The organism is Actinomycetospora lemnae (assembly GCF_028737315.1).
In the GTDB taxonomy this organism is placed as follows: domain Bacteria; phylum Actinomycetota; class Actinomycetes; order Mycobacteriales; family Pseudonocardiaceae; genus Actinomycetospora; species Actinomycetospora lemnae.
In genome coordinates, this window is sequence record NZ_JAQZAO010000005.1 from 399452 (window position 1) to 455654 (window position 56203).

Genomic DNA, 56203 nt, shown 5'->3' on the forward strand with positions numbered 1-56203 from the left:
CGCGCCGTGGGCGCTCTCCTCGCCGGGCTGGAACATGAACACCGCGGTGCCGGCCAGGCGCTCGCGGCGCCCGCAGAGCAGCCGGGCGGCGGACGCGAGCATCGCGGTGTGCAGGTCGTGACCGCACGCGTGCATGGCGCCCTCGACCTCGGAGGCGAACGGCACCCCGGAGTCCTCCGTCATCGGCAGCGCGTCCATGTCCGCGCGCACGAGCACCGTCGGGCCGGGACGGGCGCCGCGCAGGACGGCGGTGACGGAGCTGCAGTCGCGGCCGGTGTCGATCTGGAGGGGCAGCTCGCGCAGCGCGGAGAGCACGGCCGCCTGGGTGACCGGCAGCGTCAGCCCGACCTCGGGGACGCGGTGCAGGACGCGGCGCAGGGCGAGTGTGCGGGGCTGCAGCGCGCGGGCCTCGGCGAGGAGCGCCCGCTCGGGGGCGCGGTGAGCCGCCCGACGACCGCCCGCTCGTCGCTCCGGAGCCGTCACCCGTCCGATCCTGGCACCCCCGTCGTGTGGCCGCGGCGTGCGCGCACCGTCCGTTCACCCGCCGGCGGTCCTGCGGATGCCCGGAGGCAGTGCGTCGACGACCGTCCGGCGCCCGTGACCTCGTCGGACTTCCACGCAGACACGCCCGCACTTACCGTAGTGGCATGGCAGCCCAGGGCCCCGGAGGCTCCGCCGCGACACGCGGCGGCGCGGGCACCGTCGCGCCCCTCGACGGGTGGGCCGTGGCGGTGACGCGCGAGGAGGGCCGCTGGCGCGCCGTCCCGATGGACCGCGACAGCCTCGCCGACCTCGACGCGGCCATCAGCGCCCTGCGTGGCCTGCGCTCGACGGGCGCGGTGCTCGGCCTGCTCGACGTCGACGACGAGTTCTTCGTCCTCGTGCGCCCGACGCCCGGCGGGGTGGCGCTGCTGCTCTCCGACGCCGTCGCGGCGCTCGACTACGACGTCGCCGCCGACGTGCTCGACCTCCTGCGCCTCGAGGTGCCCGACGAGGACGAGGCCGACGACGACCCGTGGCCCGAGGGCGACCTCGGCATGCTCGCCGACCTCGGCGTGCCGGCCGACGAGCTCGCGGTGCTGGTCGAGGAGATCGACCTGTACCCGGACGAGCAGCTCACGGCCATCGCCCGCCGCTGCGGGTTCGCCGAGGAGCTGGCCAAGGTCGTGGAGACCGCTGGCACCTGAGGCCCGGGAGACGGAGCGGAGCGGAGCTCGACCCGTCGATGTCGCGTGGATGGTCCGGGCCCTCGAGGTCGCCCGGACCTCGGGTGACGACGTGCCCGTCGGCGCCGTCGTGGTGGACGCCGACGGCCGGGAGCTCGCCGCCGCGGCCAACGCCCGTGAGGCCACCGGCGACCCGACGGCGCACGCCGAGATCCTCGCGCTGCGGGAGGCGGCGACGCACCACGGCGACGGCTGGCGTCTGGGTGGCTGCACGCTCGTCGTCACCCTCGAGCCGTGCACGATGTGCGCCGGCGCGGCGGTCCTCGCCCGGGTCGACCGGATCGTCTTCGGTGCTTGGGAGCCGCGGACCGGCGCGGTCGGGTCGCTGTGGGACGTCGTCCGCGACCGCCGGCTCAACCACCGTCCCGAGGTGGTCGGTGGCGTGCGGGAGGCCGAGTGCGCGGCCCTCATGGTCGAGTTCTGGCCCGGTCGTCAGCGCGGAGGAGCGGTCCCGTAGCCTTGTCGGCGGTAGCGTGTCCGAGCGGCCAAAGGAGCGCGCCTCGAAAGCGCGTGTGGGTTCTGCCCACCGTGGGTTCGAATCCCACCGCTACCGCACCCACGGGGGCTCCGCCCCCTGTGAACCCCCCGAACACGGGGCCGGTTCACGACGAAGGGCCCCTCCCGATCACCGGGAGGGGCCCTTCGTCGTGTCCGGGTGCGCTAGTGCACGGCCTGGCGGGTGAAGTTCGGCGGGATGATCAGGTCCTCGGGCACGAGGTCGTGCACCGACGACTTCCCGAGCCCCATGAGGCCCGAGCCGATGCCGCCGCGCAGGATCTCGAAGACGTTCTCGACGCCCGGCTGGCCGGCGGCGGCGAGGCCCCAGAGGTAGGCGCGCCCGATGGCGACGGCGCGGGCCCCGAGCGCGAGGGCCTTGACGACGTCGCTGCCGCGGCGGATGCCGCCGTCGAGGATGACCTCCACGTCGCGCCCGACGGCGTCGACGATCCCGGGCAGCACGCGGATCGGCGCCGGGGTGGAGTCGAGGTTGTTGCCGCCGTGGTTGGACACCTGGATCGCCGTGGCGCCGGCGTCGACCGCCCGCTTGGCGTCGTCGATGCGGGTGATGCCCTTGACGCAGAAGGGCAGGTCCGAGCCCCACTGCTCGCGCAGCCACGCGACGTCGGCCCAGGTGGGCGGCGGGGTGAACATCCACTGGCCGTAGGCGCCGAAGAACGTCGGGGCCTGCTCGCCCTGGGTGGGGATGTTCGGGACCGTGAGGTCGGGGATCTTGCCCGAGCGCAGGAACGCGAGGCCCCACTTCGGGCGGGTGGCGCCCTCGGGGATGTACTTGAGGATGGTCTTCCAGTCCATCTTCTCCGGGATGGCCGGGCTGCCCCAGTCGCGCCCGTGGGAGAACGACCAGTCGAGGGTGACGATGAGGCCCTTGGCGCCGGCCTTCTTCGCGCGCTCGGCGCGGGCGGCGAGGGTGTCGCGGTCGCCCACCCAGTACATCTGGAAGAAGGTCGTCGGGTTGGCCTCGACGACGTCCTCGATCGAGCGGCTGGCGAACGACGACAGCCCCATCGCGGTGCCCGCGTTCTTCGCCGCGCGCGCCACCGCGACCTCGCCCTCCGGGTTGACCGCCTGCACCCCGGTGGGCGAGATGATCACCGGCATCGAGATCGACTGGCCCATGACGGTGGTCGTCAGGTCCTTCTCGAACGGCAGGTCGCACACGTGCGGCAGGAACTGCAGCTCGCGGAAGGCGTTGACGTTGTCCTCGAGCGTCGCGCCGGCCTCGCTGCCGGCGACCAGCGCGCCGTACACCGACTTCGGGAGGCTCTTGCGGGCGCGCCGCTGCGCCTCCGCCACGGACTCGAACCACTGACCAGCCATGAGGACCCTTCTCCGCGCGTGACTCGCTGCACAGCACCGTACCGGCGCGTGGCACGGCGCACGGTGTCTGCGCGGACGGTCCGGGGCTGTCCGTTCGGAGGGGGCGCCCCGACCGTCAGCGGGAGGGCGGCGGTCCGGTGGAGGCGCGCACGATCAGCTCGACGGGCAGCCGGTGCTCGTCGTCGACGCTGCTCGCGCGCAGCAGCAGGGTCGCCGCGCGCCGGCCCTTCTCCCGGTGCGGCTGGCGCACGGTCGTGAGGGCGGGGTGGGCGTCCGCGGCGGCCGGGACGTCGTCGAACCCGACGACCGACAGGTCGCGGGGCACCGCGAGCCCTGCGTCCTCCGCGGCGGCCAGGGCCCCGAGGGCGAGCTCGTCGCTCATCGCGATCAGCGCGGTCGGGCGGGGCCGGCGGGCGAGCAGCGCGGCCGCGGAGCGGCGTCCGGCGTCCCGCCCGTACGGCGAGCGCTCCTCCACGGATACGTCGGCCCAGGTCAGACCGGCCGACTCCACGGCCTCCCGGTAGCCGACGAGGCGCTCGCGGGCCGCGCGGTAGTGGGCGCGGGCCTGGCGGTCGAGGTCGGCGGTGCCCTCCCATTCGTCGTCGACGATCGGCATGGCGATGACGCCGAGGCGGGTGTGACCGAGGTCGAGCAGGTGGCGGGCGGCGGATGCAGCGCCCCGTCGGTCGTCGATGCCGACGTGCCCCGCGCCGGGCAGCCGCGGACCGTCGACGACGACGAAGGGCAGACCGCGGTCGACGATCGCCGCGAGCTTGCCCTCGATCGGCACGTCGCAGTAGCAGATGACGGCGTCGACCAGCGCCACCCGCGCGACCGCGCCGGCGGGCCCGCCGCTGATGAGCACGAGGGCGAGGTCCTCGTTCTCGCAGACCTCGCTGACCCCCTGGAGGAACAGCACCGCGGCGGGGTCGCTGAACGCGAACGACATCGGGTCGTCGTAGACGAGACCGAGGGCGTTGACACGCCCGCGCGAGAGCGTGGCGGCCAGCGGGTGCGGCCCGGCGTAGCCGAGCTCGCGGGCGGTGTCGAGGACCCGGTCGCGCAGGCGGGGGCTGAGGCGCTCGGGGTGGTTGTAGGCGTTGGACACCGTCGCCCGGGAGACGCCCAGCGCGTCGGCGACGGTCGCGAGCGTGACCCGCCCGCCCCGGCGCCCGTCGGTCTCCACGGACCGATTCTCCCGCGCCGTCGCGGTGGCCGGCAGTGGCGCGGAGGTGAACCGGTTCAAACACGGGTCGATCGACTTCGCCGTACCCCTTGCGACGTCCCGCTTTGAACCGGTTCAGTAGCCGGGGACGAGACGAGGAGGGGACATGCGACTCCCACGGAGCTGGCGGGACCTGGTCGACCGCGACACCTGGCGCAGCGCCGCCGCGCGGGAGGTGGCGCGCGAGGCCGAGCGGGTCGTCGCCCGCGCCGCGGCCCGCGACCGGCTCCGCGCCGTCGAGGCCGAGATCGCGGCCCTGCTCGCCGACGAGTACGTGCCCGCGCGGGGGCGGCGGCTGCGCGCCCTCGAGCACGCGCGGGAGGACCTGCAGGCCGAGCTCGTCACTTGAGGGCCCGGCCCGTCCGGCGCGACCCGTTCCTCCCGACGGCCGAACCGTCGGCGACCCGTGGGCGAACGACGCCCGGGAACCCGACGAGGAGGTGGCCGCGTGGCCCTGCCCGTGATGCCGGCGGACACCGCGGCGACGCCGGAGATCCACACCGAGGTCGAGGTCGAGGTCGAGGTCGAGGCCGAGGTCGACGTCGACACCGATGCCCCGGCGAGCGCCGACGCCGCCGTGGTCGCCCGTCTGGCCCGGCGGGAGCAGGCGGCGCTCGACGAGCTCTACCAGCGCTACGGGCGCCCCGCGTACTCGCTCGCGCGCCGGATCTGCGGCGACGAGGGCCTCGCGGAGGACGTGGTCCAGGAAGTGTTCCTCGCGCTCTGGCGCGACCCCGCCCGCTTCGACCCGTCGCGGGGCACCGTCGCCGGCTGGCTCATGACGCTCGTGCACCACAAGGCCGTCGACGCCGTGCGTCGCGAGGCCACCCGGCGCCGTCACCACCCGACGACCGGCGAGCCGGACGAGGGCGTCCCGGCCGGCGGGCCCTCGGCGGCGCGGCAGGCGTTGGGTGCGGTGATCGGCGAGCAGGTGCGCGCCGCGCTGCACCGCCTGCCCACCGAGCAGCGCACGGCCCTCGGCCTCGCCTACTACGGCGGCTACTCGCAGCGCGAGGTCGCCGGCCTCACCGGCGTCCCGATCGGCACCGTCAAGTCCCGCATGTTCGCCGGGGTCGCGCGGCTGCGCGTGCTGCTGGGGCCGGTGCTGGGCGCGTCGGCGGCCGACGCGCTCGGGGACCTGGCGTGAGCACCTGCGCTCTGCGCGCCGACGCCGTCGGCGCCGCGTTCTCGGCGCTCGAGCCCGAGGAGGACCTCGCGCTGCGGGCCCACCTCGCGCACTGCGCGGCCTGCCGCCGGACGCTCGCCGAGGCGACGGACGTCGTCGCCGCCCTGGGGGCCGCGGTGCCCCAGCTCGACCCGCCGCCCGCGTTGCGGGGGCGGCTCCTCGACACCGTCCGGGTCGAGCGCGGGCCGGAGCCGCCGACCCCGACGCGCGTCCCGCACCCACCCGCCGCACCCCGCCGCTCGCCTGCCCTGGCGATGGCGGGCGCCCTCCTGGCCGCCGTCGCGCTCGGGCTGGTCATGGTCCTCGCCGGTGCCGTGCTCGCGACGCGGTCGCCCACCCCGGACACGTCGGCGAGCACGGTGGACGCGCGGGCCGACCGCGTGGTCGCCGACGCCCGGTCCGCCGACCCCGGCGTGCGCGCCACCGTCCTGCGCGGGGAGACCGGCGCCCCGGTCGCCGTCCTGCTCGACCCCGGCGACCCCGCCGCAGCGGTCCGCCTCGTCGCGCTCGACCTCCCCGCGACCGGGACCGGCCGCGACTACGTCGTGTGGGCCACCGGGCTGCCGGGCAACGCGCCCGAGGCGGTGGCCGTCATGGACCCGGACGACGGGGTGACACGCCCGCTCGGCGACGTCCCGGGACCCGCTCCGGGGACGCCCGCCCCGCGCGGGTGGGCGGTGTCCGTCGAGGCCAGCGGGCCCGTGCCGCCGCGGCCGTCGACGGTCGTGGCCGTCGGTCTGGTGGCGGGCTGACGGTCGGCCGACCGCGATGTGACCCGCTCGCCACGGGCTGTTCCACCGTTCGTCGCTGCTCGGTGGTCCCCGGTCGCAGTCCGCGCGCGCCGCGTCCGCGACGACGGTGTCAGCGTCGCGGTCCGCGTCTACCGTGGACCGTGCCGGCGATCACCCCCGCCGGCTCGGCAGCGCGACGGCTCGGGGAGGGGCGCCGATGACGGACGTGGCGACCCTCGCCACCGGGTTGCCGGGGGCCCTGGGCACGGCCGGTGCCGGCGAGGCCTCCCCGGGACGGCCCATGCTCGCGAGCGCCGGCGACGTGCCGCGCGGCGCCGGGTGGGCCTTCGAGTTCGCGTGGGACGGGCTGCGCTGCCTCGCGCGCACGGGCCCCGAGGGCCTGCGCCTCGTCACCGACGCGGGCCGCGACGTCACCTCGCACTTCCCGGAGCTCGGCGTCACGGCGCCGTGGACCAACACCGCGGGCCTCGTGCTCGACGGCGTGGTGGTCGCGCTCGACGGGGTCGGCCGGCCGAGCGCGGGCAAGCTGCGCCGCCGCCACCGCGTCGCGCACCCCTCGGAGGTGCTCCAGGCGCAGGTACCGGTGTCCTTCTACGTCTTCGACGTCCTCGAGGTGGCCGGCGCCTCGACGCGGCGGCTGCCCTACCGCCAGCGCCGCGAGCTGCTCGCCGAGCTCGATCTCTCCGGGAGCAGGGTCGTGATCCCGCCGTTCTTCACGGGTGTCGCCGCCGAGGCCGTCGTCGACACGGCGCGCCGCTACGGGCTCGACGGCGTCGTGGCCAAGCGCCTGGAGTCGACCTACCAGGTCGGCCGCCGTTCCCGGAGCTGGATCGAGACGCCGGTGCGGCGCACCCAGGACGTCGTGGTCGGCGGGTGGGTCCCGGCGCGCGGACGTCCCGACACCGTGGGCGCGCTGCTCGTCGGGGTGCCGGGCGAGGCGGGGCTGAGCTACTCGGGGCGGGTCGTCACGGGCGTCACCGCCGCTGCGCGCCGCGAGCTCGACGGGCTGCTCGGCGGGCTGGAGCGGTCGGTCAGCCCGTTCGCCACCACGCTGCCCGAGGACACGGGCGGGACGGTGCACTGGCTGGCGCCGCGGCTGGTCGGCCAGGTCGAGCACCGGCGCTGGACCGCGACCGGCCTGCTCGAGCGCCCGGTCTGGCAGGGCCTGCGCTCGGCGCACCCGGCCACCGTCGCCGCGCCGGTGCTCTCCGCGCCCGTGGTCGACACCGACCTGGAGCTCGACGACCTCGAGGTCGCCGACGCCCGCACCCCGGCCCGGGTGTCCGACGTCGTCGCGGCCCCGTCCAGCGAGGACGTGGAGTCGGCGCTGCGGTCGCGGTTCTCGGCGCACTTCGTGCACAACACGCTGACGGCGATCGCGGCGTACGTCCGCACCGACCCCGGGCGGGCGCGCGAGCTGCTCACCGAGTTCGCCGACTTCACCCGCTACTCGTTCCGCTCGGGCGGCGAGCTCACCACGGTCGGCGACGAGCTGCTCAACGCCGAGCGCTACCTCACCCTGGAGCAGGCGCGCTTCGGGCAGCGGCTGCGCGCCGAGGTCGCGGTCGCGCCGGAGGTCCGCGGCGTGCTGGTGCCGCCGTTCGTCGTGGCGCCGCTGGTGGAGAACGCCGTGCGCCACGGCATCGAGCCGGTGCCGGGCGGGGGCTCGGTGAGCGTCTTCGCGTCCGGGTCCGGCGCCGACTGCGTGATCACGGTGTCCGACGACGGCGCCGGCATGGGTCCGGAGGCGACGCGCGCCGCGTCGCAGGTCGACCGGCGCCACGGCGGCATCGCCGAGGTCTCGCGCCGGCTGCACGCGACGTTCGGCTCGCAGTGCGACGTCCACGTCGACACCCGGCCCGGGGTGGGCACGGCGGTCCGGCTGCGCCTGCCCGCGGTGACCGCGGCGGAGGCGCCGAGCAGGGTCCTGGTCGGCTGAGGACCGGGCGCCGGACGGCTCGGGGCCGTCCGGAGCCCGGGCTCGTGCTCGTCGCTCCCGGTCAGTCGTCCTCGGCGTCGTCCACGATCGCGCAGGACGCGTCGGGTGCGGCGTCGTCGGGCTCGAGGAGGTCGGAGAGGATCGGGACGCTCGCGTCCACCCCGCAGGCCTGGACGGGCAGGACGGTCAGATCGTTGAGCAGGCTGATCCCCGTGGTGTCGTCGTCGGTGGTGACGGGGTCGGCCGCGGCCAGCGGGGCGGCGGCGAGCAGCCCGGCAGCGGAGAGGGCGACCGCCGCCGAGGCGGTGGCGGCAGTGCGTCGGAACATGAGGTCTCCTCGCGAACGTCTGAACGAAGGAGACCGTTCGTCGCATCTGCAGCTGCGGTGAACGGCCGGGGCTGGACTCAACCCGTTCGTGGGAGGTCCGGCAATCGCTGCGACGAAGGGCCACCGGAAAGCGTGGCGGCGGGTACGACGGGATCAACGGTGGGTAGGGCGCGACGAACGGAAGCTCGTGCGGGGCGAACGGCGTAGCCGCGACGGGGCAGGAGGAGGCCGTGGAGGTCATCGCGGTCGACTGGTCGGGCGACGCGCGGGCGGCCCGTCGGCGCGTCCGCGTCGCGACCGCGGAGCCCGGGCGGCTCCTCGCGGTCCGCGGCGGCCTCGACCGCGACGGCGTCGCCGCCCTGCTGCGTGAGCGCGCCGCCGCGGGGCCGCTGGTGGCGGGCCTCGACTTCTCGTTCGCCCTGCCCGCCTGGTTCGCGCGCGAGCACGGGTGCGACGACGTCGCCGCGCTCTGGGACCTCGTCGCGCGGGAGGGCGAGCGGTGGCTGCGCGAGTGCCGGCCGCCGTTCTGGGGCCGCGGCGCGACGCCCCGCCCGCCGCTCGACCCGGCGCGGCCCGGGTTCCGCGTCACCGAGGAGGCGGCGCGTGCCGACGGGCTCGACCCACGTCCGACCTTCCAGATCGGCGGCGCCGGCGCGGTCGGCACGGGCTCGCTGCGCGGCATGCCGCACCTCGCGCGGCTGCGCGCGGCGGGGTTCGCGGTGTGGCCGTTCGACGACGCCGGCCCCGCGACGCTCGTGGAGATCTACCCGCGGGTGCACACGGGGCCGGTGGTGAAGCGCTCGCCCGGCGCCCGGCAGGAGGTGGCGCAGGCCGACCCCCGCATCCCCGCGGCCCTGGAGGGCGACGTCGCCGCCACCGAGGACGCGTTCGACGCCGCCCTGTCGGCGCTCGCGCTGGCCGAGCACCTCCCGGAGCTCCGCGCGCTGCGGGCCGTCCCGCGCGACCGGCCCGAGGCGCTCGAGGGCGCGCTGTGGCGCCCCCGAGCCTGAGCCTCAGGCCCGGGTGCGCGGCCGTGTCTGCGGGCGGGCGGGCGTGCGGGCGTGCGTCCGGGACGCCGGCGTCGGGACGTCGCGGAACGCCTCCCGCACCGCCCGGCGCGGGTCCGCCGACCGGATCTCGGCCAGCGGCTCCCGCAGCTCGTCGAGCTGGCGACGCACCTCGGCGAGGTCGGCCGCCGTGTCGACCTGCTCGCGGACCGACGCCGCGTACCCCTTGGCCTGTGTCGCGACGCGGGCCAGCGACCGGATCGCCCCGGGGAGGCGCTCCGGGCCGATGACGAAGAACCCGATGAGGGCGAGCAGCACGAGCTCACCCATGCCGAGACCGAGCACGGTCACCTCCCGTTCGAGGGCGGGGTGGGGTCGGGCAGGGGTGAGACCTCGTCGTCGGGGAGGTCGTCCCAGCCGGGGTCCCGCCGCGCGCGGCGGCGGTCGTGCAGGCGGCAGACCTGGACGGCCAGCTCGAGCAGCACGCAGAGCGCGACGCCGAGCACCGCCATGGAGATCGGGTCACCGCCCGGGGTCGCGATCCCGGCGAAGAGGAAGGCGCCGAAGACCATGCCGCGCCGCCAGCTCGCGAGGCGCTGGTAGGAGACGACGCCGACCCGGTTGAGCATGACCACGACCAGCGGGGTCAGGAAGCCGACGCCGAAGACGACCATCAGCGAGAGGACCAGCGAGTAGTACTCGTCGCCGCGCAACGCCGTCGTCTGCACCGAGTTGCCGATCCCGAGCAGGAAGCGGAGCGCCTGGGCCACGACGAGGTAGGCGACGACCGCCCCGCCGGCGAACAGCAGCGAGGCCGTGCTGATGAAGACCACGGCGCCACGCCGCTCGTGGCGCCGCAGGCCCGGCGTCACGAACGCCCACAGCTGCCCGAGCCACCCGGGGGCGGACAGCACCACCCCGGCGGTCGCCGCGACCTTGACCCGCAGCAGGAACTGGTCGAACGGGCCCGTCGCGAGCAGGCGGCAGTCGGTGCCGCCCAGCCCGGCCCGGGCGGACGGGGGCAACGAGCAGTAGGGCTCGATGAGCAGCGAGCCGAGGCTCGGCACGCCCAGCACCCCGTTCTCGTACCAGACGAACCCGGCCACGGTGCCGACCGCGAGCGCGGCCAGCGCCCAGGCCAGGCGGCGGCGCAGCTCGAGGAGGTGGTCGAGGACCGACATCGTGGCCTCGGGGTCCCGGCGGCGGCGTCCGGGCCACCACCGCCGGCACCGCTGCGCCCAGGGGCGCGTCAGCGTCGTCACGCGCTCAGACCGTCGTCCCGTTCGTGGTGCGCACGGTGGCCCCGTTCACGGCACCGTCGACCGGCGCGGGCTCCACGGCGGCCGGCTCGGCCTTCTTGTCGTCCTCCGCCAGCGCGGAGGTCTCGGCCTTGAAGATGCGCAGCGATCGGCCGATCCCGCGCGCGGCGTCGGGCAGGCGCTTCGCCCCGAACAGCAGCAGCAGGACGACGAGGATGATCAGCCAGTGGGACGGGCTCAGTGCTCCGGTCATGACGGTTCCTTCCGGGGGGAGTCGGGTGGGGAGGTGAGCCGGGCTCACATGTTCTCGGCGCCCTGCTTGATGGCCTCGCGGATACGGGCGTAGGTGCCGCAGGCGCACATGTTGCGGATCTCGTCGATGTCGTCGTCGGTGATCGATCCGCCGTCGGCCTGGACCTTCTTCACCAGGTCGACGGCGGCCATGATCTGGCCGGGCTGGCAGTAGCCGCACTGGGGCACGTCCCGGTCGATCCACGCCTCCTGCATCGGGTGCAGGTCGGCGCCGACGGTGTCGGGGAGCCCCTCGATCGTCGTGATCTCGTCGGTGGGCCCGATGCGGCTCACCGGGACCGAGCAGGGGTTGAACGCGCGGCCGTTGATGTGGCTGGTGCAGGCCTTGCAGACGTTGATGCCGCAGCCGTACTTCGGGCCGGTGATCCCGAGGACGTCGCGCAGCACCCAGAGCAGGCGCACGTCGTCCTCGATGTCGACCGTCACCTGGCGGCCGTTGACGGAGAGGGTGCGGGGAGGCATGGGGGAGCTCCTCAGCTCGCGGGGTTGAACGCCGGGCCGGCCGCGGACGGCGCGGGGTACGCCTCCAGACCGTCCGTGGGCGAGGGGGGCAGCGGCGGGACGAAGTCCTTGACCTCGAACGGCACGTCCTTGGTGTGGCCGATGGGGAAGCTGGTCGGCATCTCCCCGACGGCCCGGGCGTAGGCGCAGGCCACGGCGGCCGTCGCCGCGCCGACGGCCAGCTCGCCGGCGCCGCCGGGGCGGTCGCCGCTCGGCGGCATGACGATCACGTCGATCTCCGGCGGAGCGTTCCAGTGCCGGGTGTAGCGGTAGTCGTCCCAGCTGCCCTCGAGGAAGTTGCCGTCGCGCAGGTGCAGGCTGCCGGTGAAGACGTGGGAGATGCCGGTCATCACCCCGCCCTCCATCTGCGCCTTGAGGCCGAGGGGGTTGATGGGCAGGCCGACGTCGACCGCGACGGTGACCTTGCGGACCCGCGGCCCCGTGGTGGCGCCGGGGATCTCCCGCTCGGCGGTCCCGGGGCGCGTGTCGACCTCGGCGAGCACGGCGACCGAGCCCTTGTACTCGTTGTGCACGACGACGCCCTGCGCGACGCCCTCGGGCAGGTCCTCGCCCCAGCCGCCCTCGTCGCGGACCGCCTCGAGCACGGCCTTCGCGCGCTCGTCCTCGACGCGGTCCAGCCGGAACTCGAGGGGGTCCTCGCCGAGCCGCGCGGCGAGCTGGTCGACGACGAGCTCCTGGGCGGGCCGGAAGTCCTGGTTGTTGAGGTTGCGGACGCTGCCGGTGGCGAAGCGGTCGAAGTCGAAGATCTCGTTGTAGCCCAGCGCGATCGCGCCGAGGTCGTACGGGACGCTCGCGGTCAGCAGGAAGACCGTCTGCGAGAGCGTGAGCTCGTTGGCGAACGGGAGCTTCGCGGCCTGGGACGTGATCATGTCGCCGAAGGACTCGGTGTAGTCGGTGGCGACGCTGGTGTGGCGCTGCTCGAAGCTGACGACCTCCCCGGCGGTCGGGCTGTAGGTCGCCCGCACCCGGGAGATGCACATCGGGTGGACGCGTCCGGCCCGGCACTCGTCGGCCCGGTGCCACATGAGGCGCACCGGCTTGCCGATCTCCTTCGACACCCGCGCGGCGTCGAGGGCGGCGTCGCTGAACAGGCGACGGCCGAACGCCCCGCCGCCCCGCGGGACGTGCACGGTCACCTGGCTCTGGGGCAGGTCCAGCACCTGCGCGAGCTGGGTCTGGGTGACGATCGGGATCTGGCTCGGCGTCCAGATCTCCGCCTCGCCGTCGCGGACGTCGGCGATGGCGACGTTGGGCTCCATGGCGGCGTTGCTGCGCCAGTAGAAGACGAACTCCTGGTCGATCGTCTCGACGGCCCCGACGCCGTCGAGGACGTCACCCACCGGCTCGGTGACGAGCGGGAGCTGCCCGCCCACCTCGTCGAGCGGTCCCGGCGAGGGCAGGTTGGCGGGCGCGTCGGCCGCCCGCAGCTGCTCGAGGATCGAGGCGTCGGACTCGCCGTCGACGTTGCCCCGGCCCCAGCTGATGTCCAGGGCGTTGACGGCGTCGATGCACTGCCCGAACGTGCGCGCCCGGACCGCCACCGCGGACGACGTGGTCCCGCGCCCGGGCTCGGCATCGGTGGAGATCTCGACGACGTCGGTGACCCCGGGCATGCCCTTGACCTGCGCCAGGTTGTTGACCGACTCGACGGTGCCCTTGATCGTCGGCGGCCGGGCGATCATCGTCGGCAGCGCGTCGGGGACGTCGAGGTCCATCGTGTACTTCTTGCGCCCGGTCACGGCGGCGACGACGTCGTCGCGGCGCTGCTCGGTGCCGATGATCTCGAACTCGTCGACCGGCTTGAGCTCGGTGATCGCCTCCCGGGTCACCTCGTTCGCGGCGGCCGCGGCCAGCTCGGCGAACGGCACGCTCGAGCCGGCGGTGGAGAGCACGCGGCCGCCGGTGGTGCGGAGGTTCTCGGCCTCGTCGCCGAGGATCGTGGCCGCCGCCTCGACCAGCCGTCCGCGCGCCAGCGCGGCGGCGACCCGGACCGGCGTGTAGATGGAGATGACGGACGCCGAGCCCTGGGTCTGCTGGTTGAACAGCAGCTCCGGGCGCGCGTCGGCGAGGTCGACCGTGACGTCGGAGACGTCGATGCCCATCTCCTCGGCGATGAGCATCGCCGCCGTCGTCGTGATGCCCTGCCCGCTCTCGGCCCGCGGGATGGTGAACGAGACCGTGCCGTCGGAGTTGACCACGATCGTGATGAGGTTCGCGGTCGGCCGGGTGGAGTCCAGCAGGAGGTCGGACAGGTCGTAGACCTCCGACACCTCGGGCGTGGGCGAGGGCAGGGCCTCGGCGGAGAGGACCGAGTCGCCGGTCAGCTTGGCGCCGACCGCGAGCGTCGGGGCGGCGATGAGGTAACCGAGGAACCGGCGGCGCTGCATGCCGCTCGGCGCCCCCGTGACGGCAGATCTCTTGTTCGCGATCGGACGACGTGGTGGGCGGGGGGCGGTGTGGTGCTTGCCAGGCATGGAGAGGTCCCTTCGGGCGAGGGTGGAAGAGACCGTTCGCCGCAGTGGTGGGGAGCGTAAGGACCAACGTCAGGTCACGCGAACGTAACGAACGACGATCACGAGCATCAAACGTGGTCTTGCTCGCTCCGATGAGCGGAGGTCCGGTTGCGGCCACCGGCTGTCTCGCATCGCCCGACCGGGGGCATGATGAGCGGCCGGGGGGACCACAGGGCGGTCCGGCGGGAGGAGCGAAGGTGAGCCTCGGGGCAGGTCCGGTCCGGGTCGGGATCGTCGGCGCCGGGAGCCGGGGCCGCCTGCACGCCCGGGCCGTGCACCGGGCCGGCGGCCGGGTCGTCGCGGTCGCGGAACCGCACCCGGGGCGGCGCGATCGTCTCGCCGACACGCACGACGTCCCCTCCGACGCCCGGTACGCGGACTGGTCCGACCTCGCCGAGCGCGGCGCCGACCGGCTCGACGTCGTCGTCGTCGCCACCCAGGACCACGACCACGCCGACCCCGCCGTCGCCTTCGCCGAGCGCGGGGTGCACCTGATCTGCGAGAAGCCGATCGCGCCCGAGGAGCCCGAGGCCCTGCGCGTCGTCGAGGCGGTGCGGCGGGCGGGTGTGCAGTTCACGATCTGCCACCCGCTGCGCTACGCCCCCGCGACCCGGGCGCTCGTGGCCGCGCTGCGCGCCGGACGGATCGGCGACGTCGTCTCGGTCCAGCACCTCGAACCGGTCGGCGCCTGGCACTTCGCCCACTCCTACGTGCGCGGGCCCTGGCGGCGCGAGGACGCGGCGTCGTCTCTGCTGCTGGCCAAGTGCTCGCACGACATCGACCTGCTCACCCACCTCGTCGACGACCGCCCCGCGCGCCTGTCGTCCTTCGGGCGGCTGAGCCACTTCCGGCCGGACCGGCGGCCGGCGGGCGCCGCCGCGCGGTGCCTGGACTGCGCGGTCGAGCCGACCTGCCCGTTCTCCGCGCCGCGGCTCTACCGCTCGTGCCTGGGCGACCCCGACTGGGAGGAGCAGCTGCTCAGCGCGGTCACCGAGGACCCGACACCGGCGGCCCTCGACGCCGCGCTGCGCGACGGGCCCTACGGCCGCTGCGTCTACGCCGCCGACAACGACGTCGTCGACCACCAGGTCGTGGCGCTCGAGTTCGCGGGCGGGGTCAGTGCGACCCACACCGTCACCGCGTTCACCGAGCCCGCCCCGCGCCAGACCCGCGTCTTCGGCTCCCACGGCGCGGTCGAGGTCGACGGGAGCGTGCTGCGGTTCCACGACTTCCGCGCCCACCCCGAGCGCCGGGTCGAGACGATGACCACCGGCGACGGCCGGGCTCCGCACCAGGAGGGCGACGAGGAACTCGTCCGGGCGTTCCTGCACGCGGTCGCGCACGACGACCCGGATGCCAACATCACCGGCCTCGACGAGGCCCTCGCGAGCCACCGGATCGTCTGGGCCGCCGAGCGCGCGCGGCACTCGGGCGAGACCGTGCGGATGGCGTGGGACGACGACGAGGACGGCGCGGTGCCGGTGGCCCCGATCCGGGCCTGCGGATGAGGATCGGCATCACCGTCCCGAACTTCGGGCCCGCCGCGACCGCGGACTCGCTGCGGGCCTGGGCGGCGGTCGTCGAGGACGCCGGGTTCGACTTCCTCATGGTCGGCGACCACGTCGCCGCCACCCCGGACGTCACCGCCGCCTACCCCGGCCCCTTCTGGGAGCCGCTGACCCTGCTCGGCTACCTCGCGGGCGTCACGCGCCGCGTCGAGCTGGGCACGACGGTGCTCGTCGTCCCCTACCGCGACCCGCTGCTGACCGCGCGGAGCCTCGCGGGGCTCGACCAGCTCAGCGACGGCCGGCTGATCGTCGGCGTCGGGGTCGGCTGGGCGACCGACGAGTTCGCGGCGCTGGGCCTCGACCCGCAGCGCCGCGGCGAGGTCACCGACGAGTACCTGCGCGCGCTGCTCGCGCTGTGGTCGGACGACGTCGTCAGCTTCCACGGCCGCTGGGTCGCCTTCACCGACGTCGACAGCCGGCCGCGGCCCCGCCGCCGCCCGCACCCGCCGGTGTGGGTCGGGGGCAACGGGGCGGCCGCGCGTCGGCGGGCGGTGGCGCTCGGGCAGGCGTGGCACCCGCTGCGGGTGCCGGTCGGCTGGCTGCGGGCCACCGGCCTGCCGGGACTGCGGGCCGCGGCCGAGGAGGCCGGGCGTCCGGCGCCGGCGCTCGCGCCGCGCGTCGTGCTGCACCCCACGGCGGAGTGGCGGCCCGACGACGACCGGCTGCTCGGCGAGGGCCGCCCCGACCAGATCCGCGCCGACCTCGACGAGCTGCGGGCGCTCGGCGCCACGCACGTCCTGCTCGACACCCACCGCGACGCCGTCACGGCCGCGCGCGACGACCACGACGCCCAGCGGGCCCTCGTCGAGGACGCGGCCGGCTGGCTCGCCTGAGCGTCATCCCCGCCCGGACAGCAGGCCCTCCCACGCGCGGTGGCGCGCCTCGGCGAGCGCGCCCCACAGCGGCGCGGTCTCCCCGAGCGCGCCCGCGACCACCGGCACCGGGCGGGGCGCCAGCTCGGCGACCGTGGCCTCGACGTGCGGCCGCAGTCCCGGGATGAGGCCGACCGGGCCGCCGAGCACGAGCAGCGCCGGGTCGACCGTTGCGCACACCGCCACCGCGGCCTCGCCCAGCGTCCGGCCCGCCCTGGCGAGCCGGGCGTCGTCCGTCTCCGCCGGCGCGTCGTCGGCGGTCTCCGCCGCCGGCGGCGTGAGCCCGTGCGCCGCCACCGCCTCGCCGAGCCGGAAGCGCCCGGTGCCCGCGCCGAGCGGGAGGTAGCCGATCTCGCCGGCGAGCCCGTGGGCGCCGCGGACGAGGACGCCGTCGAGCACGAGGCCCAGCCCGACGCTGTGCCGCTCGCCGACGTAGAGGTAGCCGAAGGTCGCGGTGCCGACGGCGGCGCCGTGGTCGCGCTCGGCCAGCGCCGCGAAGTTCACGTCGTTGTCGAGCACCACCATCGACGGGTCGACGCCGCGCACGTCCTCGACGCCGACGACGCCCGCGGGGAACGCCGACTCGCGCAGCTCGACGACGCGGCCGGTGGCGGGGTCGACGGGGTTCGCGATCGACACCGCCACGGCACGCACCGGGCGTCCCTCGCCGGTCCACCGCCCCCCGACCGTCGCCAGGACGTCGTCGAGGCGCGGCGCGACGAGGCCGTCGTCGGGCGGGTCGTGGTCGAGGTGCTCGAGGCGGCGGCCGGCGAGGTCGGCGACCGCGGTGCGCACCACGCGACGGTTGATCTCGACGGCGACGACGACACCGGCGCCGGGCGCGAGGTCGTAGAGCGTGGCGACCGCCCCCGGCACCCCGGAGCGCGGTCCGATCGGGACGAGCACCTCGTCGGCCTCGAGACGCCGCACGGCCTCGCTGATCGCGGGCGGGGAGATACCGGTGCGCCGGGACAGCTCGGCGCGGGTCAGCGGGCCGAACTCGGCGGCGAGCTCGTCGAGGATCGCCCGCTCGGTGGTCGCGCGGCGCAACCCGCTGTGCGGCGACGTGCTCCGCACCCCCGCCGCCGCCCCGCGCTCACGGTCCGTCATGCCACCTCCCACCATCCGGGAGAAGGGTAGGGGGAGCGCATCACACAGCGGTGTCGTCCTCCCGGAAGACGATGCCGATCTGGTCGGCGGCCTCCGCGAGCACACCCTGGACGGCGAGGGTGTCGTCGAGGGGCATGACCGTGCTCTCGGTCGCCCCGGCCCGCAGACACTCCGTGACCTCGACCAGCTCGTGGTAGTAGCCCGCGCCGGTGGCCGGCAGCTCGATCCGCTCGCCCGGGTCGTTCGTGTCGTGGTGGAGCACGATCGTGCTCGGGTGGTGGAAGCGCGGGAGGACGTCGATCCAGCCCGTGGTCCCGAACACCCGCGCCTGGCCCGGCGAGGGGCTGTGGAACGACGTGTGCAGCGTCGCGTACCGGCCGTCCTCGAACGCCAGCAACATCGCCCCGTCGGCGTCCACGCCCGTGGTCTCCCGCGAGGCGACGGCCGTGACCCGGTCCGGCGCCCCGAGCACCATCTGCGCGAACGACACCGGGTAGACGCCCAGGTCGAGCAGGGCGCCGCCGCCGAGCTCGGGGGCGAAGAGGCGGTCGGTGGGGTCGACGTCGCGGACGGTGCCGAGGTCGGCCTGCACCGAGCGGGGCTCCCCGATGGCGCCCTCGACGATCAGCTCGCGCAGGCGCACGACGGCGGGCTGGAAGCGCGTCCACATCGCCTCCATCGCGAACACGCCGCGGGTGCGCGCGGTGTCGACGACCCGCCAGGCCCCGGCGAGCGTCGCGGTGAACGCCTTCTCGACCAGCACCCCCTTGCCGGCCTCGAGGCAGGCGACCGCGAAGGCGGCGTGCTGGGGGTGCGGGGTCGCGACGTAGACGACGTCGACGTCCGGGTCGTCCACCAGCGCCCGGTAGCTGCCGTGGGCGCGCACCCGCGCGCCGCCGTTCGCGTCGGCGAAGGCCCGCGCCCGCTCCTCCGAGCGTGATCCGACGGCCACGAGCTCGGCCCCCTCGACCAGCGCCAGGTCCTGGGCGACCTTCGCGGCGATGCGGCCGGGGCCGGCGATGCCCCATCGGATGGCGGCCCCGTTGTACGGCATGGCGCTCACTGTGTCAGCGCGCCCCGTCACGACCCCGGGCGGGCCAGCAGGTCGACATCGCGCGCCGTCCCCGACACCACGAGCTCGCCGTTCTCGGCACGCAGCTCGGTCGCCGTGATCGAGAACGGCAGCTGGCCGGGGTCCACGCTCGTCGAGAACCCGGAGAGCTGACGACGCAGCGCGGCCGCCGCCACCTGCCCCGCGGCGCCCTCCCCGCCCTCGGCGCGGATGTCGCGGGCCTGCAGCGTGATGCGCCCCCCGGAGAGGCGGAAGGTCGCCACGACCGAGACCTCGACCTGCTGGCCGCCGATCGTCCGGGTCGAGTTCAGCCGCACCGCCTGGGCGGGGTCGACGTCGGCGAGGGCGCTGCTGCTGCCCGACGCGCCGGAGTCGTCGGCCGCGGCGTCGGCGCGCAGCGCCTCGAGGTCGGCCTCGGTGAGCGGCTCGATCGTCAGGTCACCGACGTCGAGCAGGCGGGCGAGGTCGGTCGGGTTGACCCGCGCCGAGGCGACGACCTGCTCGGCCGGGATCTCGGGGACCTGCCCGTTCAGCAGGTTCTCGACCGGCACCGAGACGCCCGTGAGGTCCGCGGTCAGCGTGATGTCGCGCAGCTCGCCGTACGGGATGTGCGGCGCCGAGAGCCCGACGTCCTCGAACTGCCCGGACAGGGCCTGGGTGAGGAAGGGGAAGCCGCGCACGTCGACGTCCGGCTCGGCGGGCAGCGACAGGGAGTCCTGCAGCGCCGCGGCGACCCGGTCCTCGGCGATCCAGCGGGCGCCGAAGTCGACGCCCACGACCACCGCGACGAGCACGAGCAGGGCGACCAGGCATCCACGCACGGGGGACACCGTGTCATCAGCCGTCACGGCGCTCGCCGCCGGGCGCATCGGGACCGGCGGGCGGCGCACCCGCCTGGACCGGTCGGCGTGACCTCGGGGCGAGTCCCGCACGCCCGGCGTGTCGCCGCGACGCGCCGGGCATCACCCGGCGTTCCGGTCGCCCCCGGCCCTGTGGGGCGGCCCCAGGACGAGAGGGAACGGGAGTGCGGATGACCTCCGAGGACTACGGGCGGACGCCACCGATGGTGTCCGACGCCGTCGCGAGCTGGTTCGACGACGTGTTCCGCATCTACGGCGAGGTGATCGACTCGCAGCGCCGCCTCGCGGTCGCGCTGGTCAAGGCATCGGCGCCGGTGCTGGACGTGGGGGAGAAGACCGGGGAGAAGGTCGCCGACGGCGCGGAGCGCCTGTCCGCGAAGGTGCAGGCGCGACGGTCGCGGGGCGACGCGGCCCCGGGCGTGTCGGGCGGCCCGGCCCGGCCCGTGGCGCCGGCCGAGCCCGTCGATCCCGCCGAGGCCGTCGTCCCCGTCGTGGTGGCGGACCTCGGCGACCGGGCCGGGGTGGAGCCCGAGGACGTCGACACCGGTCGCGAGTGGGTGGACGCGCCCGTCGACGTGGCCGGGGTCGGGGACGTCGAGGACGTCGAGATCGACGAGGTCGAGGGTCTCGAGGACGCCGAGGCCCTCGAGGACGCCGCGGTCCTCGAGGACGCCGCGGACGACACCGAGGGCGACCTGGTCGAGATGGACCTCGACGAGGCCGACGTCGTCGACACCGAGCGGGACGAGATGGAAGCCGGCGGCGGGACCGTGGCCGGCGAGACCGGAGGCGGCGACGTCGTCACCGGCGTGCTCGCGGTCGACGCCGGTGTCGGGAGCGTCGACACCGCCGACACCGCCGACGCCCAGGCCGGCGACCGGGACGAGTCGGCGGTCGGCGCCGGGGACACGGGCGAGGAGACGGGCGAGGACACCGGCGAGGAGACGGGCGAGGAGACGGGCGAGGACACCGGCGAGGTGATCGCCGCCCTCGACCTCGGCCCGGACGTCCCGGCCGACGCCGAGGACGCCGGTGCCGCCGACGACGCCGGCACCGTGACCGTCGCCGACGACCTCACGGACGCCGGGAGCACGGAGGACGCCGAGGACACGGACGCCGGGAGCGCCGAGGACACGGACGCCGGGAGCGCCGAGGACACCGACCGCCGGGAGCGGCGCCGCGCGAGCGGTGCGCGACGGAGCTCGGGGTCGTCGGGGACGTCCCGGCCCGCGCGCCGCACGTCGGGCAACCGGAGCTCGAGCAGCCGGTCCGGCTCGTCGAGCGGCGGGACCTCGCGCTGAGCCAGGCCCCGACACCCCGATGCCGGCCGGTCCCCCGCAGGGATCGGCCGGCATCGGTGCTGGTCAGCGCGGCGGAGGATACGGGATTCGAACCCGTGAGGGGTGTTGCCCCAACACGATTTCCAATCGTGCGCCTTAGGCCGCTCGGCCAATCCTCCGCGGGAGACGATACAGCTCCCCCCGGCGTGTCCCGTGGGTCGGGGCGGGGCCCACGGACCGGCCGGGCGTCTTCGATACACTGGCGCACGGACCCCGCGCGGCGTCCATCCTGTGAACTCCCCCAGGGCCGGAAGGCAGCAAGGGTCAGCGGGCTCTGGCGGGTGCGCGGGGTCCCCCTATCTCCCCGCCGCGCCGTCGGTGCTGCCGCGTAGCCTCGCCGTGTGGCTCTGGCGCTCTACCGCAGGTACCGGCCGGCGACGTTCGCCGAGCTCGTCGGGCAGGACCACGTCACCGAGCCCTTGCGCACGGCGCTCGCGGCCGGCCGCATCAACCACGCGTACCTCTTCTCCGGGCCGCGGGGCTGCGGCAAGACCTCGAGCGCGCGCATCCTCGCCCGCTCCCTGAACTGCGAGCAGGGCCCGACCCCCGACCCGTGCGGGGTCTGCGCGTCGTGCGTCGCGCTCGCCCCCAACGGGCCCGGCTCGCTGGACGTCACCGAGATGGACGCGGCCAGCCACAACGGCGTCGACGACGCCCGCGAGCTGCGCGACCGCGCCCACTTCGCGCCCGTGAGCTCGCGTTACCGCGTCTTCATCATCGACGAGGCGCACATGGTGACGACGGCGGCGTTCAACGCGCTGCTCAAGGTCGTCGAGGAGCCTCCGGACCACCTCATCTTCATCTTCGCCACCACCGAGCCGGACAAGGTGCTCACCACCATCCGCTCGCGCACCCACCACTACCCCTTCCGCCTGCTGCCGCCGAGCACGCTGCGCGGGCTGCTCGAGCGCATCTGCACCGAGGAGGGCGTGTCCGTCGAGCCGGCGGTCTACCCGCTCGTGGTCCGCGCCGGCGGCGGCTCGGCGCGCGACTCGCTCTCGGTGCTCGACCAGCTGCTCGCGGGCGCCGACGACGCCGGCGTGACGTACGCGCACGCCGTCGGTCTGCTCGGGGTCACCGACGTCGCGATCCTGGACGACGTCGTCGACGCGCTCGGCGCCCACGACGGGCCCGCCGTGTTCGGCGCGGTCGACCGGCTCGTCGAGGCGGGCCACGACCCCCGGCGGTTCGCCGCCGACCTCCTGCAGCGCCTGCGCGACCTCATCCTCGTCCAGGCCGTGCCCGACGCCGGCGAGCGCGGTCTCGTGGACGTGCCCGCCGACGAGATGGAGCGGATGGTCGACCAGGCCCAGCGCCTCGGTCCGGCCGCACTCGCGCGGTACGCGGAGCTCGTGCACACCGCGCTCACCGAGATGCGCGGCGCGACGGCCCCGCGCCTGCTGCTCGAGCTGGTCTGCGCCCGCATGCTGCTGCCCGCGGCGTCGTCCGAGGACGCGGCGATGGTCCAGCGCCTCGAGGGCGTCGAGCGGCGCCTCGCGCTGGGGGCGTCGGGCGGCGCGGCGGGGGCCCCGGCGGCTCCGGTACCGGGTGACGACGCCCCCGCGCGCTTCACGCGTCCCTCGCAGCGCAGCGAGGGCGACGGGGAGGCACCGCCGCGCCAGGAGCGCGCCCGCGATCGCGCCGACGACCTCGACGCCACCGTCGCCCCGCCCACCGACCGCCCGACGGCCACCGTCGCGAGCACCGACGAGCCCCCGCGCGACGTGCCCCGCCGCGAGCACCAGGCCCGCCCGGAGCAGCAGCGCCCCGAGCCCGCCCGCCCGGAGCAGCAGCGCCCGGAGCAGCAGCGCCCGGAGCAGCAGCGCCAGGACCACCGGGCCCGGCCCGAGCAGTCCCGTCCCGAGCCGGCCCCGGCTCCGTCCGCGCCCGCCGCGGGCGCCGTCGACGCCGCGGCGCTGCGGCGGGTGTGGCCGGAGGTCATGAACCAGGTCCGCGAGCGCAACAAGCCCACCCACGCGCTGCTCCAGAACGCCACGGTGACGGCGGTGGAGGGCACGACGGTCACGCTCGGCATGCCGACGCCGCCGCTCGCGCGCCAGCTGTCCCAGCCCAACCGCGCCGACCACGTCGCCGCGGCGCTCGGGGTGGTGCTGTCCGGGCAGTGGACCGTCCAGGCGGTGCACGGCACCGGCGGTGGTGACAGCGGTGGCGGGGGAGGTGGCGGGGGAGGTGCGCGTCCTGAGCCCGCGCGCCGCCGCCCCGACCCGCCCCGACGCCCGGAGCGCCCGCGTCGCGAGGAGCCGGCGCCCGAGGCCGGCCGCGAGCAGGCCCGCGAGCAGTCCCGTGACGCCGGGCCCCGCGAGATCCGCCGCCCGAGCCGTCCGGAGCCCGCGGATGTCCCGCCCCCGCCGGAGCCCCCGCCCGAGGACGGCGAGGTCACCGAGGAGGACATGTACAACGAGGCCGCCGCCGACCCGGGCGGCGCCGCCGGCGGCACGCGCGTCGACCCGGAGGAGGCGGCGATGGAGCTGCTGACCTCGCAGCTCGGCGCCCGCCGGGTGGACGGCCGCTAGCAGGTCCTCAGCGGCGTCCGGGGGCGACGTCCGCGCGGTCCGGAGCCGGGTCGAGCAACCGGACCCCGAACACCGCGAGGCCCGCGGCCAGCACGATCCCCGCGGTGGTCGGGGCGTCGAGGGCCACGCGCTCGGAGAACCACACCGCCCCGATGACCGTCGCGGCCAGGGGGTCGGCGAGCAGGATGACCGTCACCACCGGCCCCGCCCGCCGCGCCCGGGCGAGCGCGCGCTGGCTCGCCACGAAGGCGGCCGGGCCCACGAGCAGCAGCAGGAGACCGGCGAGGACGAGCTGCGGGTCGGTCAGCGCGGCGCCCGGGTCGCGCGCCACGTCCCGCGCGAGCACCGCCAGCAGCGAGGCCCCGAGCCCGTAGCCCACCCCGCACGCCAGCGCGAGCCCCAGGGCGCCCGGCGGCCCGGGCCGGTGCCGCGCCCACCACAGACCGCCGCCGGCGACCGCCCCGACGCCGAGCACGCTCGCGGCGACCGGGAGCCCGGTGAGGTCGACGGGCGCGCTCGCCGCCGCCTCGACCGGCCCGAGCAGCACCACGACGAGGAGCGGGCCGAGCATCGCGAGCAGGACACCGAGCATCGGCCCGCGACCCGGCAGCCGCTGGGCCAGCAGCGCCTCGCCGACCGTCGTCCACGCCACCGCCGTCGCCAGCAGTGCCTGCACCACGACCACCGCGCCCGAGGCCAGCGCGACGGCCTGCAACAGGCTCGCCACGACCGAGGCGCCGGTCCCCGCGAGCCACCACGGCCGGCGCAGGAGCCGCCGGTCGGCCGCGCCCAGCTCGTGGGTCGCCCGCTGCTGGGCGACCACCGCCGACCCGGCCGCGACGGCCGAGCCGACGGCCAGCACCTCGGCGAGCACGGGCCTACCCGGCGGCGACGAGGACGGGCTCGCCGAGCACGTGGCGGGCGACGGCCGCCGAGGCGTCGCGCTCCTCGGTCCACCAGGGTCGCGGCGGACGGCGGCGCAGGGGCCGGGCGCCGTAGGTGTCGATGGCCTCGACGAGCTCGTCGGGACCGTGCAGCCACGGCGCGATGCCGGCGTCGTCGAGCACCGCGGCGTTGGCGCGGCCGTGGCCCGGGATCGGGCGGTAGGTGATCGCCGGCAGCCCCGCGACCAGCGCCTCGGTGCACGAGAGCCCGCCCGCGTTGTGCACGAGGACGTCGGCGGCGGCCATGAGCTCGGGGACGTCGTCGCGCCAGCCGAGCGTCACCACCCGCTCGCGGCCCGCGAGCCGCGCGCGCAGCTCGGCGTTGCGTCCGCAGGCGACGACCGCCCACGCCCGCGGGTGCCGGCCCAGCGCGTCGACGGCGTGCTCGACGTCGCCCATCCCCAGCGACCCGCACACGAGCAGGGCCACCGGCACGTCGTCGGGCACCCCCAGCTCGGCGCGCACCCGCCCGCGCGTCGCGACCGGCATGGGCCGGGAGAAGCGCGGCGCGCACAGCGGTCCGACGCTGCGCAGTGCCACGCCGTAGCGCGCACCGTCGAGCGCGGTGGCGTCGGTGACGGTGAGGTGGTCGTCGAGACCCGGGTGGCACCACAGGCGGTGCGCGGCGGGGTCGGTGAGGAACGTCAGCGCGGGCACGCCGAGGCGCCCGTCGAGCCGCAGCCGCCCGAGCGTCTGGCCGGCGGGCGGGTAGGTCGCGACGACCGCGTCGGCGTCGGCGGCGGCGGCCAGCACCGGCTCCTCGGCGAGCCTGGTCAGCCGCCGGGTGACGAGGCTCGCCGGCCGCCGCGGGTGCTCGAGGTCGCGGAAGATGCGGTCGAACAGCGCCGGCGTGTGGTGCACCGACGGCGCGTACAGGTCGCGGAGCAGGCGCCGGCCCCACGCGGGCAGCAGGTCGGTCCAGTCGAGGACGTGCGCGTCGACGCCGCGACGGTCGAGCCGCCGCACGAGCTCCCGCGCCGCGCCGTCGTGGCCCTGGCCGATCGCGGCGCTGAGCACCAGCACCCGGGGTCGCTGAGACACGCCGCCACCCCACCCCGGTCACGGGGGCAGGGGATGAACGCGCGGTGAGCGCCGGTGATGGATCGGATGGCGGGCGGCCCCCTCAGGGAGCGAGCGTGCGCCCCAGGAACGCGACGGCCCGCGGGTAGGCGTCGAGCCGGTTGACCCGCTTCGCCAGCCCGTGGCCCTCGTCGTCGTAGACCACCATCTCGACCTCGACCCCGTTCGCCCGCACCGCCGCGGCCACCTGCTCGGCCTCCGAGAGCGGCACGCGCGGGTCGTTGGCGCCGTGGATGACGAACAGCGGCGCGCGGACCTCGCCGATGCGGCCCAGCGGCGAGGCGCGCTCGAGGAACTCACGGTCGCGCTCGAGCGAGCCGTACTCCCGCTCCCGGTGGGCGCGGCGGTAGGCCGAGGTGTTCTCGAGGAAGGTCACCAGCGACGAGATGCCGACGATGTCGACGCCCGCGGCCCACAGCTCGGGCTGGAACGCGAGGCCCGCGAGCACCATGTAGCCGCCGTAGGAGCCGCCCCACAGCGCCGCGCGGGCGGGGTCGAGGCCGAGGCGGGGCAGGTAGGCGTGCAGGGCGGCGAGGTCGGCGACCGAGTCGAGGCGGCGCTCGACGTCGTCGAGGGAGTACCAGCGCTTCCCGTAGCCCACCGAGCCCCGCACGTTGGGGACGAGCACCGTGTGCCCGTCGCCGACGAGTGCCTGCACGATCGCCGAGAACGACCGCACCGACTGCCCCTCGGGCCCGCCGTGCACGATCGTCACGCTCGACCCCGACGGCTGCGCCGGCGCGTAGACGAAGCACGGCACGGTCTCCCCGTCGGGCGTCGGGACGCCGTGGCTGGTGGGGTCGACGAGGTCGAGATCGGACAGCGGCTCCCGCGACGACGCCACCACGCCCGCGCGCCCCCGGCCCGCGTCGACGAGCAGGACGTCGGCGGGCGTGGCGGGGTCGGTCCAGGTGAGCGCGAGGCCGGTCGAGTCCGGGGACCAGCGCGGCACGGCGAGGAAGTCGGCGACGCCGCCGCGCAGCTCGGGCGGCAGGGCGATCGCGCGGAGGAAAGTGCCGTCGACGTCGTGCACGGCGAGGCGGCTGGCGCCGTCGTCGTCGGTGACCGCGAGCAGCAGGCGGCCGTCGGGGGACAGCCGCCCGGTGACGTCGTGGGCGTCGTCGGTGATCAGGTAGGTCACCGCCCCGGTCGCGACGTCGAGCCGGGCGACGCCGAGGTGGTCACGGCCGACGTCGGTGGTGATGACGGCCGCAGTGCCGTCGGGCAGCCACTCGGGGGCGAGGTGGCGGGCGTGCTCGTCGGCGTCGGTGAGCTCGGTGACGGTGTCGCCGGCGAGCAGCAGGACCTGCGAGCTCAGGGCCGGGCGCGCAGGCCTGGTCATGAGCGCGCGGGTGCGGTCGGGGGCGATCGCGGCGTTGCCGACCATCCCGCCGCCGTCGTAGAGCACGGTCTCGGTCCCGGCGTCGACGTCGCGGACCACGAGGTCGAAGTCGACGCCGTTGCGGCGGTTGGTGGCGTAGACGACGGTGCCGCCCGGCAGCACCTCGACGAGGCCGTGCAGGTGGTCGGGGTCGTGCACGAGCGGGGTGAGGCCGTCCTCGCCGACGGGCTCGCCCTCCTTCGCGACGGCGTCGGGGTCGAGCAGCGAGAGCTGGGCGCGCTCGTTGCCCCCGACGTCGTGGGACACCACGACCTGCCGGCGTCCGGGGAGGTAGCGCCCGCTCACGGCGCCGGGCAGGGCCGTCAGCGGCACCCGCGTCCCGTCGGGATGGAGCTCCACGAGCTGGACGGACCCCGACGCGTCGTGGCCCGCGAGGATGCGGCCCTCGGCGTCGACGTCGAAGGAGCGCCAGGTGGTGGCGTCGAGGAGGCGGTGCAGCAGGGTGCTGGCGTCGGTGGCGTCCATCGCCGACCAGCGTGCCCGGTCGGCCGCGCGACGGCGCGGTTAGTGTGGGCACATGCAACCCGGCCAGAACCCCGAAGGCATGGACATGGGCGCCCTGCTGCAGCAGGCGCAGGCCATGCAGGAGCAGCTGATGAGCGCCCAGGCGGAGCTGGCCGAGGCCGAGGTCACCGGCCAGGCGGGCAACGGCCTGGTGACGGTGACGCAGACCGCGACCGGCGAGATCCGTTCGGTGAAGATCGACCCGAAGGTCGTCGACCCGGACGACGTCGAGACGCTGCAGGACCTCATCGTCGGCGCGATCTCCGACGCGGCCCAGGCCGCCGCGGACCTGCAGGCGGAGAAGATGGGCCCGCTCGCCGGCGGGCTCGGGGACATGGGCGGCGGGCTGGGCCTGCCCGGCCAGTAGACCTCCCGTGTTCGAGGGGCCGGTCCAGGACCTCATCGACGAGCTGGGTCGCCTGCCCGGCATCGGGCCGAAGAGCGCCCAGCGCATCGCGTTCCACCTCCTCGCCACCGAGGAGGCGGACGTGACGCGCCTGCAGGAGGCCCTGCAGAAGGTCAAGATCGGGGTCGTGTTCTGCGAGGTCTGCGGGAACGTCTCCGAGCAGCCCCGCTGTCGCATCTGCAGTGACGCCCGGCGCGACGCCACGCTCGTCTGCGTCGTCGAGGAGCCCAAGGACGTCGTGGCGGTGGAGCGCACCCGCGAGTTCCGCGGCCGCTACCACGTGCTGGGCGGGGCGCTCGACCCGCTCTCGGGCGTCGGCCCCGACCAGCTGCGCGTCCGCGAGCTCCTCCAGCGCATCGGCGGCGCCGGCGACGAGCCCGAGATCGCCGAGGTCATCCTCGCCATGGACCCGAACACCGAGGGCGAGGCCACGGCCACCTACCTCGTGCGCCTCCTGCGCGACTTCCCGGGCCTGACCGTCACCAAGCTGGCGTCGGGCCTGCCCATGGGCGGCGACCTCGAGTTCGCCGACGAGCTCACGCTCGGCCGCGCCCTCGCCGGTCGCCGCGCCCTCTAGCGGTCAGACGCGGAAGTCCCGGCCGCGCGCGGGCGTGCGGCCGGCGATGATCACGTCCTGGTCGAGCGCCATCTCGGCGCGGTGCAGGCGGGCGCTGCGACGTCGCGTCGCCTCGCGGTGCACCGAGATGCCCACGAGGACCCCCACCACGAACAGGGCCCAGAAGACGACCACCGCGACGATGATCGTCATGGCGGTCATCGCTGCTCGCGGACGGTCCCGCGACGGCGCCGCCCTCGGCGCTCGCTCCTCGTCTCGATCATGTCGTCGTGCCTCCCGTCGAGTCGTGCTGTGTCCAGCGAATCCGGCTCCGGCAAGGATGAGAGTGCCGAGTGCGATGACGCCACACAAGTGCTTTTTGCAATTGCACGCAACGATTGCGTGACGACATGGCCGTCCGAGGTCTACCGTGTACGGACAGCCGCCGGTCGAGGGGGAGCCGGCACCTCCACCCCGTGGTTCGCCCCAGGAGGCGTACGGATGTCCCAGTCACCCGGCCCCGTGGTGACCCGTCGCCGGCTCGGCGGCGAGCTCAAGCGACTCCGGGAAGGCCTGGGCCTCAAGCTCGAGGACGTCGCCCGCAGCCTGGAGTGCTCCCCGTCGAAGATCAGCCGGCTCGAGAACGGCAAGGGCGTGCCCCGCTGGCGCGACGTGCGGGACATGCTCGAGGTGTACCGCGTGCCCGAGGGTGACGAGCGGAAGCGGCTGCTCGACTGGGCGCAGAGCGGCCGCGCGCCGATGTGGTGGCAGGACTACGCGGACGTTCTCGCGCCCGACATGGCGCTCTACGTGGAGTACGAGTGGGACGCGGCGCGGATCGACGCCTACGAGGCGCACATCGTCCACGGGCTGCTGCAGACGCGCGATTACGCGCGAGGGGCCTTGCGCTCGTTCTGGAGCGGGAACCTCGACGAGGGGCAGATCGAGCGGTTGGTCGACGTGCGTATGCGGCGGCAGAAGGCACTCGCCGCCGACCATGGTCTGACGTTCCGATGCGTGCTCGACGAGTCGACCCTCTATCGGGTCGTGGAGACCGCCGAGGTGCTCGCCGAGCAGGTCGAGCACCTCATCCACATCGCCGAGGCCGAGCACGTCGACGTGCGCGTGCTCCCGTTCAGCGCCGGCCTTGTGCCCGCCAGTCGCGAGTCGTTCGCGAAGCTGCAGTTCTCGGCGGGGATCGAGCACGGGATCGTCTACATCGAACGTCCGGTGCAGAGCGAGTTCCTCGCCGATCGCGGCGACATCGCGCGGTACGACCGGCGCATGGCGGCTCTGGTGGACGCCTCGCTGCCGGAGCACGACTCCGTTCCCCTGATGAAGCGCGCCCTTCGGCGCATGGTCGACGCCTGATCGTGGGGTCGGCGTCCTGGTCATGGAGGCGCTCCGCCAGGATGCCGCCCGTGACCTCGCCTCAACCGCGTCGTGACCTCGCCGTCCGTACGAGCAGCTTTTGTTCCGACGGCGACTGTGTCGGCGTAGCCATCGACGACGGCGAGGTCCGCGTCGTCGACACGAAGTCGTCCGCGGCGCTGAGCTTCACCCCGGACGAGTGGGCGGCGTTCGTCGCCGGCGTCAAGGCCGGGGAGTTCGACCTCCCGTCCTGACGCCGTGATCGCGATCCCGATGACGAACCCCCGCACATCCGCGGGCCTTCGTCACCGAGACCGCGATCAAGCCGGCAACCCAGGAGCGTCTAGCGCATCGCCCGGTTCACCGCCGACACGACGGCCTTGAGCGAGGCCGTGAGGATCGAGCCGTCGATCCCGATGCCCCAGACCTCGATGTCGCCCACCGCGGCCTCGACGTAGGCGGCGGCGCGGGCGTCGTCGCCGGCGGACATGGCGTGCTCGGCGTAGTCGAGGACCCGCACGTCGTATCCGACAGTGGCCAGGGCGTCGACGAAGGCGGCGATCGGGCCGTTGCCGACGCCGGTGACCTCGTGCAGGTCGCCCTCCACCTTCAGCGTCGCTGACAGCTCGGCCTTGCCGTCGTCGTGGGTCTGCACCCGCGAGCTGACGAGCTCCAGCGGTACGCGGCGCTGGAGGTACTCCTCGGTGAAGATGTCGTACATCTCCTTGGCCGAGACCTCGCCGCCCTCGGTGTCCGTGACCTCCTGGACGCGCCGCGAGAACTCGATCTGCAGGCGCCGGGGCAGCTCGAGCTGGTGCTCGACCTTCATCAGGTACGCGACGCCGCCCTTGCCCGACTGCGAGTTCACGCGGATGACGGCCTCGTACGTGCGGCCGACGTCCTTCGGGTCGATGGGCAGGTACGGGACCTCCCACGGGTGGTCGTCGACGTCGTGGCCGGCGGCCGCGGCCTCGGCGTTCATCGCCTGCAGGCCCTTGTTGATCGCGTCCTGGTGCGAGCCGGAGAACGCGGTGAACACGAGGTCGCCGCCCCACGGGTGGCGCTCGCCGACGGGCAGCTGGTTGCAGAACTCGACGGTGCGACGGACCTCGTCGATGTCCGAGAAGTCGATCTGCGGGTCGATGCCCTGGCTGAACAGGTTCATGCCGAGGGTCACCAGGCAGACGTTGCCGGTGCGCTCACCGTTGCCGAACAGGCAGCCCTCGACGCGGTCGGCGCCGGCCTGGACGCCCAGCTCGGCGGCCGCGACGCCGGTGCCGCGGTCGTTGTGCGGGTGCAGCGACAGGATGATCGAGTCGCGCCGGGCGAGGTTCCGGTGCATCCACTCGATGGAGTCGGCGTACACGTTCGGTGTCGCCATCTCCACCGTGGCCGGCAGGTTGACGATCATCGGGCGCTCGGGCGTCGGCTCCCAGACGTCACCGACGGCGTCGACGATCTCCTTGGCGTACGACAGCTCCGTGCCGGTGTAGGACTCCGGCGAGTACTGGAAGCGCCAGTCCGTGTCCGGGCGCTTCTCGGCCTCCTCGCGGACGAGCTTCGCCCCGTCCGTCGCGATCTTCGTGATGCCGTCGCGGTCGGACCGGAAGACGACCCGGCGCTGCAGGATCGAGGTCGAGTTGTAGAGGTGCACCACCGCCGAGTGGACGCCCTCGAGCGACTCGAACGTGCGCGTGATCAGCTCGGGACGCGCCTGCGTCAGCACCTGGATGCGGACGTCGGCGGGGATCGCGCCCTGCTCGATGATCTCGCGGACGAAGTCGAAGTCGGTCTGCGACGCGGCGGGGAAGCCGACCTCGATCTCCTTGTAGCCCATGCGGACGAGCAGGTCGAACATGCGCCGCTTGCGAGCCGGCGACATCGGGTCGATCAGCGCCTGGTTGCCGTCGCGCAGGTCCACCGCGCCCCACAGGGGCGCCTTGGTGATGACCTTCTCCGGCCACGTGCGGTCCGGCAGCGAGATCTTCTCGACGAGGTCGGCGAAGGGCTTGTAGCGGTGGACCGGCATGCGGCTCGGCCGCTGCGTGTTCCACACCGGCTGGTCGGTGGGGATGTCGCCGTCGGGATGGACGACGGTCGATCGGATGTCGGCGAACGGCGTGTCGTTGCCGGTGACGCCGGGGGTGATGCTCATGGGGTGTCGCGCTCCTGCCTGCAGCACTGCGGGGATCGGCGACCGGCAGCGCGCATCACCCGCGACAGGGGGCCGGTCGGTTCAGACCCCGCCGCGGCGGCGAAGGAGCAGCCCGAGGGCTGCGAGCGCGAGAGACATCACGTGCACGGTAGCCCCGTCACGCGCCGACCCGGTACCCCGGGCCCCCGACGGCGGGCGCGGCGCGGGCTGGATCCCGCCGCTGAGCTGCGACGATCGACCGCTGGTGACACAGGTCGCATCCCTGGCTACCGACGGGTCAAGTCGCGTGTCATGATGTCGCGCATGGCGCAGGATGCGAGCACGGAGACGTCCGAACAGCGGCGTTCGCACACCGGAGAGGACCTCCGTGCGCTCACCCGCAAGGTCCTGACCGTTGCCGCCTCGGTGATCCGGATCCTCACGGTCGTCTTCGCGGCGATCCTCGTGATCCACGTGATCCTCTCCGTCGCCGGCGCGAACCCCGCCAACGGCATCACGGTCTTCTTCCGTGACCTCGCATCGAACCTGACGCTCGGCATCGGCGACCTGTTCCTGCCGGCGAGCGAGTCGCTGCGGATCATCCTCAACTTCGGCCTCGCGGCCGTCGTGTGGATCGTGATCGGCATCGTCGTCTCGAAGCTGCTCAACGCCCTCGCGCCGTAGCCACGTCGGGGTGTCCCCGGACACCTCGTGACCTCCCCCGCCTCGGATAGGGTCGGACCCGTTCGCCGACCAGCAGGTGGAGGTCAGTCGCGGTGGCACTCGTCGTCCAGAAGTACGGCGGCTCGTCCGTCCAGGACGCGGAGCGGATTCGTCGTGTGGCCGAGCGCATCGTGCGCACGGGGAAGGACGGCAACGACGTCGTCGTCGTCGCCTCGGCCATGGGCGACACGACCGACGAGCTGACCGACCTCGCGATGCAGGTGCACCCCAGCCCGCCGCCGCGCGAGCTGGACATGCTGCTGACGTCCGGCGAGCGCATCTCCAACGCCCTGCTCGCGATGGCCATCAACGCCCAGGGCGGGCGGGCGCGGTCGTTCACGGGCTCGCAGGCCGGCATGATCACCACGGGCAAGCACGGCGACGCGCGCATCGTCGACGTCACACCGGGTCGCATCCACGCCGCTCTCGCCGAGGACCACATCGCGCTCGTCGCGGGGTTCCAGGGCGTGAGCGTGGACTCGAAGGAGATCACGACGCTCGGCCGCGGCGGCTCGGACACCACGGCGGTCGCGATGGCGGCCGCGATGAAGGCCGACGTCTGCGAGATCTACACCGACGTCGACGGCGTGTACTCGGCCGACCCGCGCATCGTCCCCGACGCGAAGCTGCTCGAGACCATCACCTACGAGGAGATGCTCGAGATGGCCGCCTGCGGGGCGAAGGTGCTGCACCTGCGCGCCGTCGAGTACGCCCGCCGCGAGAACGTGCCCCTGCGGGTGCGCTCGTCGTACAACGACAAGCCCGGCACGACGATCGTCGGGTCCATCGAGGAGCTCAGCGTGGAACAGGCGGTCCTCACCGGCGTCGCGCACGACCGGTCCGAGGCGAAGGTGACCGTGGTCGGTGTGCCCGACCAGCCCGGGTTCGCGGCGCGCATCTTCCGCGCCGTCGCGGACGTCGAGGTCAACATCGACATGGTGCTGCAGAACATCTCGCACCTGCAGACGGGCAAGACCGACGTGACCTTCACGCTGCCGCGCAAGGACGGCCCGCGGGCGGTCGAGGCGCTCGCCGCCGTGCAGCCCGAGGTCGGCCACGAGGACGTCATCTACGACGAGCACGTCGGCAAGGTGACGCTGGTCGGCGCCGGGATGCGCAGCCACCCGGGCGTCACCGCCACCTTCTGCGAGTCGCTGGCCGAGGCCGGCGTGAACATCGAGATGATGAACACCTCGGAGATCCGCATCTCCGCGCTCCTGCGCGACACCCAGCTCGACGACGCCGTCCGCGCCCTGCACGAGGCCTTCGACCTCGGTGGCGACGAGGAGGCCGTGGTGTACGCCGGGACCGGTCGGTAGGGCAGGAGAGACCATGACGACGCTCGCCATCGTCGGGGCCACCGGTGCGGTCGGCTCCGTCATGATCGACATCATCAACGCGCGCGAGAGCGTGCCGTGGAGCGAGATCCGGCTGATCGCCTCACCCCGTTCGGCCGGCCGGCGGCTGCGGGTCCGCGGCGAGGAGATCGAGGTCGTCGCGCTGTCGCCGGCGGCGTTCGACGGCGTCGACATCGCGATGTTCGACGTCCCCGACGCCGTCAGCGCGGAGTGGGCGCCGGTCGCGGTGTCGCGCGGCGCGATCGCCGTCGACAACTCCGGCGCCTTCCGCATGGACCCCGAGGTCCCGCTGGTGGTGCCCGAGGTCAACGCCGAGCAGGCGCACGAGCGCCCCAAGGGCATCGTCTCCAACCCGAACTGCACGACGCTGTCGATGATGGCCGCTCTCGGGGCCCTGCACCGCGCCTTCGGGCTGCGGGAGCTGGTGGTCGCGAGCTACCAGGCCGCCTCCGGCGCGGGCCAGGAGGGCATCGACCGCCTGCAGGACGAGATCGCCGCGGTCGCGGGCAAGGGCGTGGGCCACCGGCGTGGCGACGTCGCCGAGGTCATCGCGTCGGCGGGCCTGCCGGCGGAGTCGCCGTTCAACGCCCCGCTGGCGCTCAACGTGGTGCCGTTCGCCGGCTCGCTCAAGGACGACGGCTGGACCTCGGAGGAGCTCAAGGTCCGCAACGAGTCGCGGAAGATCCTCGGGCTGCCCGAGCTCAAGGTGTCGGCGACGTGCGTGCGCGTCCCCGTCGTCACCACGCACTCGATCGCGGTGCACGCGACGTTCGACGGGCCGGTGGACGTCGCCACCGCGCACCAGGTCTTCGCCTCGCAGCCCTCGATCGTGCTGGTCGACGAGCCCGAGGCCAAGCGGTTCCCGACCCCGGTCGACGTCGTCGGCGAGGACCCGACGTACGTGGGCCGCGTGCGCCAGGCCCTCGACTTCCCGAACACCCTCGACTTCTTCGTGTGTGGCGACAACCTGCGCAAGGGCGCGGCGCTGAACACCTACGAGATCGCCGAGGAGCTCGTCCGCAGCTGACGGGGCACCGTCCCTTTTCTTGACTCGTTCCAGTCTCGGTGGCACCGTGGAGCCATCATGACCCCATCGACCGGTCCTCGGGACGAGGCTGCGCCCACCGCCGCGGCCGCGCCTGCCGCCGGTCCGGCCCTGGACCCGCGCCACCACATCGCCGACCCGCGGGCCCGCCTCCGTCAGGCGGGCCTGCGGGTCACCGCGCCGCGGCAGGCCGTCCTGGGCGTGCTGGGCGAGCACCCGCACTCCACGGCCGAGGCCGTGGCGGCGGCGGTGCGCGCCCGGCTGGGGTCGGTCAGCACCCAGGCCGTGTACGACGTCCTCGCCGCGTGCGTCGACGCCGGTCTCGTCCGTCGCATCGAGCCCGCGGGCTCGGCGGCCCGGTACGAGACCCGTACCGGGGACAACCACCACCACGTGGTCTGCCGGTCGTGCGGGGCGACCGCCGACGTCGACTGCGTCGTCGGCGAGCCCCCGTGCCTGATCCCCTCCGACGCCGGCGGCTTCGTCATCGACGAGGCCGAGGTCGTCTTCTGGGGAACGTGCCCGACCTGCGCCGGAGCAGGAGCGGGTACCCGGGACTCGCGACGTGCCGTCCGCGGCGCCGTCGCCGTCCTGCACGAGAGCCACCACCACCCTGAGAGGCGAACGTGACCAATACGCATCGCTCCTACGCCACCGACGACGCCGGCATCCCGGCGCCGAGCCACGAGTTCTCGGCCACGGTCGGGACCGACGGGCCCCTGGTGCTGCAGGACCACTACCTCATCGAGCAGATGGCGAACTTCAACCGGGAGCGCATCCCGGAGCGCCAGCCTCACGCGAAGGGGAGTGGTGCGTTCGCGAAGTTCGAGGTCACCCAGGACGTCACCGCCTACACCAAGGCCGCGGTGTTCCAGCCCGGGGAGGTCACCGAGGGCATCATCCGCTTCTCGACGGTCGCCGGTGAGCGGGGCAGCCCCGACACCTGGCGCGACCCGCGCGGCTTCGCCCTCAAGCTGTGGACCCGCGAGGGCAACTGGGACATGGTCGGCAACAACACGCCGGTCTTCTTCATCCGCGACCCCATGAAGTTCCAGAACTTCATCCGCTCGCAGAAGCGCCTCGCCCGCAACGGCCTGCGCGACCACGACATGCAGTGGGACTTCTGGACGCTCTCGCCGGAGTCGAAGCACCAGGTCACGTGGCTCATGGGCGACCGCGGCATCCCGCGCACGTGGCGCCACATGAACGGCTACTCGAGCCACACCTACATGTGGATCAACGCTGCCGGCGAGGAGTTCTGGGTCAAGTACCACTTCAAGTCGGACCAGGGCGTCGAGTGCCTCACCGAGGAGGAGGCCGGCCGCCTCGCCGGTGAGGACGCCGACTACCACCAGCGCGACCTCTACGAGGCCATCGAGCGCGGGGAGTTCCCGAGCTGGACCCTCCACGTGCAGATCATGCCGTTCGAGGACGCGAAGACCTACCGGTTCAACCCGTTCGACCTGACCAAGGTGTGGCCGCACAGCGACTACCCCCTGCAGGAGGTCGGGCGCCTGACGCTGAACCGGAACCCCGAGGACTACCACACCGAGATCGAGCAGGTCGCGTTCGAGCCGAACAACCAGCCCCCGGGTCTGGGCCTGTCGCCGGACAAGATGCTGCTCGCCCGCGGGTTCTCCTACGCCGACGCGCACCGCGCCCGGCTCGGGGTCAACTACAAGCAGATCCCGGTCAACTCGGCGCAGGGCACCGAGGTGCACGCCTACACGGTCGCCGGCGCGATGCGCGTGCAGAACGTGAAGGACCCGGTGTACGCGCCCAACACCAAGGGCGGCGCGCAGACCACCGAGACGATCCAGCCGCCCACGTGGTACTCGGACGGCCAGATCCAGCGCGCGGCCTACGTGCCCCACGCCGAGGACACCGACGAGGTCCAGGCCCGCACGATGATGCTCGAGGTCTGGGACGACGCCCAGCGCGACCGCTTCGTCGAGAACGTCTCCGGCCACCTCGCCAAGGGCGTCGGCGACGACGTGCTGGCCCGCGCGTTCGACTACTGGAAGTCGATCGACCAGGGCATGGGCGAGCGCGTCGAGGCTCGCGTGCGCGAGCTCACGGGCAAGGAGCAGAAGGTCCTCAGCCAGAGCTGATCCACGCCTGACCTGCTGTTTCGGGAACAACCGCGGCCCGTCCCACGTTGTCGGTGGGGCGGGTCGCGGTGTGTCCGGGTGTTACGGCCACCGCCGCGACGGCTATCCCCACCGTGTCCATCGTGAACCGTGCGATCCACGGTCGTGAAGGAGTGAGCACCACCATGGCAGGAGCCCCGATCACCAGCCCGCTCTCCGACGACGCCAAGCGGGTCGTCGGGACGGTCCTCCAGGACAGCCTGACCGACTTCATCGACCTGTCGCTGACCGCGAAGCAGTGGCACTGGAACGTGGTCGGCAGCAACTTCCGCGAGGCGCACCTGCACCTCGACGAGCTCGTCGACCTCGCCCGCACCTACACCGACGAGGTCGCGGAGCGCGCCGCCACCCTCGGCGTGTCGCCCGACGGGCGCGCCGAGACGGTCGCCAAGAACAGCGGCCTGCCCACCACCGAGGAGGGCTGGCGCCAGGTCGAGGACGTCAACCAGGCGGTCGTGCAGACCCTCGAGACGCTCATCGAGCGCATGCGTGAGCGCATCGCCGCCACCGACGAGCCCGACCCGGTGACCCAGGACCTGCTCATCGCGCAGACCGCGAAGCTCGAGGAGGCCCACTGGATGTGGCAGGCGAAGACCGCCTGATCCACCTCCCCGTACTGAGCGAAGGGCCCCTTCGGTCGATCTAGTCGAGCGAAGGTGCCCTTCGCTCAGCTCGGGGCGGGCTCAGCTCGGGCGCGGGCTCAGGCCGGGACGGGCAGCCCCAGGGCCTCGCGGGCGAAGGCGATCTCGGCGACGGTGTGCGCGAGCGTCTCGGCGACGACCAGCGAGCCGTGGCCCGCGTCGTAGCGCACCATCGCGTACTCCCGGCCCCGCTCGGCCAGGGCGTCCAGGTAGTTGTCGATCTGCCGGATCGGACAGCGCGGGTCGTTCTCGCCCGCGAGCACCAGCACCGGGGCGCGCACCGCGTCCACCCACGTCAGCGGCGAGGCCTCGCGGTAGCGCTCCGGCACCTCGTCCGGCGAGCCGCCGAACAGCGAGCGGTCGAACGCGCGCAGTGGCTCCATCTCGTCCTCGTACGCGGCGAGGTAGTCGGCGACGGGCACGCCGGCGCAGCCGACCGCCCAGCGCTCGGGCTGGCGGCCCAGGCCCAGCAGCGTCAGGTAGCCGCCCCACGACCAGCCCTCCAGCACGCAGGCGGCCGGGTCGGCCAGCCCCGTCGACACCGCCCACTCGTGCACGGCGGCGACGTCCTCGAGCTCCGTGGTGCCCGGACGTCCCTCGATCGCGTCGCGCCAGGCCGAGCCGTAGCCCGACGAGCCGCGGTAGTTCACGTGCACCACCGCGAAGCCGGCGTCGACCCACACCGCGCGCACCGGTGACCAGCGGTCCTCGTCAGCCGCCTGCGGCCCGCCGTGGATCATGAAGACCGTCGGGACGCGCCCGGTGGTGCCGGCGGGGCGGGTGAACAGCGCGTGCACCGGACCACCCGGCCCGTCGACCCACGCGTCGTCGAGCGCCACCGACGGCGCCGGGCGCTCGCCGGGCGGGGCGAGCAGCTCGGTGTCGGTGCCGTCGGGGCGCAGCGCGCGCACCGACGAGGGGTACGCCGCCGACGACCAGCCGTACTCGACGGTGCCGTCCGGACGGACGTCGGCGCCGCCGACCGAGCCGGCCGCGGTGGGCAGGTCGGTGAGCTCGCCGGTGGCGAGGTCGTAGCGGTGCAGGGTCGTGCGCCCCGCGCGGGTGTGCGCGACGAGCAGGGCCGAGGCGTCGGGGTAGAAGCCGGCGGACAGGTCACCGGGCAGGTCGATGGCCAGCTCGGTCTCGGTGTCGGTGGCGAGGTCCCAGACCAGCAGCTCGTCGCGGCCCCGGCGCTCGTGGCCGACGAGCAGCCGCTGGTCGCCCTCGACGGGCGCGAACTCGATGGGGTCGAGCCCCTTGCCCTCGCCGTCGTGGCGCTCGCCGACGGTCGTGGCGTCCGACACCCGCAGCACCCGGATCGCCGGGTGGCGCGAGTCCCCGTGCTCGGCGTGCGAGATCGCCAGCAGCGTCTCGTCGCGGGAGAGCGCACCGATGCCGGCATCCTCGGTGTGGGTGTAGACGACGCGCGCCTCCCCGAACCCGTCGCCGCCGTCCTCGCTGACCGCCAGCGTCGACCCGTCGTCGGTCGACCAGCCGACGGCCACCGTGCGCCGGCCGAGCTCGAGGCCGGCCGGGTAGCCCGGGGCCGCGCCCGCGACAGCGGGGGACGCCGCGCCGCCGGTGAACGGCTCGCGGACCCACACCCCGAACTCGTCGCCGTCGGTGTCGTCGAACCACCAGATGCTCTCGCCGTCGGTGCTCGCCGCGCCGCCGCGGGTGCCCTGCGGGCGGTCGGTGACGCGGCGGTGGGTGTCGGCGGCCCGGTCCCAGGCGTAGATCTCCCACGTGCCCGTCGCGTTCGACGAGTAGACGCTGCGGTCCGGGGCGTCGCGGGCCCAGTCGGGCACCGAGACGCGCGCCGCGGTGAACCGGCCGCGCCAGCGCGCCTCGACCTCGGGGTCGGCGAAGAGGGCGTCGGGGACGGCGGGGACCGGGTCGGAGCGGCGGGCGGGCGACGACGTCATGCCCCGATCCTGCCCGCCGGTGTGCCACGTGCGCCGTGCGGACCGGGGCGTGGGAGAGGATGGTGCCGACCAGCACACACGGGGGGACACCAGGTGCGCGAGGAGCCACCGGAACTCGCGGGCCCGACGCCGAGTCGGGCACGCATCTACGACTACTTCCTCGGGGGGACGGAGAACTACGCGATCGATCGCGAGTTCGCCGAGGAGGCCGACCGCGTCTTCCCGGCGATGCGGCAGCTGTGCCGGGACCACCGGCGCTTCTCCCGCGCGGTGGTGCGCCACCTCGCGGACAGCGGGTTCGACCAGTTCCTCGAGCTCGGTTCGGGGCTGCCGACGGTCGACCACGTCCACGCGGTGGCCGCCCGGTCCGTCGCGGACCCGCGTGTGGTCTACGTCGACCGGGTGCCGGAGACGGTCGAGCACGCCGCGCGGCTGGTGGCCGACGAGCCCGGCGTCGCGGTCGAGTGCGCCGACGCGACCGACGTCGCGGCTGTCCTCGCCTCACCGGGGGTGACGGCGCTGATCGACCTCGATCGTCCCGTCGCGGTGCTGGCGGTGGCCCTGCTGCACAGCTCCACCGACGACGTCGCCCGCGCGACCGTGCAGGGCTACCGTCGGGCGCTGGCGCCGGGCAGCGTCATCGCCCTCAGCCACCCGACGGGACTCGCGCACCCCGGCCTGCGGGCCTGGTGCGACATCCGCCACTCCGGCTACTCCTACGCGCCCTTGCTGCGCGACCCCGACGACATGGCGTCCTGGTTCGAGGGCATGGAGCTGATCGGGCCGGGCTGGGTGTCCGCGCCCGAGTGGACGCCCGACGGGCCCGCGCCGGGGGCCGAGGTCACGGGCAGCGGGCTGTGGGGTGTGGTCGCGCGGGTGCCGTGACGGCCGGGATGATCGCTGCCGTGATGACCCCGTGATCGGCACCCAGCGCCACGACGCCGGCGTCCACGAGATCCGTCTCGACCGCACCGAGCGGCGCAACGCCCTCGACACCGCGCACTGCCGCGACCTGCACGCCGCGGTGGACGCCGCCGTCGACGGCGGGGCCCGCGCGCTCGTGTTGAGCGGTGCGGGCACGGCGTTCTGCTCGGGCGCCGACCTCGACACCGTCGGCGACACGGACTTCCTCGCCGCCCTCTACGGCATGCTGCACCGGCTCGCCGAGGTGCCGGTGCCCGTCGTCGCCGCCGTGCACGGTCCCGCGATCGGCGCCGGCACCCAGCTCGCGCTGGCCGCCGACCTGCGGGTCTGCTCCGAGGCCGCCGTGTTCGGGCTGCCGACCGCCGCACTCGGGCTGGCGGTCGACCCCTGGACCGTGCGCCGGCTCGCCCTCGTCGCGGGCGGCGGCGCGGCGCGGCGGCTGCTGCTCGCCTGCGAGCGCCTCGACCACGACGCGGCGCGGGCGGCGGGGCTCGTCGACCGCGTCGGTGACCGGGAGGCCGCGCTGGCCTGGGCGACCGAGATCGCGGCGCTGGCGCCCCTGACGCTCGCCTACAACAAGCTCGCCGTGGCCCGGCTGCTCGAGGACGCGCCCGTGCCCGACGAGGTGGCCGCGGCCTTCGACGCCTGCTGGGCGAGCGAGGACCTGGCCGAGGGCCGCCGGGCCCGCGAGGAGAAGCGGGAGCCGGTCTTCCGGGGCATCTAGAGCTCACCGGACCTGGCGACCACCACTCACGGCACCTCGTCGGACGACGGGGCGACGAGTCCGAGCGCAACCGCCCGCACGGCCGCCTGCACGCGGTTGCTGGCGCGGAGCTTGCGCAGGATGTGCTCGACGTGGGTGGCGACCGTCCGTCGGGTGACCCACAGCGTCGCAGCGATCTCGGTGTTGCTGAGGCCGTCGCACAGGTGGTGCAGCACCTCCAGCTCGCGGGTGGAGAGGGTCGTCCTTCGCCTGGCGCGAACGGCGGCGGCGAGGGGTATCGCGGTGCGCCGGGCCATGGCCAGGGCTCCCAGCGTTTCCGGCGTGACCAGTCTCTCGTCGAGACTCACGTGCAGGCTGCCGAACGGCCGCCCCCGCCGGTCGTCGAGCACCATCGACGATCCCTGGCGGAAGCCGGACGGGATCAGGTAGCCAGACGCCATGGGGCTGCAGCGGAAGCGCGGGAGTGTGTCCCAATGGAGAATCTCGGTCGGGCGCGACGCCACGAATCTGTAGTTCGGATCCTGGGTCATGAATTCGCCGAGGACGTAGGAGACGACTTCTTGTGCGTATCCCCGGCTCGCGACGACGACCTGTCGGTCGCGTAGAGAATCCTCTGTCGTCAAGAGCGCTGCAGCAAAGGGGACCTCTCGGTGCAGAGTGTCGAAGAAGGCCTCGGCGCGCCGACGCAGCGGCCGTGCGTCGGCCGGGATGAGCTCGTCCACGCTCACCTCCGGTCTCCGCTCGTCGAGCGATGCTACCGACGACGAACCCGTGCCGGGAGAGCGGCACGATCGGTCACCTGACCGATATCGCTTCGCGGTCGGCGTTCCTAGCGTCGGACGGGCCACCCCGAACGGTTGCGGACGCGCGTGATGATCGGAGGAACCATGACTCCACTCAGAGGCAACGACCTGGTGGACGACAGCATCGTCTTCGTGGTCGACATGATCAAGGACTTCCTGGATCCGGGCGAGGAGTTCGTCATCGACGAGGGCCGGTCGATGTACGAGAAGCTCAACGCCCTCCTTGTCCTCGCTCGGGAGCACCGCATCCCGATCGTGCACTCGGCCTCACAGGGGATGAACAATTCCCTCTACGAGGACCACTGGTGGCAGATCCGTGAGCGGGTGTCGTGCCAGGAGGGCAGTCCGACGGTCGACGTCGTCGATGCGCTCCGTCCCGCCGCCTACAGCGACCACGAGATCTACATTCCCAAGAGCAAGTACAGCCCGTTCTACGGAACGCGACTCGACACCTACCTGAGGAATCCGCCCTTCCTCGGGCGCAATACGATCATCGTCACGGGGATGGCGACGAACTTCTGCTGCTTCTGCACGTCGAGCGACGCCTTCAACCGCGACTACCGAGTGCTGTTCGTCGACGATCTCAACTGCACCTTCCCGGGCATCGACGGAACTCCGGCAGACGTCATGCATCGGATCACGGTGGAGACCTTGAAGCAGGGTTACGTCGAAGAGGTCGTCACGGCTCACGACGTGATGGAGCGCTTGACGCGAGACGCCGTGGCAGTGCCTGCGTGACTCCCGGCCCGCACCCGCGCTCGGCGCGGGTGCGGGCAACGGTGTGTTCTTCCCGGCGCTACTCGCCCGGCCAGTGGGCGAGGGTGTGCAGGTACTGCTGGCGCACGCCCTCGATGCGCTCGTCGAGGTCCTCGCGCCTCCAGTCGGAGACGTCCACCGGCGGCAGCACCGCGACCTGGACGACGCCGGGGTGGATGATCAACGCGTTGCGGCTCATCAGCGCGCCGGTGTTGCGGAAGACGAGCGGGACGATCGGCACCCCGGCCTGCATGGCGAGGTGGAACGCGCCCTTCTTGAACTTCCCCGGCGTCGGGGTGGGGGAGCGGGTGCCCTCGGGCGCGATGACGATCGATGTGCCCTCGCGCAGGCGCTGGACGGCCGGCTCCAGGGCCTTGCGGGCCTGGGCGTTGTCCGCGCGGTCGATGAACGCCGTCTCGAGCAGGCGCATGAGCCCGCCGAAGAGCACGTCGTTGGCGAGCTCCTTCTTCGCCACCGGCGCGAAGTTGCCGCGCAGGAGGCCGCCGAGCACGAGCACGTCGAGCTGGCTCTGGTGGTTGAACAGGAAGACCGCCGGCTGGGACTCCCAGATGTGCCGCGCGCCGTGCACGTCGAGCGAGACCCCGGAGGCCATGAGCGACAGGTCGCCACCGAGGCCGATGCCGAGGTTGAGCCCGGCGCGTCGGGACCCGCCGAGCAGGCCGATCCCCAGGCCGGTCGCGAAGCCCCCCATCATCCCGGCGAACGTGGCCGCGGTGCGGGCGATCTCCACCGGCGTCGTCCACGGCCGTCCGGTGAAGTCGACGACCGGCCAGGCGCGCTCGGCCGCCGCGCGCCGCAGGCCCGCGCTCGGGTTGACCGCGGCCGGGTGGGCGACGGTGGCGAGGAACGGCACGTCCTCGCCGCCGTTGGAGTACGCGAAGCTCGCGTCGAGGTCGACGTCGTGCGCGGCGGCGAACTCCTTGACCGCGGCGGCCTTGCCCTCGCCGTACGGGGAGCGGCCGTCGGGGCGTCCGGTGAGCGTGCCGTCCTCGTCGACCTCGACCGCCGTGTAGATCGTGTGGTCGACGCCGAGCGCCTTGGCCGCCGGCTCGACCTGGAAGCGCGTCGCCGAGCTGGCGAGCACGACGGTGTGGCCCTTCTCGAGGTGCGCCCGGATCAGCCGCCACGACTCGGGGTAGACGCTCGGGCCGATCTCGTCGCGGAAGAGCTGGTTGCCGATCTTCTCGAGCTCCTCCGGCGTGCGGCCCGCCCACGTGCGCAGGGTGATGCCGAGGAACTTGCGGAAGTCCTCCTCGTCGTTGAGCCCCTGCCAGCCGTTGGCGAGCGTGCCGAGCGTGGTGCGCGGGTGCAGGTCGAAGTGCCGGATGTGGTGACGGATGAAGGCCGTCACCGAGTAGCCGGCGATCACCGTGCCGTCGAAGTCGAAGAACGCGCCCACCTCGGGCCCGTCGGGCGCGGCCTCGACCGCGTCCATCAGATCCTGGAAGTGGTGGTCAGGGTCGGACACCCGCGGACTCCTGTCGGTTCGTCGCGTCGGTCTCGTCGATGGCCACGACCCGCTCCACCACCCCGCGGACCTCGGCGGCGAACGCGCGACGCCGGGTCGCGAGGTCGGGCCCGCCGGTGCCCGGCGAGGAGCTCGGGGCGAGCAGCCCACGGTTGGCGGCCAGCCGGATCGCCGACGCGAAGAGCTCCCGCGACAGCGACTCCGGCCCGTGCAGCTTGCCCTGCAACAGCAGCTGCTGCCCGACGGCGGCGCAGCGGTCGAGCAGCGCGTCCTGGTCGACGGGCGTGTCCGGGTCGTGCTCGGCGAGCCGCTCTGCCACGACCCACTGGGCGTCGACGAACGAGCGCAGCACGCGGTGTGCGCACAGGAACCGGCTCTGGCGCAGCATCTTGCGCGTGCGGGCGATGTCGCCGTCGTCCGAGCGCCAGTCGGGGTCGATGAGGGTGAGCTCGTCGATCAGCTCGGCGCGGAACGTCTCCTTGTCGGGGAAGAAGAACTCGTACTTGAGCAGGTCGCGCAGGTCGAGCGCGGCCTGGAAGCCCTTGGCCAGCGCCTCGCGCCCGGTCAGGTCGCCGACCTCGAGGATCGCCAGCTCGACGATCGCCCGGTTGACGAAGTGGTGGATCGCCGAGTTGCGGTAGAACGCGGCGACGATGTGGTGCCCGCTCTCCACCGAGAACACCGGCTCGGAGCCCTCCGTGTACGCGCTGACGACCTTCTCGCGGCGCAGCGAGAGCAGGGCCTCGGCGACGCCGCCGTTGGTGCGCAGCGACGCGATACCGGTGTGGGGCAGCCCGCGGGCGTCGACGTAGTCGAGCACCGGCTCCACCACGCGGCGGACCTGGGAGAGCGTCAGCGCGCGGTCGCGCACTCCGAGCAGCGCCAGCGCCGCGAGGGCGATCGGCGTCACCGGCGTGACCCGGTTGATGCGCACGAACACCTCGAACGCCGTCTTCTGCAGCGCGAGCCGGCGGGCCGCGGAATCCTCCGTGTCCTCGCGCGTGTCCTCGGTGGCGTCGTCCCGCTGGGCGTCGAGGGCGGGGTCGTTGGCCGCGGTGAGGGCGGAGCGCAGCGACAGGGGCTCGCCGAAGCTCACGTGCACCCCGCCGACGGGACGGCGCTGCGCCCGCGCGTAGCCGGCGAGCCAGCGCAGGCCCTCGGGCGTCTTGTCCGCCCCGGTCTGCTCGGCCGCCATCTGGTGCACTTCCTGCAGCTGGTCGTGGATGATCGACACCGGGACGAGGTAGACGTCCTCGGTGCGACGCGTCTCCACGGCGCTCGCCACGTCGGAGAGCAGCCCGTACTTCGGCGGGCGGAGCTTGCCGGTGCGGGTGCGCCCGCCCTCCATGTACCACTCGAGGTTGAAGCGCTTGGCGCACAACCACGAGAAGTACTCGCGGACCACGGCCTTGTAGACCGGGTCCCCACCGAAGCTGCGGCGGATGAAGATGATGCCGCTGCGGCGGGCGAGCTGCTCGAGCCCGAAGATCCGCAGGTTGTCGCCGCCGAGGACGTGGTTGCGCGGGAAGTCGTTGCTGCGCAGCACGTCGGCCAGCACGAACGGGTCGGTGTAGCTGCGGTGCGACGGCAGGAACACGAGCGCGTGCTCGGCGTTCAGCTCGCGCAGCGGCTCGAGCCCCGCGGTGTCGGCGTGCACCGTCCACGCCTTCTGGTGCATGGGGCGCAGGACGCCGGAGAAGAGGTCGACCGCGGCGGGGTCGAGCGAGGCGACGATGCTCTCGAGGTCGGCGGCGGCCTCGGTGGCCACCTCGTCCTCGGGCCGTCCCGTCGACGCCGCGAGGCGCTGGATCTCGCGGCTGAAGTGCGCCGACCCGACGATCTGCCCGGCGACCTCGCGCGGCACCTTGAACCGGTTGCCCGTGAGCGCCCGCTCGGCGCGGTCGAGCGCGAGGGTCGCCTGGCGGGCCACGAAGCGCACGAAGTCCGCCGTGTCGGTGGCGGAGCGCTCGCGGCGGTGCCGGCGCATGAGCTCGCGGACGGTGGCGGGGCGGCCGACGACGACGCGGTGCTGCGGCGGGGTACGGCGCGCGGCGCGGGCGCGGGAGCGCAGCGCCCAGCCGCGGGTGAGGACGTCGACGAGCCGCAGCAGGGTGCGGTCGGGCTCCGGGTCGTTCGACCAGACCACGCGCACGGGGACGAGCAGTGGGTTGTCGCCGCGGGTCAGGCGCCCGGCGAGCTGCTGGCCCTCGGCGGGCAGCACCTCGAGGCCGCGACCGCCCGCGACGTCGTGGCGGATCTCGGCGAGCCAGCGGTCGACCAGGCGGCGCTCGGTGCTCGACGGGGCGTCGACGAGGACGACCAGCGGCCGGTCACCCGAGTCCGGGAGCCTCGCCAGATCGTCCTGCGTGCTCAACGCCCACCCCTCGCGACGCCGTGCCGCGGTCACGTCGCGGCTGCTTGGTCCCCCGGACCCTACCCGCTGGGGTGGTCCGGGGACCCCCGGTGAGCGCGGGTCGGCGCCGGTGAGCGCCGGTGAGCGCCGGTGAGCGCCGCCTCGCGTCCGGCCACGGATGCGCGGGTACGCACCAATGGAGTCGTTGACCTCGAAACCATCAGGAGTCACCAGCGTGTCGATCATGCGCGCCGTCCAGGTCCCGCGAGCCGGGGGCGACCTCGAGCTCGTCGAGCGGGAGCTGCCCACGCCGGGCCGCGGCGAGGTCCGTGTCCGCGTGCAGGCCTGCGGGGTCTGCCACAGCGACATGTTCGCCAAGGAGGGCGTCCTGCCGGCGACGCCGTTCCCGATCGTGCCGGGGCACGAGATCGTCGGCACGGTCGACGAGGTCGGCCCCGACGTCCTCGGTGCCTGGAGCACCGGGGACCGCGTCGGCGTCGGCTGGTTCGGCGGCGCCTGCCACCACTGCGACCCGTGCCGCCGCGGTGACTTCATCACCTGCGAGAACGGGCGCATCCCCGGCGTCACCTTCGACGGTGGGTACGCCGAGGCGGTCGTCGTGCCCGCGGACGCGCTGGCGCACGTGCCCGCCGAGCTCTCCCCCGAGGAGGCGGCGCCGCTGATGTGCGCGGGCGTGACGACCTACCACGCGCTGCGCGAGAGCCCGGCGCGTCCGGGCGACCGGGTCGCGGTCCAGGGCGTCGGCGGGCTCGGGCACCTGGGCATCCAGTTCGCGGCGCGGATGGGCTTCGAGGTGATCGCGGTGTCGCGCGGGCGGGAGAAGGAGGACCTCGCCCGCAAGCTCGGCGCCCACCAGTACGTCGACAGCGAGGCGACCGACCCCGGCCAGGCGCTCGCCGAGATGGGCGGGGTCACGGTCGCGCTCGCCACCGCGACCAGCGGCGAGGCGATCTCGGCGCTCATCCCGGGCCTCGACCGTCGCGGGCAGCTGCTCGTCGTCGGCGCCGCGGAGAGCCCGCTGCAGGTCGACGCCATGAGCCTCATCGGCCCCGCCGCGGGCATCACCGGGCACCCGTCGGGCACCTCGATGGACTCCGAGGACACCCTGCGCTTCGCGCGGCTCACCGACGTCCGGCCGATGATCGAGACGCTGCCGCTGGAGCGGGCCGCCGAGGCCTACGACAGGATGATCAACAACGACGCGCGGTTCCGGATGGTGCTGACCACCGGGCAGTGAGTCCCGGTCCTCAGGACGGGCGGGCGAAGCCCTGGGCGATCCGCGTGAACGCCCAGGGCTCCTGCGCGATGCCGCTGCAGTCGTCGGCCTCGTCCTCGGTGCCGGGGCACGAGCCGTTGTCCCGGGCGAGCGACCAGAACCCGACGCCGCCGTAGCCGTTGCCGCGGGCGTCGTCGACGACGGCGCGGGCGTCGTCGGGCGTCGTCGTCATGTCCATGTCGTTGCGCCCGATCATGAAGGTGACGCCGACGCGGCGACGGACGTCCGCGGGCTCGCTGCCGGGCCAGATCCTCTCGAGCTGGCCCACCGCGGTGCGCGTCGCGCCGATCATCGCGTCGGCCCAGGCCCCCTCGTACGAGAAGTTCATGACCATGAGGTTCACGCGCGCCGCGACGCCGGCCGTGGTGGCGTCCTGGACGAGCCTGCGGGCGTCCGCGCTGAGGCCCTCGGTGACGCCGTCGACCTGCACGGTCAGCGTGACGCGTGTGCCGCGCTCGTGCTGGAGCAGCGCGAGGGCCTCGGCGATGCGGCGGGTCGACACGTCGCGTCCGGTGTCGGTCTCGACGTCGACGTCGAGGTGGTCGGCGCCCACCGCGTCGAGCGCGGCCGCGTAGGCGTCCGCGAGCGAGCGGGCGTCGGGACACGCGGTCTCGAGGTAGTCGCCGAGGGCCCCGCCCGACGACACGGTCATCCGCCCGCCGTGCGCCTTCAGCCCGGCCACGCGAGTCGCGACGGCGGGGTCGGTGAGGGGCGTGGTGCCGCCCCAGGTCGGCGCGCACGACTCCTCGGCGTCGGCGAGGACGAACGCGAGCACGACGTCGGCGTGGCCGGTGGCGTCGGCCATGTCGGTCATCGCCGGCAGGGGCGGGGTCGTCAGGTCGACGTACGGCGCGAACGCCACGTCGGGCAGCGGTCCCGCGGGCGCGGGGACACCCGGGCGGGCGGGCGCGTCGGCGAGACGCGTCCCCGCGACGTCGGCGAGCGCGGACTCGTGGACGGGCGTCTCGCCCGTGACCACGGGCGCGGTGACGAGCACCGCCACCAGCGCGGCGAGCAGCAGGGCGCGCCACGACGGACGGGCCGCGCGGCGCCTCTGGGGGCTCAGGTGTCCGCGGCGTCGTCGTCCGCGCCGCCGTCGGTCTGCTGCTGCGGAGCGTCGACCTCGTCCGGCTCCTGCTCGGCCTGGGGGACGGCCCGCTGCGCCCGCGGGGCCGGGGCCACCGGCTCGGCGGGCTCGACGACCTGGCGCGGGCCCGCGCGTGGCGCTCGTGCGGTGGTCGAGCGCGGCGTGCTGCGGGTGGTGGCCCGCGCGGACCGCGTCGTCGTGGTCGGCTCGACCTCGGCGACGTTGCGTGCGTCGACGGTCGGCGGGACGACGGCGGGCGGCGGGAGCGTGGCCGTGGGGGTGGGCAGCAGGGTCGGTGCGGCCGTCGGGCCGACCGGGCCGGCCACCGCGCCCACGGCGACCACGCCGACGTAGGACGCGCAGACCGCCGTCGCCGCGATCGCCACGGTGCGGAACCGCCGCGCCCGGCGACCGGTGCCGTCGGCGAAGACCGGGGTCACGGGGGCGGGCGTGTCCGGGGCGAGGGACGCGGAGGCCGCCGCGGTCGTCGCGCTGCCCGGCGCCGAGCGCAGCGCCGACCGGGGCACGATGTCGGCCGGGTCCGAGCGCCGGGCCGCGGGGCGGCGGGCGGGTGTGGGCGTGGCCTGCGTGGCGCCGGTCGGGGCGGCGCCGGTCGGGGTGGCCGTGGTGCTCGCGACCGCGGGGCTCGACGTCGCGGTCGTCAGCGCCGTGGCGGACGTCGGCGAGGCCGCGGGCCGGGCGGGCCGGACCGGTGCCGGCGGGAGCGGGGGGTGCTGGGTCGGCGCGTGGTGGGTCGGCGCGTGGTGGGTCGGCGCGGGTCGCGCCGTCTCGCGGGGCATCGGCGCCGCGTGGCGGGTGGTGGCGGGCGCAGGCAGCGGGCCCTGGTGCGGCACGAGGCCGGTGGGCCGGACCGGGGCGAGGTTCGGGAACGAGGGGTGCTCGCCGGCGCGCGGCACGGGACGGGGCCCGGGCAGCGCGTCACCCGGGAGGTCGGTGTGCCGAGCACCGACGGGCGGGGCGGGCGTCGCCGACAGGATGTCGGCGAGCCGCGGCGTCCGGCGCTCGTCCTCGCGGCGCACGGCGGAGCCCGGGACCGGGTCGGGCACCGCGCGCAGGCGACGGGACGAGTCGTCGACGGCAGCAGCCGCCCCGGGGCGGGCGTGCCGTCCCGCGGGCAGGGGGCCGTGGCCCCCGTCGCCCGGTCCGGCGTCGTGGTGCAGCGGCGTCCCCGGCGCGGCGTGCCGTCCGGCGGGCGCTTCCGGTGCCCGTCCGTGTCGCATGGTGTCCCCGATCCGTGTGAGAGCCCCCCGACAGGGTGATCCGAGGAAGGCATCGTCGGTCGACATCGTGTCGTTACCGGACGGAGATCGCCACGTGTGTGGTGCGGACGAGCGAGGCCACGTCACTGCTCCGGAACGACGAGAGCCCCCATCCGCTCAGCGGATGGGGGCTCTCGTGCGGCGTGTCGGGGTGGCGGGATTCGAACCCACGGCCTCCTCGTCCCGAACGAGGCGCGCTACCAAGCTGCGCCACACCCCGGAGGCGATCGCGCAGGGACGACTCTACCCGTCCGCCCCCGAGCGAGCTGACGGGGGCCGCCCCTCCCGGTCGTGGACCGCGGCACGCGTGGCACCGGACCCGACCGGCCGCGGCACGAGCTCGAGCAGCGTCGCCTCGGGCCGGCACGAGAAGCGCGCCGGTGCGTACGGCGAGGTGCCCAGACCGGCCGAGACGTGCAGACGCATGTGCGCCCCCCACCGCGACGTCCCGCGCGCCCGGGACCGGTCGATCCCGCAGTTGGTGACGATCGCGCCGTACCCGGGCAGCCGCAGCTGGCCCCCGTGGGTGTGGCCGGCGAGGACGAGGTCGTAGCCGTCGGCGGCGAACGCGTCGAGCACCCGCGGCTCGGGGGAGTGGGTGAGCCCGAGGCGCAGGTCACAGGGCTCGTCGACGGGCCCGGCGATGCGGTCGTGGTCGTCGCGGCCGATGTGGGGGTCGTCGACGCCCGCGACGGCGACCCGCACCCCGGCGACGGTCAGCGTGTGCCGGGTGTGGGTCGCGTCGAGCCACCCGCGCTCGAGCATCGCGGCCCGGAGGTCGCGCCACGGCAGCTCCGGGCCGAGGATCCGGTGCTGCGGGCGGAACAGGTAGTCGGCCGGGTTCTTCGGCTTCGGCCCGTGGTAGTCGTTGCTGCCCCAGACGACGACGCCGGGCCGGTCGAGCAGGGCGCCGAGCGCGCGCAGCACCTCCGGCACGGCGCGGGGGTGCGACAGGTTGTCGCCGGTGTCGACCACCAGGTCCGGCTCGAGCGCCGCCAGTCCCTCGACGAACCGCCGCTCGAGGCGCTGCCCCGGGCGCAGGTGCAGGTCGGAGAGGTGGAGCACGCGCAGGCTGCGGCCGGCCGCGGTCTCGGGGTCGAGGACCTCGAGACGGGCGCGGCGCAGCGCGAACCAGTGCCGTTCGACGCCCACGGCGTAGCCGAGGCCGAGGGCGCCGGCCGCGGTCACGCCGGCGCCCGCGCGCAGGAGCGTCCCGCCGAGGCCGGTCATCCGCCCGCTCCCGTCGCGGCTCCGGCCAGCGGCGGCGGGCCGCTCGGCGGCGACGGCGCCGCCGGCACGCGACCGTCGGAGACCTGCAGCGTCACGACCTGGTCGGGCAGCACCGAGCCCCGCGGGTTCTGGCCGACGACGGTGCCCGCGGGCGCGCGGTTGCCGACGGGCACCTGCTGCACCTGGAAGCCGGCGTCGCGCAGCTCGTCGGTGGCCTCGTCGGCCTGGTCGCCGATGACCTCGGGGACCTGCTCGTTCGACCCGCCCTGCAGGTAGCGCGGGGTCGTCGGCGGCAGCGGCGCGACCGGGAGCGGCGCGAAGATCGGGTTCATCGCCTTGAACCAGGTGCGGGCCGGGGTGGTGCCGCCGAAGAGGTTGCCGTCGCCGCACGGGAAGGGCGGGTTCTCGCCACCGCCGTCGCAGAGCGTCCGGGGTGACGACGAGTCGTCGAACGTGATGACGGCGCCCGAGTACTGCGTGTTGAAGCCGAGGAAGGCGGCCGACCGGTTGTTCTGGGTCGTGCCGGTCTTGCCCGACAGGGGCCGGTTCCAGCCGTTGGCCGCCGCGGCGGCGGCCGCGGTCCCGCCGGGCTGGTCGTCCTTGCTCAGCCCGGTCATCAGCGTGTCGGCCAGCGCCGGGTCGACGACCTGCTCGCACGGCTGCTCGGCGACGGGCACCGGCGCACCGGACGCCTCGGTGACCGACTCGATCGGGCTCGGCGGGCACCACATGCCGCTCGAGGCCAGCGTGGCCCCGACGTTCGCGAGCTCGAGCGGGCTGGTCGGCGTGACGCCGAGGGTGAACGAGCCCTGGTTCTGCTCCCGGGCGGTGTCGGCGATGGACTCGCCGCTCGGGCCGGGGTCCGCGAGCGAGCGCAGGCCGAGCTTGACCGCCATGTCGACGACCGGGGGCACGCCGGTGGTCTCCATGAGCTTGACGAAGCCGGTGTTCGGCGACTGCGCCAGCGCGTCGGTCATGGACAGGAACGGCGCGAGCCCCTCCTCCGCGTTGCGCACCGGGAACGGGCGCCCGGAGCCGTCGCGGTAGATCGGCGACGCGTAGCCGTCGGGCGGGATCGGCATCTGGTAGTTGATGCCGAGACCCTCCTCGAGGGCCGCGGCCGCCGTGAAGATCTTGTAGGTCGAGCCGGCGCCGAGGTTCACCGGCTCCCACGGCAGCCCGTAGCTGGTCTGGAGCGCGTCGCCGTCGACGCCGAAGATGCGGCTCGCACCCATGGCGACGACGCGGTGCCGGTCGCGGCCGGGCTGCACGGTGGCCATGACGTCGGCGACGTTGCGCTGCTGCGGGGGCACCTCGTCGTTCAGCGCCTGCTGCATCGCGTTCATGGCGTTGCGGTCGAGCGTGGTGCGGATGGTGTAGCTGCCGCGGTTGAGCTGCTCGGCCGAGATGCCGGACTCGCCGAGGTAGTCGACGACGTACTTGCAGAAGAAGGCGGCGTTGCCGGCGCCGATGCAGCCGTTCGACGGCGTGGCCAGCGGCTCGACGATGCCCAGCGGCGACGCGACGGCCTCCTGCGCCTGCTGCTGGGTGATCATGCCCTGGCCCAGCATCTGGTTGATGACCTCGTTGCGCCGGCCCGTCGCGGCCTGCGGGTGGCGGGTCGGGTCGAACTGGGTGGTCGACTGCACCATCCCGGCGAGCATCGCGGCCTGCGGGATCGTCAGGCGGTCGGGCGTGGTGTTGAAGTAGGTGCGCGCGGCGGCGGCGACGCCGTACGAGTTGTTGCCCAGGAAGACGATGTTGAGGTAGCGCTCGAGCACCTCGTCCTTGGCCTCGCGCTTGCTGCGCCCGGACGCGAGCTCGCGCTCGAGCTGCAGCGCCACGCGGACCTCGCGCAGCTTGCGGGCGTAGGTCGGCTCGGTGGCCTCCAGCCGCTCCGACTCGGTCTGCGCCGTGACGTAGAGCTGGTAGTTCTTGATGTACTGCTGCGTCAGGGTCGAGGCGCCCTGCTGGGTGGAGCCGGCGGTCTGGTTGGTCACCAGCGCGCGCAGCGTGCCGGTCCAGTCGACGCCGTCGTGCTCGTAGAACCGGCGGTCCTCGATGGCGACGATCGCCCCGCGCATCGCCGGCGACATCTGCTGCAGCGGCACCGGCGTGCGGTTCTGCTCGTACAGGTAGGCGATCGGCGCACCCTGGTTGTCCTGCACGGTCGTGACACCGGGCAGCTGCCCTGCCGCGAGGTCCGACGACGTCGCGTTGACGGTGTCGCTGGCGTCGTTCGAGAGCAGGCCCACGCCCCCCACGAACGGGAACGCCATCCCCGCCACGATCACCCCGGCGACCAGGCAGATCGCCAGGAGCTTGGTGATCGGTCGCACCTTCGCCCCGATGTCCCGTCCACCTCGCGCCACGGCGACGAGGGTACGCGGCCGGATGGGACACGCAGCGCAGCGGAGCTGGACCCGTCGGACGTGCGCAACCGCCGGCGCGTGCCGGGTCGACCCCACATCGTCAGAGATCCTTCCGATCCCGTTGTGGGTGGAACCGTCCGCTCCTACGCTGCGTCAGACCCCAACGACGGGCAGGACGCGCCCGGGGACCGATCCGGCGCGCGCACGAGGACCCACCTGCGGGGAGGTGTGTCCACGGACGAAGGGCCCGCACGGGGAACAGAGGGTGGGGACACGACGTGACAGGTGAGTCGGTGCCGTCGAGCGCGGCGACCTCGATCGACTGGCGGCACTCCGCGCGCTGCCGGGACGAGGATCCCGAGACGCTCTTCGTCCAGGGCGCCCAGCAGCGTGATGCGCGCGAGGTGTGCACGGCCTGCCCGGTGCGCACGGAGTGCCTGGCCCACGCGCTCGACAACCGCATCCGCTTCGGCGTCTGGGGCGGCATGACCGAGCGCGAGCGGCGCGCGCTGCTCAAGCGCCGCCCCGACGTCATCTCGTGGGCGGCGCTGCTCGAGTCGGCGCGGCGCGCCGCGGCCGCGAGCCCGCCGGCCAACCCGCAAGCCCCGGCCCGCCCGCGCCGCACGGCGCGTCCGGCGGCCGTCGAGGCGCCGCGCCCCGTGGAGGGTGCCGAGGGCGGCGGCCGGCGGCACGTCGGCTGATCGATCCGGGAGCGGGCCCGGTCGCCGTGCGGGCGACCGGGCCGTGGCTCAGGACGCCAGCCGTCGGCCGATCTCGCGCAGGCCCTCGAGGTCGTGCACGTCGGTGGCCATGGCCGGCACGTCGACGATCGGCACCGTCGGGTGCGCGCGGGTGAAGCGGCCCAGCACGCGGCGCTCCCGTTCGGCGGTCTCGACGCGGTCGGCGTGCAGGCGCAGCACCGCGGCCGCCAGCTCGTCGTCGGGAGACGGAGCGGAGCGGAGCTCGACCCGATCACCCCGCGAGGCCTCGAGGGTCTCGGCGCCCTCGCGCGCCCGCGCCCCGGACAGGGTCGCGTGCACGGGGTGGGTGCGGTTGAGCACCAGGCCCGCGAGCGGCATCTTCTCCGCGGACAGGCGCTCGACGAAGTAGCTGGCCTCGCGCAGGGCGTCGGGCTCGGGGGCGGCGACGACGACGAACGCGGTGCCCGGGGCGCGCAGCAGCTGGTAGGTCGTGTTCGCGCGCTCCTGGAAGCCGCCGAAGAGCGTGTCGAAGGCCTGCACGAACGCCGAGGCGTCGGCGAGCATCTGCCCGCCGAGGATCGTCGACACGGCCTTGGCGAACAGGTTGAACGTCGAGCCCACGAGCTTGCGGAAGGCGTTCCCGCCGGCGCGGGCGGGCGCCGAGAGCAGCCGGATCATCCGCCCGTCGAGGAACGACGACAGCCGCTGCGGGGCGTCGAGGAAGTCCAGCGCCGAGCGGGAGGGCGGGGTGTCGACGACGACGAGGTCCCAGGTGCCGGTGGCCGTGAGCTGGCCCAGCTTCTCCATCGCCATGTACTCCTGCGTCCCGGAGAACGAGGTGGAGATGGTCTGGTAGAAGGGGTTGTCGAAGATCGCCTGCGCGCGCTCGGGCGTGGTGTGGCCCGCGACCATCTCGTCGAAGGTCCGGCGCATGTCCAGCATCATCGCCTGCAGCTCGCCGCCCGAGCCCGGCGGCAGCGCGCCCGGCACGGTGCGCGGCTCGTTGTCGAGCTCCTCGAGCCCGAGCGACTGGGCGAGGCGCCGCGCCGGGTCGATGGTCAGCACCACGACGCGCCGGCCGTGCTCGGCGGCGCGCAGCGCGAGCGAGGCGGCGGTGGTGGTCTTGCCGACCCCGCCCGAGCCGCAGCAGACGAGCACCTTCGTCGCGCGGTCGGTGAGCAGCTCGTCGAGGTCGAGGTGACGGGGACGTCCCGGTCGCTGGTCGGCCATCACCGCACCCCCTGCTCGCGCAGCAGCTCGGCGAGCTCGTAGATCCCGCCCAGGTCCACGCCCTCGGTGAGCTCGGGCAGCTCCAGCTGCGGGAGGCCCGCGGCGTCGAGCCGCGAACGCACCGCGGCCTCGACCTGCACCCGCTCGGCGTGCTCGACCGTCTCCGACACCAGCCCGTCCACCTCGTCGTCCTTGAGGAACAGCCCCGCGGCCTCGAGCCCGGAGCGCAGTCCGGCGCCGAGCCCGGCGCCGGT

The 56203-nt window shown here is 74.4% G+C and carries 52 protein-coding genes, 3 tRNA genes, 1 other RNA gene and 1 pseudogene (2 of these 57 cut by a window edge); 28 read left to right on the forward strand and 29 right to left on the reverse strand.

The window, feature by feature from the left end:
• Positions 1-483, reverse strand: partial view of a M20 metallopeptidase family protein gene (locus tag PGB27_RS14080; protein WP_408630062.1) — the start only. It extends 771 nt beyond the left edge of the window; the window shows 483 of its 1254 coding nt (coding positions 1-483); it begins with the start codon at positions 481-483; the stop codon falls past the left edge of the window.
• Positions 484-647: 164 nt separating this feature from the next.
• Between PGB27_RS14080 and PGB27_RS14085 the strand changes: the two genes are divergently transcribed.
• The 3 genes from PGB27_RS14085 (at position 648) to PGB27_RS14095 (ending at position 1779) form a co-directional block, all read left to right on the forward strand.
• Entirely contained in the window at positions 648-1187 is a 540-nt protein-coding gene (locus PGB27_RS14085) for a tRNA adenosine deaminase-associated protein (protein ID WP_274200980.1), read from the forward strand.
• Between the two features lie 49 nt (positions 1188-1236).
• On the forward strand, positions 1237-1683 hold the full coding sequence (locus tag PGB27_RS14090) for a nucleoside deaminase (protein ID WP_274200981.1): 447 nt from the start codon (positions 1237-1239) through the stop codon (positions 1681-1683).
• A gap of 10 nt (positions 1684-1693) precedes the next feature.
• Positions 1694-1779, forward strand: a tRNA-Ser gene (locus tag PGB27_RS14095).
• 107 nt (positions 1780-1886) lie between these two features.
• Here the strand turns inward: PGB27_RS14095 and mftD are convergent.
• Positions 1887-3065, reverse strand: coding sequence for a pre-mycofactocin synthase MftD (gene mftD, locus PGB27_RS14100; protein ID WP_274200982.1), 1179 nt, complete (start codon positions 3063-3065; stop codon positions 1887-1889).
• A 115-nt stretch (positions 3066-3180) separates the two neighbouring features.
• Positions 3181-4251, reverse strand: coding sequence for a LacI family DNA-binding transcriptional regulator (locus tag PGB27_RS14105; RefSeq protein WP_274200983.1), 1071 nt, complete (start codon positions 4249-4251; stop codon positions 3181-3183).
• Positions 4252-4396: 145 nt separating this feature from the next.
• Here PGB27_RS14105 and PGB27_RS14110 point away from each other — a divergent pair, with 145 nt between their 5' ends.
• The 4 genes from PGB27_RS14110 (at position 4397) to PGB27_RS14125 (ending at position 8167) form a co-directional block, all read left to right on the forward strand.
• Positions 4397-4639, forward strand: coding sequence for a hypothetical protein (locus tag PGB27_RS14110; protein ID WP_274200984.1), 243 nt, complete (start codon positions 4397-4399; stop codon positions 4637-4639).
• 99 nt (positions 4640-4738) lie between these two features.
• On the forward strand, positions 4739-5437 hold the full coding sequence (locus tag PGB27_RS14115; RefSeq protein ID WP_274200985.1) for an RNA polymerase sigma factor: 699 nt from the start codon (positions 4739-4741) through the stop codon (positions 5435-5437).
• The gene (locus PGB27_RS14120; protein ID WP_274200986.1) at positions 5434-6228 is read left to right on the forward strand and encodes an anti-sigma factor domain-containing protein; all 795 of its coding nucleotides are present in this window, start codon (positions 5434-5436) and stop codon (positions 6226-6228) included. Before PGB27_RS14115 ends, PGB27_RS14120 begins: the two co-directional genes overlap by 4 nt.
• Positions 6229-6424: 196 nt before the next feature.
• Positions 6425-8167, forward strand: coding sequence for an ATP-dependent DNA ligase (locus tag PGB27_RS14125; RefSeq protein ID WP_274200987.1), 1743 nt, complete (start codon positions 6425-6427; stop codon positions 8165-8167).
• 61 nt (positions 8168-8228) lie between these two features.
• Here the strand turns inward: PGB27_RS14125 and PGB27_RS14130 are convergent, their stop codons facing one another.
• Complete coding sequence (locus tag PGB27_RS14130; RefSeq protein WP_274200988.1) at positions 8229-8495, reverse strand: hypothetical protein; 267 nt, start codon at positions 8493-8495, stop codon at positions 8229-8231.
• A gap of 230 nt (positions 8496-8725) precedes the next feature.
• On the opposite strand from PGB27_RS14130, the gene PGB27_RS14135 reads away from it, so the two are divergent.
• On the forward strand, positions 8726-9505 hold the full coding sequence (locus PGB27_RS14135; RefSeq protein WP_274200989.1) for a hypothetical protein: 780 nt from the start codon (positions 8726-8728) through the stop codon (positions 9503-9505).
• A 3-nt stretch (positions 9506-9508) separates the two neighbouring features.
• Here PGB27_RS14135 and tatB read toward each other — a convergent pair whose 3' ends face one another.
• The 5 genes from tatB to PGB27_RS14160 are packed head-to-tail and all read right to left on the reverse strand — an operon-like array spanning position 9509 to position 13982.
• Positions 9509-9853: a Sec-independent protein translocase protein TatB gene (gene tatB, locus PGB27_RS14140; protein ID WP_274200990.1), complete on the reverse strand. Its 345-nt coding sequence runs from the start codon at positions 9851-9853 to the stop codon at positions 9509-9511.
• Positions 9850-10764 carry a twin-arginine translocase subunit TatC gene (tatC, locus tag PGB27_RS14145; protein WP_274200991.1) on the reverse strand — a complete coding sequence of 305 codons (915 nt, stop codon included), beginning with the start codon at positions 10762-10764 and terminating at the stop codon, positions 9850-9852. The genes tatB and tatC overlap by 4 nt, the downstream gene beginning before the upstream one ends.
• A 4-nt stretch (positions 10765-10768) precedes the next feature.
• Entirely contained in the window at positions 10769-11014 is a 246-nt protein-coding gene (gene tatA, locus PGB27_RS14150; RefSeq protein ID WP_274200992.1) for a Sec-independent protein translocase subunit TatA, read from the reverse strand.
• A 44-nt stretch (positions 11015-11058) separates the two neighbouring features.
• Positions 11059-11535 carry a (2Fe-2S)-binding protein gene (locus PGB27_RS14155; protein ID WP_274200993.1) on the reverse strand — a complete coding sequence of 159 codons (477 nt, stop codon included), beginning with the start codon at positions 11533-11535 and terminating at the stop codon, positions 11059-11061.
• An 11-nt stretch (positions 11536-11546) separates the two neighbouring features.
• Entirely contained in the window at positions 11547-13982 is a 2436-nt protein-coding gene (locus tag PGB27_RS14160) for a molybdopterin cofactor-binding domain-containing protein (RefSeq protein WP_274200994.1), read from the reverse strand.
• Positions 13983-14305: 323 nt separating this feature from the next.
• On the opposite strand from PGB27_RS14160, the gene PGB27_RS14165 reads away from it, so the two are divergent.
• Positions 14306-15616, forward strand: coding sequence for a Gfo/Idh/MocA family protein (locus PGB27_RS14165; RefSeq protein ID WP_274200995.1), 1311 nt, complete (start codon positions 14306-14308; stop codon positions 15614-15616).
• Positions 15613-16509 (forward strand): TIGR03619 family F420-dependent LLM class oxidoreductase, encoded by an 897-nt coding sequence (locus PGB27_RS14170; RefSeq protein ID WP_274200996.1) that lies wholly within the window; start codon positions 15613-15615, stop codon positions 16507-16509. Before PGB27_RS14165 ends, PGB27_RS14170 begins: the two co-directional genes overlap by 4 nt.
• A 3-nt stretch (positions 16510-16512) precedes the next feature.
• Here PGB27_RS14170 and PGB27_RS14175 read toward each other — a convergent pair whose 3' ends face one another.
• From PGB27_RS14175 to PGB27_RS14185, 3 genes are read right to left on the reverse strand one after another with little or no spacing between them, the layout of a single operon-like run.
• The gene (locus PGB27_RS14175; RefSeq protein ID WP_274200997.1) at positions 16513-17658 is read right to left on the reverse strand and encodes an ROK family transcriptional regulator; all 1146 of its coding nucleotides are present in this window, start codon (positions 17656-17658) and stop codon (positions 16513-16515) included.
• Between the two features lie 40 nt (positions 17659-17698).
• Positions 17699-18712 carry a Gfo/Idh/MocA family protein gene (locus PGB27_RS14180; protein WP_274200998.1) on the reverse strand — a complete coding sequence of 338 codons (1014 nt, stop codon included), beginning with the start codon at positions 18710-18712 and terminating at the stop codon, positions 17699-17701.
• Between the two features lie 26 nt (positions 18713-18738).
• Positions 18739-19551, reverse strand: coding sequence for an LmeA family phospholipid-binding protein (locus tag PGB27_RS14185; RefSeq protein ID WP_274200999.1), 813 nt, complete (start codon positions 19549-19551; stop codon positions 18739-18741).
• A 209-nt stretch (positions 19552-19760) separates the two neighbouring features.
• On the opposite strand from PGB27_RS14185, the gene PGB27_RS14190 reads away from it, so the two are divergent.
• Entirely contained in the window at positions 19761-20891 is a 1131-nt protein-coding gene (locus tag PGB27_RS14190) for a hypothetical protein (RefSeq protein ID WP_274201000.1), read from the forward strand.
• A 72-nt stretch (positions 20892-20963) separates the two neighbouring features.
• Here the strand turns inward: PGB27_RS14190 and PGB27_RS14195 are convergent.
• A tRNA-Ser gene (locus tag PGB27_RS14195) sits at positions 20964-21049 on the reverse strand.
• An 86-nt stretch (positions 21050-21135) separates the two neighbouring features.
• On the opposite strand from PGB27_RS14195, the gene ffs reads away from it, so the two are divergent.
• An RNA gene (gene ffs / locus PGB27_RS14200) (signal recognition particle sRNA small type) lies at positions 21136-21230 on the forward strand.
• A 41-nt stretch (positions 21231-21271) separates the two neighbouring features.
• Positions 21272-23464 carry a DNA polymerase III subunit gamma and tau gene (locus PGB27_RS14205; protein ID WP_274201001.1) on the forward strand — a complete coding sequence of 731 codons (2193 nt, stop codon included), beginning with the start codon at positions 21272-21274 and terminating at the stop codon, positions 23462-23464.
• 7 nt (positions 23465-23471) lie between these two features.
• Here PGB27_RS14205 and PGB27_RS14210 read toward each other — a convergent pair whose 3' ends face one another.
• The 3 genes from PGB27_RS14210 to PGB27_RS14220 form a co-directional block, all read right to left on the reverse strand.
• Positions 23472-24338 (reverse strand): DMT family protein, encoded by an 867-nt coding sequence (locus PGB27_RS14210; protein WP_274201002.1) that lies wholly within the window; start codon positions 24336-24338, stop codon positions 23472-23474.
• 4 nt (positions 24339-24342) lie between these two features.
• A complete protein-coding gene (locus PGB27_RS14215; protein WP_274201003.1) occupies positions 24343-25449 on the reverse strand; it encodes an MGDG synthase family glycosyltransferase in 1107 nt (368 codons plus the stop codon).
• An 82-nt stretch (positions 25450-25531) separates the two neighbouring features.
• Positions 25532-27355, reverse strand: coding sequence for a S9 family peptidase (locus tag PGB27_RS14220; RefSeq protein WP_274201004.1), 1824 nt, complete (start codon positions 27353-27355; stop codon positions 25532-25534).
• Between the two features lie 52 nt (positions 27356-27407).
• Between PGB27_RS14220 and PGB27_RS14225 the strand changes: the two genes are divergently transcribed.
• Positions 27408-27761, forward strand: coding sequence for a YbaB/EbfC family nucleoid-associated protein (locus PGB27_RS14225; RefSeq protein WP_274201005.1), 354 nt, complete (start codon positions 27408-27410; stop codon positions 27759-27761).
• A 7-nt stretch (positions 27762-27768) separates the two neighbouring features.
• Positions 27769-28377 (forward strand): recombination mediator RecR, encoded by a 609-nt coding sequence (recR, locus tag PGB27_RS14230; protein WP_274201006.1) that lies wholly within the window; start codon positions 27769-27771, stop codon positions 28375-28377.
• A gap of 3 nt (positions 28378-28380) precedes the next feature.
• Here recR and PGB27_RS14235 read toward each other — a convergent pair whose 3' ends face one another.
• Positions 28381-28578 (reverse strand): hypothetical protein, encoded by a 198-nt coding sequence (locus tag PGB27_RS14235; protein WP_274201007.1) that lies wholly within the window; start codon positions 28576-28578, stop codon positions 28381-28383.
• 90 nt (positions 28579-28668) lie between these two features.
• Between PGB27_RS14235 and PGB27_RS14240 the strand changes: the two genes are divergently transcribed.
• Together PGB27_RS14240 and PGB27_RS14245 are read left to right on the forward strand one after the other, a co-directional pair.
• Positions 28669-29727, forward strand: coding sequence for a helix-turn-helix domain-containing protein (locus PGB27_RS14240; protein WP_274201008.1), 1059 nt, complete (start codon positions 28669-28671; stop codon positions 29725-29727).
• 50 nt (positions 29728-29777) lie between these two features.
• Positions 29778-29981 (forward strand): DUF397 domain-containing protein, encoded by a 204-nt coding sequence (locus tag PGB27_RS14245; RefSeq protein WP_274201009.1) that lies wholly within the window; start codon positions 29778-29780, stop codon positions 29979-29981.
• 89 nt (positions 29982-30070) lie between these two features.
• Here PGB27_RS14245 and leuA read toward each other — a convergent pair whose 3' ends face one another.
• The gene (gene leuA / locus PGB27_RS14250; RefSeq protein ID WP_274201010.1) at positions 30071-31882 is read right to left on the reverse strand and encodes a 2-isopropylmalate synthase; all 1812 of its coding nucleotides are present in this window, start codon (positions 31880-31882) and stop codon (positions 30071-30073) included.
• 3 nt (positions 31883-31885) lie between these two features.
• Here leuA and PGB27_RS14255 point away from each other — a divergent pair, with 3 nt between their 5' ends.
• The 6 genes from PGB27_RS14255 to PGB27_RS14280 all read left to right on the forward strand — a co-directional run bounded on the left by PGB27_RS14255 (position 31886) and on the right by PGB27_RS14280 (position 37739).
• Positions 31886-32545, forward strand: a complete 660-nt coding sequence (locus tag PGB27_RS14255; RefSeq protein ID WP_274201011.1) for a hypothetical protein — start codon at positions 31886-31888, stop codon at positions 32543-32545.
• Positions 32546-32637: 92 nt separating this feature from the next.
• Complete coding sequence (locus tag PGB27_RS14260; protein WP_274201012.1) at positions 32638-33903, forward strand: aspartate kinase; 1266 nt, start codon at positions 32638-32640, stop codon at positions 33901-33903.
• A gap of 13 nt (positions 33904-33916) precedes the next feature.
• Entirely contained in the window at positions 33917-34969 is a 1053-nt protein-coding gene (locus tag PGB27_RS14265) for an aspartate-semialdehyde dehydrogenase (RefSeq protein WP_274201013.1), read from the forward strand.
• Positions 34970-35098: 129 nt separating this feature from the next.
• Positions 35099-35617: a Fur family transcriptional regulator gene (locus PGB27_RS14270; RefSeq protein ID WP_408630071.1), complete on the forward strand. Its 519-nt coding sequence runs from the start codon at positions 35099-35101 to the stop codon at positions 35615-35617.
• Positions 35614-37098: a catalase gene (locus PGB27_RS14275; RefSeq protein ID WP_274201014.1), complete on the forward strand. Its 1485-nt coding sequence runs from the start codon at positions 35614-35616 to the stop codon at positions 37096-37098. Before PGB27_RS14270 ends, PGB27_RS14275 begins: the two co-directional genes overlap by 4 nt.
• A 164-nt stretch (positions 37099-37262) precedes the next feature.
• Positions 37263-37739, forward strand: coding sequence for a Dps family protein (locus PGB27_RS14280; RefSeq protein ID WP_274201015.1), 477 nt, complete (start codon positions 37263-37265; stop codon positions 37737-37739).
• 98 nt (positions 37740-37837) lie between these two features.
• On the opposite strand, the gene PGB27_RS14285 is transcribed toward PGB27_RS14280, so the two are convergent.
• Positions 37838-39703 carry a S9 family peptidase gene (locus PGB27_RS14285; RefSeq protein WP_274201016.1) on the reverse strand — a complete coding sequence of 622 codons (1866 nt, stop codon included), beginning with the start codon at positions 39701-39703 and terminating at the stop codon, positions 37838-37840.
• 93 nt (positions 39704-39796) lie between these two features.
• On the opposite strand from PGB27_RS14285, the gene PGB27_RS14290 reads away from it, so the two are divergent.
• Both PGB27_RS14290 and PGB27_RS14295 read left to right on the forward strand, forming a co-directional pair.
• Positions 39797-40588, forward strand: coding sequence for an SAM-dependent methyltransferase (locus PGB27_RS14290; protein ID WP_274201017.1), 792 nt, complete (start codon positions 39797-39799; stop codon positions 40586-40588).
• A gap of 31 nt (positions 40589-40619) precedes the next feature.
• On the forward strand, positions 40620-41351 hold the full coding sequence (locus PGB27_RS14295) for an enoyl-CoA hydratase (protein WP_274201018.1): 732 nt from the start codon (positions 40620-40622) through the stop codon (positions 41349-41351).
• A gap of 26 nt (positions 41352-41377) precedes the next feature.
• On the opposite strand, the gene PGB27_RS14300 is transcribed toward PGB27_RS14295, so the two are convergent.
• Positions 41378-42073 carry a helix-turn-helix transcriptional regulator gene (locus tag PGB27_RS14300; protein ID WP_274201019.1) on the reverse strand — a complete coding sequence of 232 codons (696 nt, stop codon included), beginning with the start codon at positions 42071-42073 and terminating at the stop codon, positions 41378-41380.
• 192 nt (positions 42074-42265) lie between these two features.
• Between PGB27_RS14300 and PGB27_RS14305 the strand changes: the two genes are divergently transcribed.
• Positions 42266-42892 carry a cysteine hydrolase family protein gene (locus PGB27_RS14305; protein WP_274201020.1) on the forward strand — a complete coding sequence of 209 codons (627 nt, stop codon included), beginning with the start codon at positions 42266-42268 and terminating at the stop codon, positions 42890-42892.
• A 58-nt stretch (positions 42893-42950) separates the two neighbouring features.
• On the opposite strand, the gene PGB27_RS14310 is transcribed toward PGB27_RS14305, so the two are convergent.
• On the reverse strand, positions 42951-44399 hold the full coding sequence (locus tag PGB27_RS14310) for an HAD-IB family hydrolase (protein WP_274201021.1): 1449 nt from the start codon (positions 44397-44399) through the stop codon (positions 42951-42953).
• Complete coding sequence (locus PGB27_RS14315; protein WP_274201022.1) at positions 44386-46773, reverse strand: glycerol-3-phosphate 1-O-acyltransferase; 2388 nt, start codon at positions 46771-46773, stop codon at positions 44386-44388. Before PGB27_RS14315 ends, PGB27_RS14310 begins: the two co-directional genes overlap by 14 nt.
• A 223-nt stretch (positions 46774-46996) precedes the next feature.
• Here PGB27_RS14315 and PGB27_RS14320 point away from each other — a divergent pair, with 223 nt between their 5' ends.
• Positions 46997-48010, forward strand: a complete 1014-nt coding sequence (locus PGB27_RS14320) for an alcohol dehydrogenase (RefSeq protein WP_274201023.1) — start codon at positions 46997-46999, stop codon at positions 48008-48010.
• A gap of 10 nt (positions 48011-48020) precedes the next feature.
• Here the strand turns inward: PGB27_RS14320 and PGB27_RS14325 are convergent, their stop codons facing one another.
• From PGB27_RS14325 to PGB27_RS14345, 5 genes are all read right to left on the reverse strand, one after another.
• A complete protein-coding gene (locus PGB27_RS14325; protein WP_274201024.1) occupies positions 48021-49046 on the reverse strand; it encodes a glycoside hydrolase family 18 protein in 1026 nt (341 codons plus the stop codon).
• 65 nt (positions 49047-49111) lie between these two features.
• Positions 49112-50377, reverse strand: coding sequence for a hypothetical protein (locus PGB27_RS14330; RefSeq protein WP_274201025.1), 1266 nt, complete (start codon positions 50375-50377; stop codon positions 49112-49114).
• A gap of 185 nt (positions 50378-50562) precedes the next feature.
• A tRNA-Pro gene (locus PGB27_RS14335) sits at positions 50563-50636 on the reverse strand.
• Positions 50637-50659: 23 nt separating this feature from the next.
• Positions 50660-51646 carry a metallophosphoesterase gene (locus PGB27_RS14340; RefSeq protein WP_274201026.1) on the reverse strand — a complete coding sequence of 329 codons (987 nt, stop codon included), beginning with the start codon at positions 51644-51646 and terminating at the stop codon, positions 50660-50662.
• Positions 51643-54018 (reverse strand): penicillin-binding protein, encoded by a 2376-nt coding sequence (locus PGB27_RS14345; RefSeq protein WP_274201027.1) that lies wholly within the window; start codon positions 54016-54018, stop codon positions 51643-51645. The genes PGB27_RS14340 and PGB27_RS14345 overlap by 4 nt, the downstream gene beginning before the upstream one ends.
• Before the next feature lie 317 nt (positions 54019-54335).
• Here PGB27_RS14345 and PGB27_RS14350 point away from each other — a divergent pair.
• Positions 54336-54587 (forward strand): annotated as a pseudogene (locus PGB27_RS14350) (WhiB family transcriptional regulator); the annotation flags it as partial.
• 180 nt (positions 54588-54767) lie between these two features.
• On the opposite strand, the gene PGB27_RS14355 reads toward PGB27_RS14350, so the two are convergent.
• Together PGB27_RS14355 and PGB27_RS14360 are read right to left on the reverse strand one after the other, a co-directional pair.
• Positions 54768-55949 (reverse strand): ArsA family ATPase, encoded by a 1182-nt coding sequence (locus PGB27_RS14355; RefSeq protein ID WP_274201028.1) that lies wholly within the window; start codon positions 55947-55949, stop codon positions 54768-54770.
• Positions 55949-56203: the end of an ArsA-related P-loop ATPase gene (locus PGB27_RS14360; protein WP_274201029.1), read on the reverse strand. The gene runs 762 nt beyond the window's last position; 255 of the gene's 1017 nt are visible here — the last part of the coding sequence; its start codon lies beyond the right edge, outside the window; it ends in the stop codon at positions 55949-55951. The genes PGB27_RS14355 and PGB27_RS14360 overlap by 1 nt, the downstream gene beginning before the upstream one ends.

Excerpts from the sequence above, each read along its gene's own strand:
- PGB27_RS14130 (WP_274200988.1), bottom strand. The coding sequence starts at position 8,495 with ATGTTCCGACGCACTGCCGCCACCGCCTCGGCGGCGGTCGCCCTCTCC.
- PGB27_RS14280 (WP_274201015.1), top strand. The coding sequence starts at position 37,263 with ATGGCAGGAGCCCCGATCACCAGCCCGCTCTCCGACGACGCCAAGCGG.
- mftD (WP_274200982.1), bottom strand. The coding sequence starts at position 3,065 with ATGGCTGGTCAGTGGTTCGAGTCCGTGGCGGAGGCGCAGCGGCGCGCC.
- PGB27_RS14320 (WP_274201023.1), top strand. The coding sequence starts at position 46,997 with ATGCGCGCCGTCCAGGTCCCGCGAGCCGGGGGCGACCTCGAGCTCGTC.
- PGB27_RS14110 (WP_274200984.1), top strand. The coding sequence starts at position 4,397 with ATGCGACTCCCACGGAGCTGGCGGGACCTGGTCGACCGCGACACCTGG.
- PGB27_RS14220 (WP_274201004.1), bottom strand. The coding sequence starts at position 27,355 with ATGGACGCCACCGACGCCAGCACCCTGCTGCACCGCCTCCTCGACGCC.
- PGB27_RS14330 (WP_274201025.1), bottom strand. The coding sequence starts at position 50,377 with ATGCGACACGGACGGGCACCGGAAGCGCCCGCCGGACGGCACGCCGCG.
- leuA (WP_274201010.1), bottom strand. The coding sequence starts at position 31,882 with ATGAGCATCACCCCCGGCGTCACCGGCAACGACACGCCGTTCGCCGAC.
- PGB27_RS14155 (WP_274200993.1), bottom strand. The coding sequence starts at position 11,535 with ATGCCTCCCCGCACCCTCTCCGTCAACGGCCGCCAGGTGACGGTCGAC.
- PGB27_RS14265 (WP_274201013.1), top strand. The coding sequence starts at position 33,917 with ATGACGACGCTCGCCATCGTCGGGGCCACCGGTGCGGTCGGCTCCGTC.
- PGB27_RS14180 (WP_274200998.1), bottom strand. The coding sequence starts at position 18,712 with ATGCCGTACAACGGGGCCGCCATCCGATGGGGCATCGCCGGCCCCGGC.
- PGB27_RS14090 (WP_274200981.1), top strand. The coding sequence starts at position 1,237 with ATGGTCCGGGCCCTCGAGGTCGCCCGGACCTCGGGTGACGACGTGCCC.
- PGB27_RS14355 (WP_274201028.1), bottom strand. The coding sequence starts at position 55,949 with ATGGCCGACCAGCGACCGGGACGTCCCCGTCACCTCGACCTCGACGAG.
- PGB27_RS14085 (WP_274200980.1), top strand. The coding sequence starts at position 648 with ATGGCAGCCCAGGGCCCCGGAGGCTCCGCCGCGACACGCGGCGGCGCG.
- PGB27_RS14190 (WP_274201000.1), top strand. The coding sequence starts at position 19,761 with ATGACCTCCGAGGACTACGGGCGGACGCCACCGATGGTGTCCGACGCC.
- tatA (WP_274200992.1), bottom strand. The coding sequence starts at position 11,014 with ATGACCGGAGCACTGAGCCCGTCCCACTGGCTGATCATCCTCGTCGTC.
- PGB27_RS14340 (WP_274201026.1), bottom strand. The coding sequence starts at position 51,646 with ATGACCGGCCTCGGCGGGACGCTCCTGCGCGCGGGCGCCGGCGTGACC.
- PGB27_RS14160 (WP_274200994.1), bottom strand. The coding sequence starts at position 13,982 with ATGCAGCGCCGCCGGTTCCTCGGTTACCTCATCGCCGCCCCGACGCTC.
- PGB27_RS14285 (WP_274201016.1), bottom strand. The coding sequence starts at position 39,703 with ATGACGTCGTCGCCCGCCCGCCGCTCCGACCCGGTCCCCGCCGTCCCC.
- PGB27_RS14225 (WP_274201005.1), top strand. The coding sequence starts at position 27,408 with ATGCAACCCGGCCAGAACCCCGAAGGCATGGACATGGGCGCCCTGCTG.
- PGB27_RS14170 (WP_274200996.1), top strand. The coding sequence starts at position 15,613 with ATGAGGATCGGCATCACCGTCCCGAACTTCGGGCCCGCCGCGACCGCG.
- PGB27_RS14175 (WP_274200997.1), bottom strand. The coding sequence starts at position 17,658 with ATGACGGACCGTGAGCGCGGGGCGGCGGCGGGGGTGCGGAGCACGTCG.
- PGB27_RS14125 (WP_274200987.1), top strand. The coding sequence starts at position 6,425 with ATGACGGACGTGGCGACCCTCGCCACCGGGTTGCCGGGGGCCCTGGGC.
- PGB27_RS14235 (WP_274201007.1), bottom strand. The coding sequence starts at position 28,578 with ATGACCGCCATGACGATCATCGTCGCGGTGGTCGTCTTCTGGGCCCTG.